Source organism: Nitrosomonas sp. JL21 (genome assembly GCF_009833095.1).
Classification (GTDB): Bacteria; Pseudomonadota; Gammaproteobacteria; order Burkholderiales; family Nitrosomonadaceae; genus Nitrosomonas.
Genome location: NZ_QRCB01000019.1, coordinates 1 through 55,964 on the forward strand (window position 1 = coordinate 1; position 55,964 = coordinate 55,964).

Sequence of the window (55,964 nt, forward strand, 5' to 3'; positions counted from 1 at the left end):
GTCGCAAAAATTATTGAGTAATCAATGAATTGATAAAGAAAAAAATCAAGTAAAAATGAATCAATTCTTTGAATATTAAACTGAGTGAATATATGCAAAATCAAAAAATTAGAATTCGTCTTAAAGCATTCGATTATCGTTTGATCGATAAATCGGCACTTGAAATTGTTGAAACTGCAAAGAGAACCGGAGCGGTAGTTAAGGGGCCGGTACCATTGCCAACACGAATTGAACGATTTGATGTGCTACGTTCACCTCATGTGAATAAAACCTCGCGAGATCAATTTGAAATTCGAACCCATTTGAGATTAATGGATATTATTGATCCCACTGATAAAACAGTCGATGCATTAATGAAATTGGATCTACCAGCCGGTGTGGATGTAGAGATTAAATTATAAGTTACAAGTATGCATAGCAACTTAAATAAACTTCCGGAAAAGAAAATATGAGTTTAGGATTAATAGGTCGGAAAATCGGTATGACGCGTATATTTACGGAGAATGGCAATAGCCTTCCCGTGACTGTCATTGACGTATCAAATAATCGCGTAACTCAACTCAAAAGTATTGAAACTGATGGATATACAGCTGTTCAATTGGCCTATGGTAAGAAAAAAACAAACCGCCTTACTAAATCCATTATCGGTCACTATACAAAAGCAAGTGCAGAAGCAGGCAGTGTTTTAAAGGAATTTAGAGTTAATCCAGATGAAGGATTTAAGTCACTGTCCGTTGGAATGATCATTAAAGCTGATATTTTTCATGTGGGTCAGAAGGTTGACATCTCTGGAATCACAATAGGAAAAGGTTATGCCGGTACAATAAAACGGCATAATTTTGCTTCTAACAGAGGAAGTCATGGAAATTCAAAAGCACATAACAAACCAGGATCAATTGGTATGGCTCAGGATCCCGGCCGTGTGTTTCCTGGGAAACGTATGTCGGGTCATATGGGTAATGTAAAAAGGACCACACAGAATCTCGAGGTTTTGAGAGTCGACAATGAAAGAAATTTTTTGATGATCAAGGGCTCGGTGCCAGGTTCAAAAGGTGGCAATATTACGGTATGTTCGAGTATTAAGTCAGGCATCTAATTTATAAGCAGGATAAAATAGCAGGAAGGTGGGCAGTAATGGAACTAAAGCTTGTCGGAAATGAAAATCAAACAGACCATGTCTCTGTATCTGATGCACTATTTAATAGAGACTACAATGAAGCACTTGTGCATCAGGTTGTTACTTCCTATTTATCAAATGCCCGCCGTGCCACAAGAGCGCAAAAAGGTCGATCAGATATAGCAAAATCTACCCGCAAGCCTTGGAGACAGAAAGGAACGGGAAGGGCTCGTGCAGGTATGGCATCAAGTCCATTATGGCGGGGTGGGGGTAAAATATTTCCTAATAGCCCCAATGAAAATTACAAGAAAAAACTAAATAAAAAAATGTATCGTGCTGGAATGAGTGTCATCCTATCGCAACTCATACGTGACGGACGCTTGCTAGTGCTTGATACATTTGCAGTCGATTCCTGTAAAACCAAAGCATTAGCAGAGAAATTAAAAGGTATTGGACTCAGTAATGTTCTCGTCGTGCTTGATGAGATGAATGAAAATTTATATCTGGCATCTCGTAATATTCCCCATGTATCTGTTGTAGAAGTAAAGAATGTTGATCCTGTCAGTTTATTGAGATTTGACAATACATTGATCACTACAAACAGTCTTAGGAAATTCGAGGAGATTCTCTCGTGAAAAATATAAAAATTGAACAAGAGCGCTTACTTAAAGTGATATTAGCGCCTTATATTTCAGAGAAAGCAACTTTTATCGGCGAAAAAAATAATCAAACAGTATTTCGTGTAGCTACTGATGCAACTAAAACAGAAATTAAGGCGGCAATAGAATTGTTGTGGCAAGAGCAAAAAATAGAAGTAACGAATGTTCGAACAATTAATGTTAGAGGCAAACAGAAGAGATTCGGGCGTTATGTTGGACGAAGAAGTGATTGGAAGAAGGCTATAGTAGATATTAAAGCAGGGCAAGAATTGAGCTATACCAATTTCTCAAGTGCAGAGGTTAAGTGATATGTCATTAATAAAATTAAGACCGACATCACCAGGACGCAGATCAGTAGTTAGACTTGTCAATAAAGAGCTATACAGCGGATCACCGTATAAAGGGCTAATTGAAAAGCAAGCAAATACCGCGGGTCGTAATAATTCGGGAAGAATTACTACACGACATCGAGGAGGCGGACATAAACAGCATTATCGATTGATTGACTTTAAACGAAATAAATATGATATTCCTGCAGTCGTAGAACGAATTGAATACGATCCTAATAGATCAGCTAATATCGCCTTAGTTTGTTATTTAGATGGCGAGAGAAGATACATTATTGCGCCTAAGGGTCTGAAAGCAGGAGATAAAATTTTAAGTGGAAAAAGTGCGCAAATTAAACCCGGTGATGCTTTACCTTTGCGAAATATTCCAATCGGCACAGTATTGCACTGTCTAGAATTATTGCCTGGAAAAGGAGCTCAACTGGCTAGATCTGCTGGTGCATCAGTTCAATTGCAGGCTCGAGAAGGAAATTATGCGCAGATTAAACTTCGTTCGGGAGAGATAAGAAAAATTCATATTGATTGTTATGCAACCATAGGTGAAGTAGGAAATGCAGAGCATAATTTGAGATCTATCGGTAAAGCAGGCGCAGTTAGGTGGCGAGGGATTAGACCAACAGTACGCGGTGTAGCCATGAATCCGATTGATCATCCGCATGGGGGGGGTGAGGGAAGAACATCGGCAGGAAGACATCCTGTGAGCCCGTGGGGAACGCCTTCAAAAGGATACAGAACTAGAAACAATAAAAGAACTGAAGCTATGATTATTCGACATAGATATTCTAAAAAAGGATAAGCTTAATGGCACGCTCAATTAAAAAAGGCCCTTTTGTCGATGCACATTTGATGGAAAAAATAGAAAAAGCAAAAGAAACAAATGATAAGCGACCAATTAAGACATGGTCGAGAAGATCTACGATTCTTCCTGATTTTATTGGAATGACTGTCTCTGTGCATAATGGGAAACAGCATATACCTATTTTCGTTACAGAAAATATGGTTGGGCATAAATTTGGTGAATTTTCTTTAACACGGACTTTTAAAGGTCATGCCGGCGATAAGAAAGCTGTTACAAAACGATAGGATTTATTGATGGAGACTACCGCAATATTAAGAGGAGTTCGATTGTCAGCTCAAAAAGGTCGCTTAGTGGCTGATCAAATCAGAGGACTACCCGTAGAAAAAGCATTAAACATTCTGACATTTAGCCCTAAGAAAGCGGCAACTATTATGCGGAAATTGTTGGAATCAGCTATTGCGAATGCAGAACACAATGATGGTGCCGATATTGATGAACTTAAAGTTTCTACCATTTATGTGGACAGAGGTACTTCATTGAAGCGTACAAGCCCTCGTGCGAAAGGTCGGGGAAATAGAATTTCAAAACCTACATGTCATATATCATTGACTGTCGCTGATAAAATCAGCATTACCCAAAAAGGTATTAATTGATATGGGTCAGAAAATTAATCCAACAGGATTTCGTCTTTCAGTACAGAGAAACTGGCTGTCAAAGTGGTATGCAAATAATAATTTTGCTACGATGCTTAATGAAGATATCAAAGTAAGAGAATTTCTCGATCGAAAGCTTAAAAATGCTTCTGTTGGTAAAATTTTAATCGAAAGACCATCAAAAAATGCAAGGATTACTATTTTTAGTTCTCGTCCGGGGATAGTGATTGGAAAGAAGGGTGAAGATATTGAAATATTGCGCTTCGAATTGCAAAAAAGAATGGGTGTACCGGTTCATGTCAATATCGAGGAAATTCGTAAACCGGAGCTAGATGCTCAGCTAATTGCAGATAATATTGCTCAGCAACTCGAAAAAAGGATCATGTTTCGAAGAGCTATGAAACGAGCAATGCAGAATGCAATGCGCTTAGGAGCACAAGGCATTAAGATTATGAGTTCTGGGCGATTAAATGGGATAGAAATTGCGAGAACAGAATGGTATCGCGAAGGAAGAGTTCCTTTACATACCCTAAGAGCTGATCTGGATTATGGAACTTCCGAAGCCAAAACAACTTATGGAATTATCGGAATAAAAGTATGGATTTTCAAAGGAGAATTGTTGGGTAAGAATGAAGAAACCAACTCAACTTCTTTGAACGCATTTGCTGGTGATAGCGAAAAAAAGAAAAGTATAAGAAAAAGCTCAGGATCATATGCTAAACCTGCAAGTTTTATTTCTGAAAATTCAAGCAATGAACAGGCTATAGAAACTGAACATGCGAAAAAAGATAGCACTGTAGAAACTAATATCGATTCTGAGGATAAAAATGCTTCAGCCAGCTAGAACTAAATATCGTAAACAGCAAAAAGGCCGAAATACTGGAATTGCAACTCGAGGCGCGAAGGTGAGCTTCGGTGAGTATGGTCTGAAAGCTACTGGTAGAGGTCGTTTAACTGCACGGCAAATCGAGGCTGCTCGTCGCGCAATGACAAGACATATTAAAAGAGGTGGGCGTATATGGATACGTATTTTTCCTGATAAGCCCATTTCTCATAAACCTGCAGAAGTTCGAATGGGTAAAGGTAAAGGTAGTCCTGAATATTTTGTGGCTGAGATACAGCCTGGGAAAATATTATATGAAATGGATGGCGTGAATGAAGAATTGGCTCGAGAAGCATTTCGCCTAGCTGCAGCCAAGTTACCCATTAAAACGATATTTGCAATTCGACAGATTGGTGGATAGAAATGAAAACCGCAGAACTAAGAAATAAACAATTGCATGAGTTGAATAGTGAGCTTATAAGTCTACTAAAAACGCAATTTATCTTAAAAATGCAATTAGCAACTCAACAATTATCCAATACCAATCAATTGAGATTGATTAGAAAAGATATTGCTAGAGTGAAAACGATAATAACTCAAAAATATAATGATCATGATCGCTAAAAAGAATAACAGAACGCTAAGTGGAACAGTTACTAGCAATAAAACAGACAAAACTGTTACCGTACTGGTAGAACGAAGGATTAAACACCCTTTATATGGTAAGTTCATAACTTCGTCGAAAAAGTATCATGCCCATGATGAGGATAATCAATTTGTTGTAGGAGATATGGTGATGATTGAAGAGTCAAGACCAATCTCTAAAACTAAAAGCTGGAAGATTGTGAAATTATTAAAAAGAGAAACAGAGTTAAATTAAAACTCTATGTTTCATTCTTGATAGAAAAAAACAAAAAAGTACAATGCAAAGCTTTGCAGCAGTCATGCTAACGACTCTAAATAACAAATATTAATTGTTATTAATCATGAATCAACTTGGATAAATTAAAATATGATTCAAATGCAATCTATCTTACGAGTGGCGGATAATACAGGTGCACGTTCAATTATGTGTATTAAAGTATTAGGTGGTTCTAAAAGACAATACGCTCATATAGGTGATATTGTTAAAGTCAGTATTAAAGATGCTGCTCCACGAGGTCGAGTAAAAAAAGGTGAAGTGTACAATGCTGTGGTAGTAAGAACGGCAAAAGGTGTAAGAAGAATCGATGGTTCTTTAATAAAATTTGATGAGAATGCTGCGGTTTTGCTAAATAATAAATTAGAACCTATTGGAACTCGTATATTTGGGCCAGTTACAAGAGAATTACGTAATGCGCGTTTTATGAAAATAGTATCATTGGCTCCAGAAGTTTTATAATCTACTTTTGAGAACAACATGCGTAAGTTAAAAAAAGGCGATGATGTAATTGTCATAACTGGAAAAGATAAAGGTAAAATTGGTACCGTAACTAATATCAAAGATTATAATTATCTTATAATTCAAGGAATTAACTCTGTAAAGAAACATCAAAAGCCTAATCCAACGGTTGGCAACGCAGGCGGTATCATAGACAAAGAAATGTCAATTCACATCTCTAATGTGGCTATATATAATTTTTCTTCTAAGAAAGCTGATAGAGTCGGTTTTAAATTGGATACTAATAACAATAAAGTTCGTATCTTTAAATCCACAAATGATGTAATTGAACCATAATCATCAGGAAATATAATGTCACGTTTGCAAGAATATTATCGTAGTAAAATTGTGAATCAATTGATGGAACAGTTTAAGTATCAGTCTGTTATGGAAGTTCCAAGAATAACGAAAATTACACTCAATATTGGTCTCGGAGAAGCTACTATCGATAAAAAAATAATTGAACATGCTTTATCCGATATGAGGAAAATCTGTGGACAACAACCTGTAATTACAAAAGCCAAAAAATCAATTGCTTCGTTCAAAGTTCGAGAGTCTTATCCTATCGGTTGTATGGTCACACTTAGAAAAGTGCGAATGTATGAATTTTTGGATAGATTGATAACAATTGCTATACCTAGAATACGTGATTTTAGAGGAATTTCTGGTAAATCTTTCGATGGCAAAGGTAATTACAATATGGGTATTAAAGAGCAAATTATTTTTCCAGAGATTGAATACGATAAAATCGATGCTTTAAGAGGAATGAATATATCCATTACAACTACGGCAAAAAATGATGAAGAAGCAAAAGCTCTATTAAAAGCTTTTAGTTTTCCATTTAAGAATTGAGGTTGAAATGGCTAAGATTTCCATAATTAACAGAAATATTAAAAGACAAAAGCTGATAAATAAGTATTCTGAGAAACGAGCAAATTTACTTAAAACAATCAAAAATATGACTCTCAGTGATGATGAAAGAAATGCTGCTTCTATTAGATTACAGAAATTACCTAGAGATTCAAGTCCAGTAAGATTAAGAAATCGATGTTTTCTGACTGGTAGACCGCGAGGTATCTACTCTAAATTTGGTTTGGGAAGAAATAAATTAAGAGATATTGCCATGAGTGGCAAGATTCCAGGAGTGATTAAAGCAAGTTGGTAATCAATATTTTTTGACAATGGCAACGCTAATATTAATTGATAGGTATTGTTATGAGCATGAGTGATCCAATTGCAGATATGTTAACTCGAATACGCAATGCACAATTGGCCAAAAAAGGATCTGTTGACATTCCGGATTCTCGTATCAAACAAGCAATAGCAAGTGTATTAAAAGATGAAGGGTATATCGAGGATTTTATTATAAAAAATCAAAATAATAAGAATACTCTTGAGATCATACTAAAATATTATTCAGGAAATCCTGTCATTGAAAATATAAAACGCATCAGTAAACCAGGTCTTAGAATATACAAATCCAGTCAAACTCTACCAAATGTTATGAATGGCTTGGGTATTTCGATTGTAACTACTTCTAGAGGCGTAATGACTGGAAAGAATGCTCGCCTATTGGGTATAGGTGGTGAATTGTTGTGTATAGTAGTTTAAAGGATTTTTATATGTCCCGTGTAAGCAATAACCCTATAGCTATTCCTAACAATGTCGAAGTAAGCTTATCTTCGATTGAAATTTCTATCAAGGGACCTCTTGGTATTTTAAAACATGTGCTTAGGCCAGATATTACAATTGAAAAGCATGAAGATAATACCTTAAAAGTTAATCTAAGCAAATTTAGCCAACAAGGTAACGCTATGGCCGGGACTACGCGAGCGTTGATAGCTAATATGATACATGGTGTTTCCGTTGGTTTTGAAAAAAAACTAATTTTAGTGGGTGTGGGGTATCGTGCTCAAGTTAATTCTAATAAGTTAAATCTAGCATTAGGTTTTTCCCATCCGGTTGATCATTTAATTCCAGAAGGAATTGCTATCGAAACTCCAACTCAAACTGAAATAATGATTAAAGGTATTGATAAACAAAAGGTTGGACAGATAGCAGCTGAAATTCGAGCCTATAGAAAACCTGAGCCTTATAAAGGTAAAGGTATACGTTACGCTAACGAAGTTATTCTTCTCAAAGAAACCAAGAAAAAATAGTTATTAAAATGACGAACTTAAAAACCAAGAGATTAAGACGCTCCAAAAAAACTCGTAAATTGATCGATAAACTGGGTGCAATAAGATTATCCGTTCATCGAACTAATTTACACATTTATGCTCAGCTTATTGATGGAAAAAATAATAAAGTTTTAACGAGCGCATCTACTCTTGAGCCGGAAGTTCGACAAAATTTAAAAACAGGAAGTAATATTTCTGCAGCTACTATTATTGGTAAAAGAATTGCCGAAAAAGGAAAAGAACACGGAATTACCACAATAGCTTTTGACAGAGCCGGTTATAAATATCATGGTCGAGTAAAAGCTTTGGCCGATGCTGCACGTGAAAATGGACTTAAATTCTAACTGAAGGTTTAATCATGGCCAAGGTAAATAAAGTAAATGAAAGATTAGTTAATAGCGAGGAAAGCGGTGATGATCTTCGTGAAAAAATGATTGCTATTAATCGTGTAACTAAAGTAGTCAAAGGTGGGCGTATACTTGGTTTCGCAGCTTTGACAGTTGTTGGTGACGGTGATGGCAGGGTCGGAATGGGAAAAGGAAAATCTCGAGAAGTACCTGTAGCAGTCCAAAAAGCGATGGATGAAGCTCGGAAAAAAATGATAAAAGTTAAACTTAAAAATGGCACTATTTATCATCCTGTTATTGGTATACATGGAGCTGCAAAAGTATATATGCAACCAGCGCCAGATGGTACCGGAATTATAGCTGGTGGACCAATGCGAGCTATTTTTGAAGTAATGGGAATGACCAACATTCTTGCAAAGTGTATAGGTTCTACTAATCCGTATAATGTCGTAAGAGCTACGTTAAATGCTTTAGATAATATGAATACTCCCGCTTATATCGCAGCTAAACGCGGTAAAGCTGTCAAGGAAATACTGGGGCACGAATAATGAGTACTGGCAAAAATAATCTTATCAAAATTACCCTCGTGAAAAGTACCATTGGTACAAAAAAAGATCATCGCGCGACAATCCGCGGACTTGGTCTGAAACGATTAAATAGCACGTCTTCTCTTATTGATACCCCATCAATTCGTGGAATGATCCGTAAAGTTAATTATCTCTTGAAGTGCGAATAAATATGTATTTAAATTCGATAAAGCCAGGACTCGGCGCAAAAAAAAATAAGCTCAGAGTCGGAAGAGGTATCGGTTCTGGATTGGGAAAAACATGTGGTCGCGGCCATAAAGGACAAAAATCAAGAGCAGGCGGCTTTCATAAAACTGGATTTGAAGGTGGTCAAATGCCTATTCAACGTCGACTGCCTAAAAGAGGTTTTACCAATATTAATAAAATGAATTACGCTCATTTAAGAACTTCTGACATAAATAAACTGAATGAAACAACTATTACTATTGCAATTCTTAAACAGCATAATTTGATATCACGAAATGTAAGCAAAGTAAAAATTTATAAATCTGGTGTTTGTGATAAAAAAATTAAAATACAGAATCTGCTATTAAGCAAAGGTGCAAAAGAATTAATTCAAATGGCTGGCGGTGAAATATCTTAATTTCCGAGATGGTCATAAGGTTTAAAAATGCTGAATAAATCAACAGATAAATTTGCGGAATTAAAAAGAAGGTTGTGGTTTCTTCTGCTCGCGCTCATAGTTTATAGAATCGGTGCGCACGTCCCAGTACCTGGAATTGATCCGATAGTGCTGAAAGATTTATTTGAATCTCAAGAAAGTGGTGTTCTCGGAATGTTTAATATGTTTTCTGGAGGAGCGCTTTCACGATTTTCTATATTTGCGCTTGGCATTATGCCATACATCTCCGCTTCTATTATCATGCAGCTAGGGACTGTTGCTGTTCCTTATTTAGAAGCACTCAAAAAAGAAGGTGAAAGTGGACGAAGGAAAATTACACAATATACCCGCTATGGGACACTAGCTCTTGCACTTGTGCAAAGTTATGGCATTTCTATGGCGCTGCAATCTCAAGCAGGATTGGTAATTAATCCGGGTTCAATGTTTATACTCACCACTGTTGTAACACTAGTCACTGGGACTATTTTTTTAATGTGGCTGGGAGAGCAGATTACTGAGCGCGGTATTGGTAATGGAATTTCTTTAATTATTTTTGCAGGCATTGCTGCCGGTCTACCAAGTGCCATTGGCGGTACATTAGATTTGGTGAGTACCGGGTCTATGCACTTTTTAGTTGCACTTGGTATTTTTCTAGCTGCAGCAGTAATAACAGGAATAGTGGTTTTTGTCGAAAAGGGTCAACGTCGGATTCTTGTCAATTATGCAAAACGGCAAGTTGGTCGTAAAATATATGGTGGTCAAAGTTCTCATTTGCCGCTGAAACTTAATATGGCAGGGGTGATACCACCAATCTTCGCTTCTAGTATAATACTTTTTCCCGCAACATTAGCTGGATGGTTTGCTAGCAGCGACTCATTACTATGGTTGAAGGACTTGAGTGCTGCTTTATCTCCTGGACAGCCAGTTTATGTCATATTGTATGCGATAATGATTATCTTCTTTTGTTTTTTTTATACTGCCCTTGTATTTAATCCTAAAGAAACATCTGACAATCTTAAGAAGAGTGGTGCATTTATTCCTGGTATCAGACCTGGAGATCAAACGACGCGATATATTGAAAAAATAATGCTTCGTCTCACATTGACTGGTTCTATTTATGTCACACTTGTTTGTCTATTACCTGAATTCTTGATTCTTAAATGGAATGTTCCATTTTATTTTGGCGGTACATCACTTCTTATTATTGTCATTGTTACAATGGATTTTATGTCTCAAATTCAGTCACATGTAATGTCATCACAATATGATAGTCTTTTAAGAAAAGCTCAATTTAAGAATAATACCGGAAGATTACCTACGAGATAATATTATTACTAAATGGCAAAAGAAGAAACGATACAGATGCAAGGAGAAATTCTCGAAACTCTCCCGAATGCTACTTTTAAAGTTAAATTGGAGAACGGGCATATTGTACTAGGGCATATTTCTGGGAAAATGCGTATGCATTACATAAGAATACTGCCCGGTGACAAAGTTACTGTAGATTTAACACCCTATGACTTAACCCGTGCGAGAATAACTTTTAGAGCTAAATAACATTATTTAAATAGGACGATTATGAAAGTTAATGCTTCAGTCAAAAAAATGTGCAGAAATTGCAAAATCATTCGTAGGAATCGAATTGTTCGAGTTATCTGTAGTGATTCTCGTCACAAGCAACGCCAGGGCTGAGTTACTATAATTTAAAAGAACATTTTTGCGAGAATTTAAAATGGCACGTATTGCTGGAGTAAATATTCCAAATAATCAACATGTCGGTGTCGCTCTTACTGCAATATATGGAATTGGTTTATCAAGTTCTAAAAATATATGCAAAACAGTTGGAATAGAAACTAATATTAAAATAAAAGATTTGTCTGATGAGCAGATTGATCTTTTACGAAATCATATTGCAAAAATTACTACTGAAGGTGATTTGCGTCGTGAGATTTCTATGAACATTAAAAGACTGATGGATCTTGGTTGTTATCGTGGTTTACGTCATCGCCGAGGCCTTCCTGTACGAGGACAACGAACGCGGACTAATGCACGAACGCGAAAAGGTCCACGGAAAGCCATTCGAGCCAGATAAATTATATAATTTGAATCTTATTGACTAAGGGAATTCTCTTCAATGGTTAAAGCTGTTTCTCGTACTAGAAAAAAAATTAAAAAGAATGTTTCTGAAGGCATCGCCCATATTCACGCATCTTTTAATAACACTATCGTTACAATTACTGATAGGCAAGGTAATGCACTCTCTTGGGCAACTTCTGGTGGAGCGGGTTTCAAGGGATCACGAAAAAGTACTCCATTTGCAGCACAAGTTGCCGCCGAAAATGCAAGCAAAAATGCGATTGATTGCGGAGTTAAAAATCTTGAAGTTAGAATTAAAGGTCCCGGTCCTGGTAGAGATTCAGCGGTAAGAGCATTAAATGCTGCTGGTTTTAAGATTACCAGTATCTCAGATGTGACACCAGTTCCTCATAATGGCTGCCGACCCCCTAAAAAACGTCGTATTTGAGGAGATAATTTTGGCTAGAAACCTTGAACCTAAATGTAAACAGTGTCGTCGAGAAGGTGAAAAACTCTTTCTGAAAGGAGAAAAATGTTTCACCGATAAATGTGCCATTGAGAGAAGAAATTATCCGCCTGGTCAACATGGTCAGAAAAAAGGTAGATTGTCTGATTATGGAGGACAATTGCGTGAGAAACAGAAAGTCAGACGGATTTATGGAATTTTAGAAAAACAATTCCGTAATGTTTATAAACTCGCTGATCAGCGTAAAGGTATCACTGGCGATACCTTATTACAAATGCTCGAAAGCCGCTTAGATAATGTTGCATTCCTGATGGGCTTCGGTTCTTCCCGTGCTGAGGCTCGACAAGTTGTTCGTCATAATGCTGTACTTGTTAATGGAAAGCGAGTAAACATACCTTCCTATCAGATTAAAGCTGGTGATGTCATCGAAATTTCTAATAAGGCCAAGAATCAATTACGTATTAAAGCGGCCGTTGATGCCGCAAATAATAGAAATTTCCCTATTTGGATCGAAATGAATGTCAAAGAGATGAAAGGCACTTTTAAAGCTAAACCGGATCGTGCAGATTTATCTACTACAATTAATGAATCTTTAGTTGTAGAACTGTACTCTAAATAGTGATAACTTTTTTGGTTTGCTTAGTGCAAAGGACCTTACTATGCAAGGTAATGAATTATTGACACCTCGTATTATTGATGTTCAGAACATTTCCCCTTTACATGCCAAAGTCGTCATGGAACCTTTTGAAAGAGGTTATGGCCACACATTGGGAAATGCTTTACGACGTATTTTATTATCTTCGATGGCTGGCTATGCTCCAACTGAGGTAAAAATTGTTGGTGTACTTCATGAATATTCAGCGCTTGATGGTGTACAGGAAGATGTCGTTGATATTTTGCTCAACATTAAGGGAATAGTCCTTAAATTACATAATAGTAGTGAAGCTATTTTATCTTTGAGAAAGGCTGGAAAAGGCGTCGTGACAGCTGGCGATATTGAAGTTGGTCATGATGTTGAAATCATGAACCCAGAACATATCATTGCTCATCTTACAGCTGGCGGTAAAATCGATATTCAATTAAAAGTTGAAAAGGGGCGTGGATATGTTCCCGCAACTGTTAGACGGAATAAGGATTCCGATAAAACCATTGGTACCATCCTCTTAGATGCTTCATTCAGTCCTATCAAGCGCGTCAGTTATACTGTCGAGAGCGCTCGTGTTGAGCAGCGGACAGATCTTGATAAGCTTGTTATGGATTTGGAAACGAATGGTATCGTTGATCCCGAGGAAGCTATTCGTTATGCAGCGCGAGTTCTTGTTCAGCAATTGTCTGTATTTGCTGATCTTGAGAGTACTCCATTAACTAAGGAGCAACCTCAAATTCCTCAAATCGATCCGATTTTGTTGAGACCTGTTGATGATTTAGAACTTACTGTAAGATCAGCTAATTGCCTCAAAGTAGAAAACATATATTATATTGGCGATTTAATACAGCGAACTGAAGCTGAATTATTGAGAACTCCTAATTTAGGCAGAAAATCCTTGAATGAAATTAAGGAAGTTCTAGCGGCAAGAGAACTTACTCTTGGTATGAAACTTGATAATTGGCCTCCCGCTAATCTTGAAAATATCTCAAAGGATTTAAATCATGCGCCACAATAACTCTCTAAGAAAACTGAATCGAACAAGTAGTCACCGTAAAGCCATGTTTCGTAACATGACCAATTCATTACTGCGGTACGAAATGATTAAAACTACATTACCAAAAGCCAAAGAGTTGAGAAGATATGTTGAACCCGTAATTACGCTCGGTAAAGATTCTACTCTTTCTAATAAAAGATTAGCATTCAATAAGCTACGCGACAGAGATATCGTTGTGAAGCTTTTTTCTGAATTGGGTCCACGTTATATGTCTCGACCTGGCGGCTATATCAGAATTCTCAAGTATGGCTTTAGGAAAGGTGATAATGCTCCGATGGCTCTGGTCCAATTAGTGGAAAGTCCAGATATTAAAGTTGTTGAGTCCAAATCTGAATCTAATAACTCAGATGCGTGAACTTATTTTAGATTTTTAGTTTTTTTCTCCTCGAATTGTGGTTCTATTATTAAGTGTAGGATTTATTTGGTGAAGACTGATTAGTGTAGTGAATGAGTTTAAGCGTTAAGAGTATGGAACGCATTAACTTACATCTATCAGAAAGATAAATGATAGATTAGTACAGTGTATAAAGAGTTTGATCGCACTATTCATTAGTCAGTTTTCTCTAAGCAATAATCTGCATTTATGAACTCTCTTGCTTTTCAAATACTTCACTTGCTAAGTGATGGTCTAAGTCATTCTGTTGTATCTATTTCAAATCGATTCAAATGCTCCTGTTATGAAGTTTTCAAGGCATTTGATGAAATAGACTCCTTGAAAATCAGGTTGATATCAACCTGGAATCACAATTATTGTTGGAAAAAACCCGTGCAATGGTTAGATTCGGAACGCATTTTAAATGAAGCAAAACTTTCCAATGATTCTTACGAAATAACTATTATTGATGTCACCAAATCAACAAATAATTATCTCCTTGATCAATATAAAGAAAAATATATTGATAATCAGAGAAACCCTAAAAATACCTCTATTGTTGCCGCAGAACTGCAGACTAGTGGCCGGGGTCGCTTTGATCGCCGATGGTATAGCGGTCTCGGAGGTAGTCTAACTTTTTCAATTGGACGCTGGTGCAAGCAGGAAGATATTTCAGCTTTTGCCGGTTTGAGCTTGGTAATTGGTTTGGCTATTCTTCGAACTCTGAATCATTATTCAATTTTTGATGTTTGTCTTAAATGGCCTAACGACATTGTATCCGATGCTCGTTATCAAAAACTCGCAGGTGTTTTGGTGGATTTTAAATCCCATGCTCACCGTTTATCATATGCTGTGATTGGTATTGGAATTAATTTCAATCTTAATAATGAAGTTAAAGCTCATATTGAATATCCTGTTACAGATCTATACTCATTATCTGGAAGAATGATAGATCGAAGTGTTTTTTGTGGAACATTACTGGCCAAATTACATCATATGCTGATCGATTTTGAAAAATATGGCTTCACATATTTCAAAGAAGAGTGGATAAGTTCTCATGCTTTTGAAGAAAAAGTCATTAACCTGATATTACCCGATTGTTCTGTCATAGAAGGAATAGCTAGAGGGATAGGTGATGATGGGTCACTGCGTTTGGTTACCGAACAAGGCACAAAATCATTCCATGTAGGAGATGTTTCCCTACGCATCAAAAATGACGGCACTCAGTATATTAACGATTGATTCAGGCAATTCATTTGTGAAATGGGGATTTTATGCTGGTGATGTATGGGTTAAGAAGGATAAAGTTCATAATAGTCAATTAGAATCCCTGAATGATGTTTTTTTGAATTTACCCGAACCCAACATGATCGTGATCTCCCATGTGTCCGATGAGGCTATTCGAGATCAACTTACTTTTCTGACTTCGTGTTGGCCTGTCAAGCCCGATTGGGTTTTGGCTCAATCATTTCAATGCGGAGTTACAAACGCATATTCAAGACCATCGCAATTGGGGAGTGATCGGTGGGCAGCCTTGATAGCCGCGCGAAAATTTCAAAAAGAGAATTGTCTTGTGGTCAACGTTGGAACAGCAATGACTGTTGATGCTCTCTCAGCTTCAGGGCACTTTTTGGGTGGCCTGATACTTCCCGGTTTTCATGCCATGATGGATGGATTGAAAGCAAAAACTCAGTTGATGAGCGTGGCCAAGGGCGATTATCAAGATTTTCCGATAAACACGGATGATGCAATTTATAGCGGTGTGATCCAAAGTTTGCTTGGCGCCATTGAACGAATGTATAGTTCGTTCTCACAGCAAAATCATCCGGTAGGAAATTGCATCCTGAGTGGAGGGGGTGCTTATCAGCTGATGCCCTTCATTAAACTTCCCATCGTCCATATCGAGAATTTGGTTTTGGAGGGATTGGTAATGATTGCTAACGACCTTGCTCAAAAAAGAATATTCTAGAATATTAATCTGATGTCTCAATTGCATAACGCCACCTTCTTTACCTCTGTAAATCATTTAAACGATTTGCCAAAGCATGCGGGAATTGAAATTGCATTTGCGGGCAGATCTAACGCTGGAAAATCAAGTGCTATTAATACACTGTCTAACAGAAATCGCCTAGCTTTTGTCAGCAAAACACCTGGACGTACTCAACAGATTAATTTTTTTAAATTGAAGGCCGAAAATTTCCTGGTTGATTTACCAGGATACGGATATGCCAATGTTCCTTATTCGATTCGGCAACATTGGCAAAATTTGTTAAGTAAATACTTACAAACTCGCCAATCTCTGAAAGGAATGGTACTCATAATGGATATTCGTCATCCTCTTCAAGTACTAGATGTTCAGATGCTTGATTGGTTTTCTCCAACTGGGAAAGCAGTTCATATATTATTGACTAAAGCTGATAAGCTGAGCAAACAACGAGCTCAGAATACTCTAAAAGAAGTTTCTCTATTTGTTAACAATACTTATCCTCAATGCAGTATCCAATTATTTTCAAGCTTGAATGCAACCGGCGTCGACGAAGCGAGTACGTTAATTAACCAGTGGTTCGAGCGCCAATGATGTATAGGGGAGAGTAAACATTTTTATGAAGAAAAAATATGTGGTTTTGATAGGCAATAAAAAACCCCCGGTTAAAGGGGAGTAAAACCGGGGGGAGCTGCCTTAATATCACTTAAGGCCCTGTCTCAGGGAGGGAAGACAGGGGACACGATCAAGATGTCCATGTATAGGAGGATATAGTGATTCAATAAGTTCCCTTGAGTTTTTTAATAATTTTATATTTATACATATCAATCAAATATGTTTATAGGTCAATTTCCTCAACGTAGAATGCGCCGTATGCGGCGAGATGATTTTTCTCGACGCTTGGTTCAAGAAAATAATTTGCGCGTTAGTGATTTGATTTATCCCGTGTTCGTATTGGAAGGGAAAAATCGTATTGAAAATGTTGCTTCCATGCCCGGTGTAATCAGGCAAAGTGCGGATTCGCTCATGCTGCAGGCTGAGAAATGTTTGCGGCTGGGTATTCCTGCCTTGGCAATATTTCCGGTTATTGAGTCTGAATTAAAAAGCCTGACCGCGAGCGAAGCCTATAATCCGGATGGATTGGTACCTAGAATAGTAAGGCAGCTAAAAGATCATTTCCCCGAGCTTGGGGTCATTACAGACATTGCATTGGATCCGTATACCAGTCATGGACAGGATGGCTTAATTGATCAGTCCGGATATGTGATGAACGATGAAACGGTAAGCGTTCTTTGCCAACAAGCACTGATTCATGCACAAGCCGGAGCTGATGTGGTTGCGCCGTCCGACATGATGGATGGACGCATAGGCGCCGTTCGCCAGAGACTGGATAGCGAACAATTCATCCATACCCGAATTTTGGCCTATTCCGCAAAGTATGCGTCAAGTTTTTACGGGCCTTTTCGTGATGCAGTCGGATCCTCAGCAAATCTGGGCGCTGGTAACAAATATACCTATCAGATGGATCCTGCAAATTCAGACGAATCATTATGGGAGGTTGGGTTGGATCTGAATGAAGGAGCCGATATGGTGATGATTAAACCGGGCATGCCTTATTTGGATATCGTGCGCCGCATCAAAGATCAGTATGGCGCCCCCACGTTCGTCTATCAAGTTAGTGGTGAATATGCGATGCTCAAAGCGGCTTCAATGAACGGCTGGTTAAATGAGAAAGCATGCGTACTGGAAGCGTTGCTTTCTTTCAAGCGGGCAGGAGCGGATGGAATACTGACCTATTTTGCGTTGCAGGTCGCTGAATGGTTAAAGGATGACACTCTGTAGGATTAGAATAATTGATCTCTCAAATCTTTTGTCATTTTAGGTGAATTATCGATTACTGGTGGCGAAGGGTCTGATATAGGTGGAAGCTGTTCACTGAAGAAATATTCAGTGACTCCTCCGGACGATTCCCTGAATCCTGTGGCCGAATTGATCCTGGCCGCGAGAACCCCATTCGGAGGCGTATACTCTGCTACCGGAATAGTTTTTAAAACCGGAGCCATATAATCCATCCAAAGAGGTAATGCGACGCGACCGCCGGTTTCATTTTTGCCGAGCGATTTTGGCTCGTCATATCCCATCCATGCCACAGTGACGAGATCTTTCTGAAAACCGCAGAACCAAGCATCGACAAAATTATTAGTGGTACCGGTTTTCCCTGCGAGATCGGTTCTCCCCAACTGCTTTGCCTTTGTTGCGGTGCCATAATTGATCACATCCTGCATCATGCTGGTCATGATGAAGGCATTGCGGGGATCGATCACGCGCTTTGCGCCATTTGAAATGGTTATCGGTGTAAACTGCTCGAGAATAGTACCTTTTTCATCTTCAATGCTTTTTATCAGATATGGAGCAATTCGATAGCCTCCATTGGCAAACACTGCGTATCCCACTGCCATTTGCATCGGTGTAACCGAACCAGAGCCCAGCGCCATCGGCAAGTAAGGCGGGTGGCGGTTAGCGTCGAACCCAAATCGCGTAATGTAATCCTGGGCATATTGAATACCGATAGCTTGCAGTATTCGAATGGAAACTAAGTTTTTTGATTTTGCCAAGGCTGTACGCATGCGCATAGGACCTTCGAATTTTCCATCAAAATTTTTGGGCTCCCATAATTGGCTACCCGTTTGAGTCGCGCTAAAGGAGAGCGGTGCATCATTGATGATGGTGGCGGGTGTAAATCCTTTTTCCAGAGCTGCTGAGTAAATAAACGGCTTGAAACTTGAACCAGGTTGCCGCCAAGCCTGAGTGACATGATTGAATTGATTTTTCTGAAAATCGAATCCGCCAATGAGGGCATGAATGGCACCATCATGAGGATCCAGCGAAACAAGTGCGGCTTCAATCTCGGGAAGTTGCACGATATGCCAAATGTTTTTCTTGTCTTTATGGATGCGGATAAGTGCGCCCGGACTGATGTATTTTCTTCCAGGTTCTTTTTTGACAGCCAGCGCTTTCTGTGCAAACTTTAAACCTTCTCCGGTAATTTCGATAATCTCACCACCCTTACGATAGGCTTGTACTGCATTGGATTTGGCAGAAAGTACGATGGCGGGATAAATATCGTCGATATCACTGATTTCATCCAGTGCATCATCCAGGGTTTTTTCCTGATTGACGCCATAGTTCGCGAGGTTGATATATGCTTCAGGACCGCGATAACCATTGCGCTTATCAAACTCCAGGACATTCTTTCGCAAGGATTGCAAAGCGGCTTCTTGATCGATCTGGCGGATGGTCGTGTGTACCTTGATTCCCTTGCTATAAGCTTCTTCCTGATAGCGGTCATAAATGACTTGACGGATCATCTCGGCGACGTAATCCGCGGGAATCGCAAAGACTTTTGACTGTTTCTTAACCGGAATCGGTTGTTTTTCCAATTCATGCATTTCTTCACTGGAAATGTGATTGAGTTTATGCAGCCTTCCTAACACATAAAGTTGCCGACTTTTAGCGCGCTTGGGATTGCTGATCGGATTATAGCTCGAGGGCGCCTTGGGTAACCCAGCTAACAGGGCAGCTTCAGCGATATTAATGTCTTGCAGTGATTTCCCGAAATAAGTGTCGGCTGCGGCAGAAAATCCATAACTGCGCTGTCCAAGATAAATTTGATTGATGTAAAGTTCCAGAATCTTATCTTTGCTGAGGTTATGCTCGATCTTGAAGGCTAACAGCGCTTCGCTGAATTTTCGGGTAAGCGTTTTTTCTCGCGTCAGGAAAAAATTTCGGGCTACTTGCATGGTAATAGTGCTGGCGCCTTGCCGTACACTACCTGCCGAGAAATTGGAATAGGCGGCACGTAATACACCCATATAATCAACCCCCCCATGTTCATAAAAACGATCATCTTCTGCCGCGAGAATTGCGTTTTTAAGGTGCTCGGGAACCTCAGAAATTTTTACTACATTGCGCCGTTCAGCACCGAATTCTCCGATCAGAAGCCCTTCGTCACTATATATCCGTAACGGTATTTTGGGCCGATAGTCGGTCAATGTATCCAAGGAAGGTAGATTTGAGTAGATGACCAGCGCAGCGAATCCAGCTAATAAAACGCCAATCAAACCTAATGCAGACAAAAAAACAAACAAATAATACAACCAGCGAGCTAACATGAATGTGGGATCAATTTATGGATACAAGCGTTAATTCAGAGTTATAGGGGTAATAACGACCGTTTTTCTACGGATGAAATTTTTTTAATTCTGTCAGAATCTAGCCTGACTGTTTAATTCACTATTTTCATGAAATAAATGGCAGATAGTTTACCTAGGTTTGGCTTTAATTGGGTAATTTAACGTACATCTTACGAGTATCGCTTCAAATAAACCAATGTTCAAGGAAAAATTTGATCTCAATCTGGATTTCTTAAAGATGAAATCGCCTCATCTCATTGGGGTAGATATTAGTTCTTCATCGGTAAAAATGGTCGAATTGTCGATGTCAAACAAAGGAGATCAAACTTATCGCATCGAACGCTATGCGATTGAACCTTTGCCCGATGATGCCATGCTGGAAGGCGGTATTGTAAATTTAGAAGTGGTCAGTGAGTGCATGCAGCGCGGATGGAAGCGCATGAGTACTCGCCAGCGGAATGTTGCGCTAGCATTGCCGGTAACCGATGTGATCACCAAGAAAATTATTGTTCCTGCCGGTCAACAAGAAGATGATCTGATTTTTCAGGTCGAGAATGAAGCCAGTCAATATATTCCTTTTCCATTAAATGAAATCGACCTGGACTTCCAGATCGTCAAGCCGGTGTCGGATAGCGTGGACGAGGTAGAAGTACTCATTGCCGCGTCGCGCAAAGAAAAGGTCGAAGATCGAGTGGCCGCTGCATTATCTGCCGGGCTTAAAGCAATCGTAATGGATGTCGAATCCTATGCAGCCCAAGCCGCATTCGAACTGACACTGAATCAGTTACCTGAAGGCGGTAAGAATCAAGTGATCGCGCTCGTGGATATTGGTTCCACTGTCATGAAAATCAATGTGTTTCATAATGGGGAACAAGTTTATACCAGGGATCAGCCTTTTGGAGGTAATCAATTAACCCAGGAAATCAGCAATCAATTTAATCTTTCCTCAGAAGAATCAGAGGCCGCCAAAAAAAATGGAAAATTGCCCGACAGCTATAAAGCGGATGTTTTGCAGCCTTTTTGTGAAACCTTGGCAATTGAAGTGATGCGGGCTATCCAATTCTTTTATACCTCTACTCAATATACTGAGGTCAACTATATTTTTATTGCGGGCGGTTGTGCCGTTATTCCCGGTTTGAATGAAATTATTGCTTCTCGCACCCAAGTCAGTACCTTCATTGTCAATCCATTTTCTAGTATGGAGCTATCGAACCGAGTCATGGCAAAGCAGCTCAATTTGGACGCGCCTGCACTATTGATCGCTTGTGGTCTCGCATTACGTAGCTTCGATCCATCATGATACGCATTAATCTACTTCCACATCGTGAATTAAAGCGCAAGGCATTACAACAGCAAATTGCCGTTTTTGCAGGCATTGTCGGATTCTTGGGTATCGCTGTGGTATGGGGTATCTATACCTTCATCGACGGAGAGATTATTTATCAGAATGGGCGCAATCAATACATCAATGATCAAATAGCTGCGCTCGATAAGGAAATTGCAGAGATACGCGAGATCAAGACGCGCACGCAGGAGCTGTTATCTCGTAAACAGATTGTCGAAACGCTACAACACAGCCGCTCTGAGGTTGTTCATTTACTCGATCAACTGGTAAGGCTGCTGCCCGATGGTGTGCATTTGCGCAGCGTCAAGCAAGTGGACCGTGATATCAATTTGGTAGGATATGCGCAATCGAACGCATGGGTTTCCACATTGATGCGTAATCTGGAATCGTCGCCTTATTTGCAATCCGCGCTCTTGATCGAAATCAAAGCAATCACGGTAAACAACGCTCGCCAGAATGAATTCAATATGCGGGTCAAACTGAAACAGGCAGCAATCGATGAATCATGAAATTCTATTTAGGTTCAACTGGATGAGCCCAATCTAAGATGATAATGCGATGAATACATGGATTGAAGAATTACGCCAACTTGATATCAATAATATTGGCAACTGGCCACATGCGTTTAAAAGAGGCGCACTGGCGATTCTCTTTGTCGGCATCCTGTTCTCAGGCTATTTCTTCATATGGAAGGATCAGATCGTGGCCTTGGAAGGTGCGCAAGCTCAGGAAGAAACCTTGAAAACAACATATCTGGCAAAAAAGAGAAGTGCCGTCAATCTTCCCGCTTTGCGAGAACAGCTGAAGGAAATTGAACACTCGCTAAGTGCGCTTCTGAGGCAATTACCCGACAAATCCGAAATGGAAGCATTACTCGTCGATATCAATCAAGCGGGCTTGGGACGGGGATTGCAGTTCGAGCTATTCAAGCCGGCTGAACATGAGACTTTAAAAGCGTTTTATGCAGAATTACCGATCACCATACGCGTGATTGGCGAGTATCATGATATCGGCGCATTCGCGAGTGATGTTGCACAATTACCACGGATTGTGACCTTGAATGACATCAATATTGCCCCTGGAAATGATGGAAAGCTAGTGCTGGAGGCGGTTGCGAAGACTTTTCGTTATTTGGACGAAGAAGAAATAACGAAGCAGGCTGGAGGAAAATGAATTATGATACGACCGTTATTCCTACTAGTACTACTTATTATTTCTTCAATGATGATAACGGCTTGTAGTCAGAATGATTATAGTGACCTGGAATCTTTCGTACATGATTCCGGAAATGGATTACAGGGAAAGATTGACCCATTGCCTGAAGTCAGGCCCTATAAGAATTTCACCTATCAAGCATTCGATATACCCACTCCGTTTCTGCCACGTAAAAATGATCAAGCACACAGCGCGATGAGTGGCATTCAACCTGATTTAAATCGCAGCAAGGAAGCACTGGAGTCTTATACACTGGAGAGCCTGTCAATGGTAGGTTCGCTTCAGCAGAATGACTTGATTTTTGCTTTGATTAAGTCTCCGGAAGGTACGCTTCATCGTGTTAAGAAAGGCAATTATTTAGGTCAGAACTTTGGGAAAATCGATCATATTTCAGAAGTCGAAGTGCAGCTAGTGGAAATAGTACAAGGGGGCGTGAATGAATGGACAGAACGTACTAGTGCACTCATGCTAAAGAACTAGAAGTAAACCATGTTAGCTTTCGACAATGAAAAAAAATATCCTAGGGTTGGGGAAGACAGCGCTGTTGATTTTTTTTGTTACCACGGTTTCTGCTGAAGAAATTCAGCCTTTAGAAGTTTCTCAAAATAGCAGTAATAGTATACGTTCGATCGAGATCTCCAATATCCAAAATGGGGAAGTCGTCGCAAAGCTGGCATTAGATCACCCTCTTCCGGTACTTCCGGTGGGTGTTTCATTAAGCAATCCTTTTCGCATTTATTTCGATTTTCATCAAGTCGCAAATGGCCTGGGCAAGAATCTTCAAGAAGCTGCAGAAGGAGAATTGCGCAGCATCAATATCGTTCAAGTCGGGGATCGCACTCGGCTGGTGCTGAATCTGTCACGGTTGATGAGGCACGAGATTCGCGCTGTCGACAATATGATTTTCATCAGACTGGTGGCAATCGCCGAGAATCAAGCGGTGGATACCGTCGTCCGCTTTGCTGAGGACACTCCCAAGAATCAGGTCAATACACTCCGCGACATTGATTTTCGCCGCGGCCCGAATGGTGAAGGCAGGATCATCGTCGATATGACGAAAGCCAATGCAGGCGTCGATGTTCAGCATCAAGGCGATGATATCTTTGTCGACTTCGTGGATACCTTCTTACCCAGCAGCTTAAAACGGCGCCTCGATGTTGTCGATTTTGCCACCCCCATCAATATCATCGAAACCTCGAAGAAGGGCGACAATGTCCGCATGACGGTGAGATCCAATGGCCGGTGGGAGCATTCTGCCCGTCAATCGGGAAGTCAATTTGTTTTGGAAGTGCGCGCGGTGGTCGATGAGGATGAAGAACTGGCCAAAAAGAAACGCATCAATGGCGGTTATACCGGTGAAAGACTGTCGCTCAATTTCCAGGATGTCGAAGTCAGGGCGATATTGCAAGTCATTGCCGATTTTACCAATCTAAACATTATTGCCAGTGATTCCGTAACCGGAAACCTGACCATCCGATTGAAGGATGTGCCCTGGGACCAGGCATTGGATATCGTGCTGCAAGTGCACGGCCTCGACAAACGTAAAACCGGCAACGTGATTTTTGTGGCGCCTCGCAAGGAAATGGCTGATCGAGAATTGCTAGACCTGGAAGCGCAATTGCAGATCGCGGATATGGAACCTGTGCGGTCGGAAATTTTTCATCTGAATCACCGTCGAGTCAACTCCATTTCGTTCGAAGGAATGCTCAGCAAACGCGGCACGATCAACCTGGATGAAATCAGCAACACGTTGACAGTCACCGACATTCCCGCACGCTTGAATGAAGTCAGAAAACGCATCCAGCGGCTCGATGTGTATGAGCGGCAAGTCATGATTGAAGCGCGCATCGTCGAAGCGATTGATACTTTCAGCCGAAACCTCGGTGCGCGGTTTGGTATTCAGAATTCAACGGGCTTGGGTAGCGAGAGGCTCGGTATTTCGGGTAATCTGACCGATTCCAGTGCTCTTGCTGGAGGCAGTCCGGCTGGCAGTGGCGCAAACAACCTGAACGTCAACTTGCCGGCGGCAGCAGCGACAGGCTTGCTCGGAGGGCCGGCAGCATTGGGATTGAGCCTGATGAAAATAAACAATGGCCGGTTGATCAACCTGGAGCTGTCTGCGCTCGAAACCGATAGAAAAGGACGGGTCATCGCCAGTCCTCGCGTCGTGACTGCGCATGGTATCGAAGCGATCATCGAGCAGGGTGACCGAGTGCCCTATCAGCAAGCGACGAGCAGCGGCGCCACCAGTATCCGTTTCATGGACGCCACGTTGCGGCTGAAAGTCAAACCACTGATCACTTACAATGGGCAGATCGATATGGAATTGAATGTCAATCAAGACAAAATCGGCACGCCGATCAATCAGTTCCTGCCACCGCCGATCAATACCAAACAAGTGACTACTAAAGTACTGGTCGAGAATGGGGGTACTGTCGTGATAGGCGGGATTTTTGATCGAACCGAGAATAATGTCGTCAATAAGGTACCCTTGCTTGGAGACATTCCAGTCATTGGAAATGTGTTCCGTAATACCAGTAAGCAGGATGACAAACGCGAGTTGCTGATTTTCGTGACGCCGCGCATCCTAAGCGAAAATCTCAATCTGCAGTAAACAAAAGTCATTGGCCGGATGGAAATCCGGCCTGACGCCAAGCTTCATAAGCGATGATTGCGACGGCATTCGATAAATTCAAGCTGCGGCTGGTTGCTACCATCGGAATTCGAATACGCCGGAGCTCCGGAAAAGTATTGAGCAGGTGCGACGGTAAGCCGCAACTTTCCGCGCCGAATAAAAACGCATCTCCAGTAACGTACTGTACCGTGTCATAGCATTGCTTTCCTTTGGTAGTCACTGCAAAGATGCGATGTCCCTGCAAACTCTGACTGCACGCCATCCAACTGTCATGCACCTTGATGCGTGCGAATTCATGATAATCCAGGCCAGCGCGCAGCAATTGCTTGTCTTGCAACGGGAATCCCAGCGGTTTGACCAGATGCAATTGAAAGCCGGTATTGGCGCACAAGCGGATGATATTACCCGTATTGGGAGGGATTTCTGGTTGATGGAGAATAATGTTAAACATGTCGCAATGATGAAATATGCTCTGTCATAAAGAAAAGAAAAAAGTATTTTAACCGGAGCCGGTTTCCGGCAACGTTCTGGCCACAACCCAGTTATTGATTTCAACGGCGCCCTGCCGACGGAGTATTTTAGCCAATTCGTTCAAAGTTGCACCGGTTGTCATCACATCATCCACCACGGCGATGCGTTGTCCAGACAAATCCATTTCACAACTGAATGCGTTGCGAATATTTTTGTGCCGATCTTTCCAAGGAAGTTCGGTCTGCGGTGGCGTATGCCGGATTCGATTGCAGCTATCAGGCAATAAAGGAATTTTCATGTGCCGCGCGAGATAGCGGCTCAGTTCGATGGCCTGATTATATCCGCGTTCCCGTAATCGGAGCGGATGCAGTGGCATCGGAATGATGACATCCGGCTTTTCGTCGATGGTGTGCAATTTTGCGATGAGTAAACCGGCCAGAATCGGGGCGATGGCCAGATTCGCTTGATATTTCAGAGCATGAATCAGCGCATCGATGGGGAATGTATAACGCACTGCTGCAATGGTGCGGGTAAATGCGGGCGGCTTGCTCAAGCATGCGCCGCATAATTCCGCCGTGGGTACCGGCCATAGGCAAGCCGGGCAATGGTTGAGCGGCACTCGCGGCAAATGATCATAGCAAGGCTGGCAGAAATCCTGAATGGAGGATGCGCCACAGAGAATGCACGTTTTCTGAGTAAATATCTGCACAATAATTGGTCAGTCTTTGGTAAAGGGCTGGTGATAAAATTGACAAGGAAGGTTCATTCCTTGATCATCCAGAATTATCGGCAATTGGCGCCAGTGATGCAGTATTTGAATAGGTAGATTAGATATGAATTTGGATCCTTTGATCAATGACAAAGTGCTTACCGATATGAGCGATGCGGCAGGGCAGCCGCATCGCTCAACGCGTTGGACTGTGGCCGAAGTGGAAGCGTTATTGAATGCGCCGTTTAATGATCTGATGTACCGGGCGCAGAGTGTGCATCGCCAGCATCATGATGCGAATGGCGTGCAATTATCGACGTTGATTTCAGTCAAGACAGGCGGATGTCCGGAAGATTGCGGCTATTGTCCGCAAGCGGCGCGCTATCATACCGGTGTCGAGAATCAGAATATGCTGTCGCTGGATGAAGTGGTATCGGTAGCAATGGAAGCAAAGGAGAACGGCGCATCGCGTTTTTGCATGGGCGCCGCATGGCGTGGCCCCAAGCAGCGGGACATCGAAAAAATGACTGAGATGGTGCGTGCGGTCAAAGCATTGGGCATGGAAACCTGCGCTACGTTGGGATTGCTCAAGCCAGGCCAGGCCCAGCAATTGAGCGAGGCCGGTTTGGATTATTACAATCATAATCTCGACACTGCGCCGGAATATTATAAGGAAATCATCACCACGCGGCATTATCAGGATCGTCTGGACACGTTGCAGGAAGTGCGCGACGCCGGTATCAACGTCTGCTGTGGCGGTATCGTGGGCATGGGCGAGAGTCGGCAATCGCGTGCCGGCTTGATCGCGCAATTGGCCAATCTGGATCCGTATCCGGAATCGGTGCCGATTAATCATCTGGTGCAAGTCGAAGGAACGCCATTGTATGGCACCGACGTACTGGATCCGTTCGAGTTCGTCCGTACCATTGCCGCTGCGCGAATCACCATGCCCAAGGCCATGGTGCGTTTATCTGCCGGTCGCCGAGAAATGTCCGAGGCTGTTCAGGCGTTGTGTTTTCTGGCTGGCGCCAATTCCATTTTTTATGGCGATAAATTGCTGACCACTGGAAACCCCGAAACAGACCACGATCGGAAGTTGCTGGATAAGCTGGGATTGCACGCATTGTCATAGATGTTTCCCGATTTTGCTGAGCAACTACGCCTTCGCGAGCAGCAAGGATTGCGGCGTTTTCGGCAAATCGTCGAAGGGCCGCAAGCAACGCATATCACCATTGAGGGCCGTGAGTATCTGGCGTTCAGCAGTAATGATTATCTTGGGCTTGCGAATCATCCGGACCTGATCAGATCGGTGTGCGATGGCGCGCAACGTTATGGGGTCGGTGCGGGCGCATCGCATCTCATTCATGGTCATTCTGCCGCGCACCATGCGCTGGAGAAGGCATTGGCGGAGTTTACCGGTTTTCCCAAAGCATTATTGTTCTCGACCGGTTATATGGCCAATATCGGCGTGGTGACGGCGCTGGTGGGGCGAGAAGACGCCATTTTCGCAGATAAATTGAATCATGCTTCCCTGAATGATGCAGCTTTACTATCCCGCGCAAAGTTCATTCGTTATCCGCATCTCGACATGGCTGCGCTGGAACGACGGTTGGCGGAAAGCGATGCGCGGCGCAAACTGGTAATCAGCGATGCGGTATTCAGCATGGAAGGCGATATTGCGCCGGTTCAAGCGTTGGTTGCACTATGCAACAAGTATCAGGCGTTATTATTGCTGGATGATGCGCATGGCTTTGGTATTTTAGGACAACAGGGCAGGGGTAGCTTATCTGTGCCGGGCTGGCAGAAACACCGTCTTCCTAACCTCTTGTATATGGCGACGCTGGGCAAGGCTGCGGGTGTGTTCGGCGCCTTTGTCGCGGCGCAGGCAGACGTAATCGAAACGTTGATCCAATCGGCGCGCAGTTATATCTACACTACAGCCACGCCGCCATTGTTATCGCAAGCTTTGCTGACGAGCCTGAAATTGATTGAGCATGACGAATGGCGACGGGAAGCGTTAGCAACTAACATTACGCAGCTCAAGCGAGAAGTGCAATCATTACGCTGGAAATTACTGCCTTCGATGACGCCGATCCAACCCTTGCTGGTCGGCGATAGTCAGGAAGCGGTGCGGATCAGCCAGCAATTGCGCGAACGCGGATTGCTGGTGCCGGCGATCCGGCCGTCTACGGTGCCGCAAAACACAGCGCGGTTGCGTATTTCGTTGTCTGCTGCGCATCTGCCGCATGATATCCGGAGGTTGACGCAGGCCCTGCAGGAACTGGCTGCAGCATGACACGATTGCATATCGATATCGTCGGTGAAGGGCCCGATTTAGTGCTGTTGCATGGCTGGGCAATGCATGGCGGCATTTGGGGCAGTGTCCGTGATCGATTAAGCCAGCAATTCCGCCTGCATCTGGTCGATTTGCCGGGCCATGGATTGAGTTCCGCTTGTGAACCGACAACATTGAGTCGTTTGGCTGAGATCATCACCGGTATTTTGCCGGAGCGTTGCATGGTCGGCGGGTGGTCGCTCGGAGGGCAGATTGCGATGGAATTGGCGTTGCGCGAATCCGAGCGGATCGAAAAATTGATCCTGATTTCGACGACGCCGTGCTTTGCCAAGCGCGACGATTGGGAATCAGGCATGGATCCAAAATTGCTGCAACTGTTCTGGGAAAATTTGAAACTGAATTACGCTACCACCATCAATCGTTTTCTGACATTGCAGATGAGCGGCGATCGTGACGCCAGCAAGGTGTTATTGCAACTGCGCCAGCATTTTTTTCAGCGCGCAGAACCCGAACCTGCAGCCTTGGAAAAAAGCCTGCAGATTTTGCAGCAGAGCGATTTGCGCGATCGTATTGCAGCGATTCGCCAGCCTGTGTTAATCATGCACGGGGACAATGACGTGATTACTCATCCGGATGCGGCCGATTGGATGCACCGGCAATTGCCGCATGCACGGTTCGTGAGGTTTGCTCATTGCGGACATGCGCCATTCTTATCGTATCCTGATCAATTTGTGACGTGCCTGAATGAGTTCAGAACAAGTTCTTGATAAAAAACAATTGCGTGCTGCATTCGAGCGTGCGGCAAGCAGCTATGACCAGGCGGCGGTGCTGCAGCGAGAGATCAGCAATCGCATGTTGTCGCGTCTGGAGTACATCAAGTACCGGCCCGAGGTCATCCTCGATGCGGGCAGCGGCACCGGTTATGGTAGCCAGCAATTGGCCCGACGCTATCCATCTAGTCAATTGATCGCAGTCGATATCGCCTGCGCGATGCTGCAGCAGGCACGGCCGAATACCGCGTGGTGGCAACGCATATTGTCGTTGCAACAGCAGCATAGCCATTATGTATGTGCCGATATCGAGCAATTCCCGATCAAAAATGACAGCGTCGGCCTGATCTGGTCGAATCTCGCGTTGCAATGGTGCAATGATCTGAATCGCACGTTTGCCGAAATGCACCGCATTTTACGCGCCGATGGCCTGCTGATGTTCAGCACTTTCGGTCCGGATACGCTGAAAGAATTGCGTCAATCGTTCGCAAAGTCGGATTCGCATCAGCACGTCAACCGCTTCGCCGACATGCACGACATCGGCGATCTGTTAGTCAACAATCGTTTCTCAACCCCCGTCATGGATATGGAATATATCACCCTGACGTATGATGACGTGATCGGCGTGATGCGCGACCTCAAGGCAATCGGTGCGCATAACGTGATTCAGGGCCGGCAGGAGGGATTGATGGGCAAAAAGCGCTGGCAGCAAGCGATCGATGCGTATGAGACGCTGCGCCACGACGGCAAATTGCCGGCTACGTTCGAAGTAGTCTACGGGCACGCCTGGAAACCCCATGATCCGCGCTCGATATTGACGCCCGAAACGCGCCGGCAATTAGGATTGCCGCCTTGACATGGGCCGCGGTTTTTTCGTGACGGGCACCGATACCGGCGTCGGTAAAACCACCATCAGTTGTGTTTTGCTGCGCGCCTTTGCGGCACACGGTAAAACAGCCATCGGCATGAAACCAATCGCTGCGGGTAAGGAGGACGGACGATGGCCGGATGTCGAACAGTTGATCGCAGCCAGCACCATCAGCGCTGCCCGCAGGCATATCAATCCGTACGCCTTCGATCTCCCGGTTTCGCCGCATCTTGCCGCGCAACAGGCTAATCTGGATATCGACCTGACGGTGATCTGCGCAGCCTACCGCGAACTCAGCTCGGTGGCCGAGATCGTCATTGTCGAAGGCGCAGGCGGTTTTCTAGTGCCGCTCAACCGTACTCAGACCGGCGCCGATCTGGCGCGGGTGTTGAGTCTACCGGTGATCCTGGTCGTGGGGATGCGCCTCGGCTGTCTGAATCATGCCTTGCTGACTGCGCAAGCCATACGTTCTGCCGGTTTGCCGTTGGCGGGCTGGGTGGCTAATTGCATCGATCCGCAAATGCTGATGCTGCAAGAAAATATTGCGACATTGGAGCAGCGGTTGGATTGCTCATTAATAGGGACAGTGCCATTTGATGGCGAAATAAACAACCCACGATGTCCTGAATCATTGAATGTCTCTGAATTGATAAAGTTTGGATGATTTGGAATACAATACTGCACAATCGTACCTTCCGAATTCATTGCATTTTCTGCCATGCCAAATAGCAACTCCCATCTATGGTCACACCAAGTCACCGACACCAGCCATGCGCTTGATCTCGAGGCGGGAGTATTTACCTGGGATGATCCGCGCAGGATTGCCGTATCGCTGAAGCATTCTGCCGAGACCAGTCGGCAGCGAAAGACGGGGTCGTTTGCGTCGGCGATGGCGATGCTGAATTTTTATATCAACCGGGCCGGCAAGCATTTACCTGATCGGCAACGTGACGTTCTTGAGAAAGCCAAGAACGAATTGCGCGAATTATATGGCAGGCCACGCGTTGGCGGCTAACCGGTTGGTTGTCAAGCATAATTACAGATACACTTAAATTCATGAGCTATATCTATTTATCCCATCATCAACTCAATCCCGAAGGCTATTGGCGTTTGCCGCTGGATCGGGCGTCTCCGCCCCTAGCCAGAGAACTGGCGCTGTTCGATCAGAATGGTTATGACCTGACCGAACTGGAGCAAAGCTATGCCATGGCGAATTTAACGTCCGCGCATGCGCACCGGGCGCATCGGCATGCGCTGAAGGCAGCATGGTTTACGCAACCGGACCGAGTCGAAGGCGCGGTGCTGAATCATAGTCTGCTGTTTGAACGCAAAGGCTACAGCGGCAAAGCATTGGAGCAGCTCGAACGCTGGGCGCACGACAACCCCCTGGTTTATAAGATCATCCGAATGAGACCCAAGTGGGGGTTGGATTTCAGCATGGATTATGCCGATCGTGCCGGCAATGTGTTCGAAGTGCTGCATTGGGAATACGACGGTTTCGATTTCGATGAGGTCGAAGAACGCAAACAGCAGCTCGAGCCTAAATTTGCCGCCACTGACTGGGACGATGCGGCTGTCAGCATTCTTAAGCGAAAAGACCAATGGCATCATCTGGATTTCTTCGCGCAGAGCGACTGGAAATGCGATTACTTTGGCATCGTCAAAGAGCGCTTCAAAATGGTGATTTGGGAATGATGCGTTGAAGCATGATTGTTGCTGACTGTTCTTCTGAGGAAGTTTTAATCGGTACCGAGCTATGCTCAAGTAGCCGAAGTCAGGTAAAAAATACCAGTCTACGTGGCGTAAATAAACATCTTGAGCCTGGCGGTTCAAATGCCATGAGCACATCGCTGAACTACTACTTACAGGAGCAAAAAATGGATAAAAAAATTCTTGTCGTTCTCACCAGCGTTGAAAAATATCCTAATTTGAAGCGCGCTACCGGTTTATGGCTTGGAGAAGCTGTTCACTTTGTTAAAAAGGTAGAGGAAGCCGGATATCAGGTGGATTATGTGAGTCCCGAAGGTGGTTATACGCCGATTGACCCGCATAGCCTTGCAATGGCCGATGAAACCGATTGGGATTGGTATCAGAATAAAGCATTCATGAACCGACTCGGAGCGACGCTCAATCCCAGAGAAGTGAATCCGGATAATTATATCGCCATCTATTTTGCCGGAGGACATGGCGTCGTATGGGACTTTCCCGACAATGAAGAGTTGCAGGTGATCAGCCGAAAAATTTATGAAAAGGGAGGGTATGTTTCTTCGGTGTGTCACGGAGCCGCGGGTTTATTGAATATTACTTTGTCTGATGGCAATCTGCTGGTGAAAGATAAGAAAGTGACCGGTTTTTCAAATGAAGAAGAAAAGCTTGCTGAGCTGGATCACTTTGTGCCTTTCATGACCGAGACCGAACTGATCAACCGGGGAGCCATCTATCAGAAAGCTGCAGAGCCGTGGGCCGTGTTTGTTGTCCAGGATGGGAGATTGATCAGCGGTCAGAATCCGGCTTCGGGAGGCGCAGTTGCCGAGTTATTGGTGAAAACCCTGCAGTCTATCCCTTGATAGGGGTGTTTCTGAAGCAAGTCAGTTTGGCTGGAGGAATGTAGGCGAATTAATGCTTGGTAAGGGGATATCTGAGATGGAATGTAAAGAATTAGCGTTTGATTTAATCAGGGCGGAGCAAATCACGTTGCAATAGGCTGAGTTTTTGACAAAGTTTCTATCAATCGATCTTAGGAGATGAAATGATGGCTTACAAAGAATATAAAGTACTGCACGTGACAGAAGGCGGACTGGGCACCATTTTCCTCGGTGCGTCGGGGATTCCGATCAAGCGGCTGGAAGTCACACTGAATAAGGAAGCAGCGGAGGGTTGGACGCTGCTGTTTCAGTTTGTCGAGCAGAAGCGTTTCATGCTGTTCTGGAAACGTGAAGCAGTCATCATTACATTGGCGCGTTGAGCGAGTCTTGATCTGCCGGGTCATCTGAAGGATTGTCGTGAAAACCAAAGAAGCCCTATTGGAGGACGAAGAACGCATCCGTAGATTAGTGCGTGAATTACCGGATGAGCAACGGCTGTGGTTTTTCAAGCAAACCGGGCAGAGGCTCAAAGATCCGGACACATATGCGACGCTCAACTATCTTTTCATCGCTGGCTTGCATCACTTTTATTTGCGAAAATGGGTTCGCGGTTCCATTAATTTGAGCATCTTTTTGTTCGGTGTGATGTTGTTATTCACGGGCTTAGCGGTGTTGGGCGTCATTGTGCTGATTGTCATCACGCTGGTTGAACTCAATGCCTTGTTCAAGTCCCAATGGGTGATTCTGGATTATAACAACCGCGTGATGGAATCGGTGTACCGGGAAATCATCGAAGATCGGAATCGCAGCGTTTAGAGAGATTGGGAGACTACTAAGCTCGGTCTGGGATCGAGATCAGTATCATCACACTCATTTACCGATCGTAGACTGTGCTTTTCTCCTTCGCTTATCTGTGATCTTCGTTACCTATTTCAAAAAAAACTCCAAATACCTTAAAGCTCATTGAAGGAATATTCACGGGCATCTGGCAAGAGAGATGCTGGTTCTAGGCGGCCTTTTGTGCAGCCAGCGGTATTGCCGTACTTCCTTTCCCTTGCGCCAAATGCTTGGCCAGGAGATCGCTGATGGGCAACTGGCAGGCGTGTTCGACAAAAAGAAAATGACCATACGGATCGATCCCCAGAAAGACGTATTCGCCATCGGGCCGCAATCGCATATCGATGACGCCGTATTCCAGACCGCTGCGGCGCATCATCAGCAGCAATTTATGCTGCATGTCGACAGGCAGTTCGTGGCGCTGATAGATGCGCCGGTTGGGTTGCGCGCACAGCAGATTGTCGGAGGGAAGTAGATCCAACGCCGCCGACAGGATTTCATTGCCGATGATGGTGATGCGCAAATCCGCGGTGCCCGGCACCAGTTCTTGAAAAATGATCTGTGCGAGCTTTGAACTATCGATGTCTGTCAATTCTTTCCACTCCACTTTCCGGGATTCGTGCGTTTCAGCGCATGCTTGCTGCAATAGCTGACAGGTAATCTGGCCGTAGTGTTGTTGCCAGAATTGCTGAGCATGTTCGGGGATCGTGGTAATCAGGGTTTCTGGGATGGTCAGCCCGCACTGCTTGGCGAGATCCAGTTGCCACGGCTTATGCCTGATTGCTGCAGCGCGGGCAATGTCATTGACCCAAAGACATGAGCCTGCCTGCCATATACCTTGAATAGTCATCAACGAATCTGTCCTGGCGCTGACATGTTCCGCTGAATTTCCATTTAATGCCTGATAACCCGAATTGATCGGCCGGCGCCACCAGATGGCACGCACCGCTTCACGGTCGATGAACTTGTCCTGTGCAAGCCATATACGGTAATGACTGGAATCGCGCGCGGACAATGCGATGTCGAGATTTATCCGCGCAGGAAATTGTTCGTAGTCAAATAAATGGACATCAGATTGATCTCGCCGCTTAAGGGCGTTGAAAACCGCATAGGCATGCACATCATCAGGTTCGGAAATGATAAGAATGGTCATCAAAAACTTCCTTCTTAAGCAGAACTGGGCGTCAGTGTGCCAGGCGGTGTTCTGAAGTACTGGTCTGGCATCGATTGAATATCATCGCAGTCATCAGATTCGGGATGCGCTGTCTTTTTGGCTAGATATAGTAAACACGCTTTATACGAATATATTCAAGGGGAAACTATTCATCACCGGCGACTGATAAGCAACTATTGAAGGTATTCGTTTTATCATATTGTCTATTAATCAGCTAATTTTTATCGGTCCGTAAATTCCGATCAATTTCAAGTGTTTCCGGCATGAAATCGAGGATTACGAGCGGTTCAGACGAATGACGCAACACATTTTTCAGAATGAATGTGTTGTTTTATGACCAACGATACTGTTTTTCGGAATTGAATGCTGTGATAAAAACCACACCGGGGTTGAGCCGGTTTTTCCAATGTGCGTTCTACGCTTAGGGGGTTGAGCAGAATTTTGCGAGCCGCCTGTGCCGGACGGGTAACGTGAATTCCATTACGGAGGGTAGTCTGGTTGAGGTGCTAATTCACAGTGTGACTTGTTTCCATCGCCCAGTCTGCAGCTTGCACCTTCAACTCTATCAATTCAACCGGGCTCAGGAAGCCCAGTTCATTCAAGATCGGTTCCAGGACGGAAGTTTCGTTTTGCTCATTCGCTTCAATTAATTTTAACGCGACGCCGAGACGACCTTCACGACTTATCAAAGCGTGGTGCATGTCGTCGGAGATGCCCAGTTTGTTGACGATTTGCCGCATTTCGATGCCCAATAATTCATCGAGCAACGACAAGATACCGACAATGAATGCGCGTTCCTGGTGATTCTTATCATGCGGCCGCTCGACAGCGGCGATGAGTTCCATCAATTTGCCACGCTCCAATGCTGTTGGGATCAAACTATGGTCAGTGGCTTCTTCCGATTGATCAGAGGTATACAGCAGGAGTTGGATCCATTTCAGCAATTGTTCCCGCCCCATCAATGTAATGGCATGGCGGATCGAGTTGATTTTTCTGGGCAGATCACTCGTGACGGAATTGACCATGCGTAATAGATTATAGCTGAGCGCGGGCTGGCGCTTGAATTCACGCTCGATTTCATCGCTATCCCCCGTATCCGTGATCAATTCCAATAGCCTGAGCAGCGACAGTTTTCCAGGATCGGCGCGTTTTATCGCCATTACCTCGGGTTTGGCAAAATGGTAGCCTTGGAACATCTGGAAGCCCAATTGCTTGCAGTGAATTTCCTGTTCACGATTTTCCACCTTGAGCGCCAACAGCAGAACAGGCCAGCGCTTCAGGGCAGTGACCAGTTCTTCCAACGACTGGGTATTCAAAGAAAGCACATCGACTTTGACGATGCTCACGATCGATAATAATTGTTCAATGTTGGCGTCGATAGCGGCTACGCTGTCTAATGCAAATTGATAGCCCCGTTGCTTCAATTCATGACATTGCTGAAGAAATTCGGCTGAAATCGATTCGGGGGCCCTGACTTCGAGGACGACATGCTTACTGGGTAGCAGGCTGATGATATCGCTCCTGATCAGATCGAGATCGGCATTGATGAAGCCCCGTTGTTGCCCGACCACATTCTGAATGCCGAATCTGCCATACGCATTCGCAATGACGATCGCGGATGCCGATAAATCATCGGTGATTTTTACCGCATCTTCGCTGACCTCCTGCCTGAACAGCAACTCGTACGCGACCAAATTCTGGTTACGATCTACAATGGGTTGTCTACCCAGATAATAACTATCCATTCATACCTCCGCACCCCATCAATGGGTATAAATACAGCATTCTCGTGTTATTGTTCCGAGAATTCACCAAGGTGTTCTAATTGCTTGAAGATTTGGGTGATAATCAATCGATGGGGCGAGTATACCGTAAAGCAAAACAAAAGCTTAAGCGGGAAAAGACAGGGTTTTCCCTGTCAATGAACAATTTGAGATATCAATTTTTGCAATGAATTCTTGATGAGCATGATGCGTACTGATTGGCGCGAATATGGTTCGATGATCGATCAAAAAGTGCTTGTGGCCTGCCTGATGTGGATCAGTATTCTGATTACGTTGAACTACACGCTGGGTATCGAACCGAAATGGATCCGCAATATGGCATCGCGACTTGATCAATTCGGCGCGCTGTATGTGATGTATTGCAGCGCATTCATCATTCCGTACGGGTTTGTCATGCTGCTTCGCAAGCAGGTAATGGTGGTGACTCCGGGACTTTGGGGATTGCTGCTGATTACGCCGGCTATCTTTGCGCTTAAAGTATGCAGTGCGAATCCGTTGGAGTATGTAATTGACGGCGTTTGGGGACTATATTGGGTCATTGTCACCATGCTTCCCTTTAAGTTGTTGATTGTGATGATTCCATTGATGATTCTTTATGCTGTCATCCCCCAGTCCAGCTTCTGGGGAATGACAGTGAACAATGTGCATTGGCAACCGTATAGCCTGATGCTGCTGTTGATGCTGCCGCTGATCTTGTTTGCCAGTACTCAGCCGGATTTCCTCGAAACTTATCCGCGGGTCAGGCAGATCGATTTCATTGCGCCTTATACCGACTGTCTGTTGTGCCACCGATTACTGTATGAATTCAGCTATGGCATTGATTTCATCACCATCGAACTTTTCTTCCGGGGATTTTTGATCTTTGGTTTCATCCGTTATGCCGGTGCGGCGGTGATCGTTCCGATGGCCACGTTCTATTGCAGCATTCATTTCGGCAAGCCGCTGTTTGAGTGCATTTCATCGTTTTTCGGTGGGTTGATACTGGGTGTCATTGCTTATAGAACCCGCTCCATTGTCGGTGGTCTGGCCGTTCATGTCGGCATAGCCTGGATGATGGAAGTGGGCGGCTTTCTGGGAAATATATGGAGTAAATGAATCCAGGATGAAAAACGCATGTAAATCAGATTCAGAAGTGTAGCGGAATGAGCCACCCTTAGACAGGTAGCCCATTTTTGCTTGCCAGTATTGGGGTAACTGGGCGGGGAAAGTAGGGCAGTCGCTCTTTTATTTATGAGAGAGTCTGACTGTTCCGGCACTATTTAAATAAGCACCGAGACGTTTCGCAACGTAAACTTCTTCCGAGCCCGTTGATGTGCTTGTTTTGGTCTCCAGGCCGACACCGCAATCATAGAGTTGTGCGTCTAAAATGGCGACGCGCGTATTATGATTCTCGTTGATGACCTTGTCCTGGAAGTTTTGATAGGTATTGGCTGCACCTTTGGAGGTATCCACGACCACGGTGCCATCGGGCAATGTAACTACGACACGACCGTCAGCAATTAATGCAGCGGTTGCATTCGCTTCAGTACGCAAGGCGTTGTAAGTGGCTACATTGGCCACCGCATTGAGTTTAGTGGTGAAGCTGTTGATTTTAGCAGGGGTAAGAATTGCATTCAAAGAAGCATATGGTGCGGCGGTCAGCTTGGTTTGCACTTGTGGCGCACAGGCTGACATTGCATTGAAGCTGATCAGGAACAATGAAGTGATTGCCAGGATAAACTGCAATTTTTGCATTTTCATATAAAACCTCCAGTCATATTGATTGAACGATCTATCCCGAGACACAGTACAATCACGCTGTGTGGTCGCACTGCCTCGGTTGTTTGACGCAGTGACCACATTAAAATGTATGTGGTCACTGCGAATGAAATGCTAGCAATTGATCATGACAAAGGAATGTCAGTCGTATTACAGTATGCTTAGGATGTTAAGGATCGATGTAAGAATCCGAAGATAAACTTTATTTAATGTATGAGTAATTGTTATGACGAACGGAGCACCCATCGTGCAGCATTCCGGCAATAGCGCCGATTTGAGTGCGCAAGCCATCAGCGAATTGAATGAGCGCTATCGGCCGCTCGATTTCGAGGAGCGCTTGCGTACGCTGTATTCCGATTTCCAACCTGAAAAAGTCATGGTGACATCGTCATTTGCGGCGACGTCTGCGTATTTTCTGCACATCATTTCGCGCATTCGGCCTGAACAGGTGATTCTTTTCATCGATACCGGTTTTCATTTTCCGGAGACCTTACTCTACCGTGACTACCTGATCGGGTTGTTTCATCTGAAAGTTCAGGATCTGAAAGCCGACAGTTACCAGCACTGGTACAGCGAGCGCGAAAAACTCTATCAGGTGGATCCGGATTTCTGCTGTACCATCAACAAGATAAATCCGCTGGAAGAAATCAAGCCGAATTATCATATCTGGGTGTCGAGCTTGATGAACTGGCAAACGGATCATCGCGCCGGCCTGAATATATTCGAGGAACGGCGCGGCATCATCAAGTTCAATCCGATGATCGATGTGACTCGAGAGGAACGCGATGCATATATTCTCGAGCATAAGCTACCGTTTCATCCGCTGGTTGCCGAAGGTTATTCCTCGATTGGATGCACCCATTGCACCGTGAAAGGCGAAGGACGCAGCGGACGCTGGGTTGGTAAGCCCAAGACCGAATGTGGTTTGCATCTTTAAGAGCTGAAATATTACTGCATTCGCTCATTCAGCGTTGAAATCAGGTTCAAATGCTCATCCATTCTTTATAAAATGCATGTGTTGAAGCTGATTTCGCCTTGCTTGATTTCTTGCTCAATTGTAAGTCATCGACGTGTTTTGAATCGATCGGTCGCTCTAATGAGCGCGGCCTGGATTCCGGGTTCCCAGACCGAATGGCCAGCGTCGTCGATGACGATGTATTCGGCCTGAGGCCAGGCATGATGCAGATCGTCAGCGCTGACGATGGGACAGACGGCATCATAGCGCCCTTGAACGATGACAGCCGGAATGTGGTGCAGTCTATGCACATTATTCAGCAGGGAATTCTCCGGTAAGAAAATTTGGTGGCTGAAATAATGCGCTTCCATCCGGGCCAATCCCAGCGCAACGGTGTCGCTGCCAAAATAGTTGACTGTGGCCGGGTTCGGCAATAGCGTCGAACAGGAACCTTCATAAGTACTCCAAGTACGGGCGGCGGGCATATGAATGGCCGGATCCGGATGCATGAGCCGTTGATGATAGGCAGCGAGAATATCCTTCCGCTCCGTGGCCGACAGCGGAGCAACCAGTTTATTCCAGGCTTCAGGAAAGAAATTGCGTAAACCATATAGGAACCAATCGATTTCTTCGTTGCGGCACAGAAAAATTCCCCGCAGGATGAATCCAAGGCAGCGCTCAGGGTGCGCTTCGCCGTATGCAAGCGCTAGCGTGCTTCCCCATGATCCGCCGAACACGTACCATTGATCGATGGCCAAATGCTGGCGTAGCAATTCCAGGTCATTGATCAGGTGCGGTGTGGTATTGTCGCGGATTTCGCCGAGTGGTGTTGAACGGCCCGCGCCTCTTTGATCGTAAATGACAATGCGATAATATGTCGGATCGAAAAAACGGCGGTGGGCTGGGGTTGCTCCCGCGCCGGGGCCGCCGTGTAGAAAAACCACAGGAACGCCGGCAGGGTTGCCTGACTCTTCCCAATACATAGTGTGCAATGAATCGAGCGATAAGGTTTCTTGGCGATGGGGTTCTATATCAGGATAGAGAGTGGCTGGTAAATGAGTGTTCATGATGTAAGGATTGATGCCGATAAATAAGGGGTTTGTATCTGGAATTAATCGAAAAAGATGACAAACAGCACAGAGCTCAGGAATTAGATGAATTATAGTTCTGATATATTGCCTGGCTGGTTGTACACTGTTTCACAGCGATAAGGAATTGACCCATGCCGAATACTATACTGAGAGAACAAGAGATTTCCATGTTGAGAGAAGAAGTCGAAATATTGATGAATGAACGTCAAAGCCTGTTGAATGCCACAGGCGCCGCCGCCGTTTTTGTCGCCAAGCTGGACAGCTCATTGCTGCCGGATTGTGCTTGCCAGGCAGCTCAGGTGTTGTCGAGCTTGCTGAATAGTTTACCTGAAGAAACCCTGCGGGATGCACTCGAGAATGTAAAAGCAGAGTTTTTGGGTCGTGCCTGAACAGCGAGTGCCTTTACCGAAACCCAAGGTTGGACTGGTTCTGACTGGTGGAGGTGCTCGTGCAGCCTATCAAGTCGGCGTGCTTCGCGCCATTGCAGAAGTACTGCCCGACAAAACCCGCAATCCTTTCCCCGTCATCTGTGGGACATCGGCAGGTGCCATCAATGCAGCGAGCATTGCCGTTGCAGCCAATAATTTTGCCCAAGGGATTAAAGAGCTGGAAGCGGTATGGTCGAACTTTCATGTTGATCACATTTATCGATCTGATTTCCTGGGAGTATTCCATAATACGCTGCGCTGTTTGTTGTCGTTGGTGTCGAGTGAATTTGGTAAGCACAATCCCATCTCCCTGCTCGATAATTCGCCGTTGGAAGCGCTGTTGAGGGATCGCTTTCCGTTTCGTTCCATTCAGTACTGTATCCGTTCCGGGGCTTTGCATGCGCTGGGATTGACCGCATGGGGCTATACCTCGGGTCAATCGGTGACTTTTTATCAGGCTGCCAGAACGGTCCTGCCGTGGAAAAGGGCGCAACGGCTGGGAATTCCAGTCGATATCGGCGCTGAGCATTTGATGGCTTCGTCATCGATACCATTTATTTTTCCGGCGGTGCGGCTGAACCGGGAATTTTTCGGCGACGGCTCAATGCGTCAGCTTGCACCGATCAGTCCTGCGCTGCATCTCGGCGCCGACAAAGTGCTGATTATCGGTGTGCGCAAACCGGTGACGGATGAGCCTAAGCGGGTGCATGCATCGACTTATCCACCTTTTGCGCAGATCGCCGGGCACGCGCTGAACAGTATTTTTGTAGATAGCCTCGATGTCGATCTTGAACGTTTGCTGCGGATCAACGAGACCTTGAAGCTTATTCCCCACGATACGTTGAAAGAAAAAAATATCCCCTTGCGTCCGGTTGAAGCGATGATGATCGCACCGAGTGAAGGCATCAATGAAATTGCACAGAAATATGCCTACACGCTGCCGTGGATCATGCGAAATCTCTACCGCGCAATCGGCGCCATGGGGCCTAATGGCTCGACTTTATTGAGTTATGTGTTATTCGAAGCACCGTTCTGCCGGGATTTAATTGAATTGGGCTATAACGATACGTTGCAACAAAAAGAAGAGCTTTTGAAGTTCATCGGGGTTCAAGGCGATGCATAGAAACAGTTTGAATGTCAGGGTGTTGATGTGAAATTTTGCTGGGGAAAAATAAATGGCTTTTGATGATCCGCAATTCTGGATTGCAGTACTACAAATCATCGCGATTGATATCGTATTGGGCGGCGACAATGCCGTGGTGATCGCATTGGCGTGTCGGCGGTTGCCCGAGCAACAACGGAAGCTGGGCATATTTTGGGGAGTGTTCGGTGCGATCATGCTGCGGGTCGTGTTGATCTTTTTTGCTTTGAGCTTGCTGGCGATTCCCTACCTCAAAATTGCCGGTGCGGCATTGCTGATCTGGATCGGTATCAAACTGCTGCAGCCCGAGTCATCGGAAGGCGGACATGAAATCGATGCGAGCACGACCTTGCTCGGCGCCATCAAGACCATCATTGTGGCCGATGCCGTGATGAGCCTGGATAACGTCATTGCGATTGCAGGCGCTGCGAAGGATGACCTCGCGCTGGTGATTTTCGGCCTTGTGATCAGCGTGCCGATCATCGTATGGGGCAGTCAGCTGGTAATGAAAATCATGGATCGTTTCCCCGTCACGATTGCCATTGGCGCTGGATTGCTGGGATGGATTGCCGGCGACATGGTAATCACCGATGTGGTCACCAAAGCCTGGGTCGATTCTCAAGCGCAATATTTGCATTGGATTGCGCCGGCCGTTGCTGCGTTGGTGGTGGTTTCTGCCGGCAAGGCGCTGGCAGCTCGCCAGAAAGTCATCCCCAAACCGTTGGTCGATCTGGTTGACGATACTACGCCGAAGCAATAAGGGTCATTTTCATCTACAACGTTACAGTGAGAAATTGTTCATGCTAAAAGTTCTTTTACCGGTGGATGGTTCGGAGAATTCTAAAAAAGCAGTAGCCACTTTTGCCGCCATGCTCGATTGGTATAAGGAAAAACCCGAGCTTCATTTGTTGAGTGTTCAGTATCCTCTGGATGGGAATGTGTCATCGTTCATCAACCAGGCTGATATTAAACAGTATCATCAGGACGAAGGCTTGAAATGCCTGCAAAACACCCGTGATTTCCTCGATCAGAGCGGCATTCCTTACCAGTATCATATTACCGTTGGTGATCCGGCTGAGATGATCGTGCGCTTCGCTGCCGAAAAGCATTACGATCAGATCGTGATGGGCCCCCGCGGCAAGGGGGGCATCCAGGGTTTGCTGCTGGGATCGGTGACGAACAAGGTGATGCAGTTATCAAGCATTCCGGTGTTATTGATCAAATGAACGGAGAGGTAATCCCCATTGAAACTCAGGATTCTGGGATGTAGCGGAGGAATAGGAAGTGACGCTCAGACCACAGCCATGCTGCTGGATGAGGATGTTCTGATTGATGCTGGAACCGGCGTCGGCAACCTGAACCTGGATGAGTTGATCAAGATTGATCATGTTTTTGTCACGCATGCGCATCTGGATCATGTCGCGTGCATTCCCTTCCTGATCGACACCGTCGGTTCGCTGCGCACCCGGCCGATCACTGTGCATGCCATTCAGGCGACCTTGACGACATTGCAGAGCCATTTATTCAACTGGCAGCTCTGGCCTGATTTCGCCAGAATCCCGACGCCATCTTCACCTTACCTGCAGTATCAGCCGTTAGCACTAGGCGATGTCATCGATCTGGAGGGTCGTAAGATCATTCCCTTACCTGCCAACCATGTCGTGCCCGCAGTGGGTTATCAGTTGGATTCCGGTCGGGCCAGTCTGATATTCACCGGCGATACCACCAGCAATCCAGCGCTATGGTCCATCGCCAATCAGATCGAGAATCTGAAGTACCTGATCATCGAATCCGCCTTTTGCAATCAGAAGCGTGATATTGCGGTCAGATCCAAGCATCTCTGTCCGAGCCTGCTTGCCGAAGAATTGGAAAAATTTGAACGCGATGCGGAGATATTCATTTCCCATTTGAAACCGGGCGAAGCTGATGTAACGATGGCTGAAATTCAGCATTGCATCGCGAAATTCAATCCGCGCCGGCTTGAAAATAATCAATTATTTGAGTTTTAGTGCATTCGGGAGAACTGATGTCATGAGTACAGCGCCTATGTCTCTGATCCGAAAAGATGGATCCAGCATTGGGAATGAATTGGATTTTTCCAATAACCTGCAAGCCGCGCTTGGAAAAATCCAATCTTCCGGCAATATGGATGAGGTCATGCTGGAATTGACCAAGGAACTGCGCGCCGTGTTCAATGCCGACCGGCTCATCATTTATACGCTCAGCGAGGATCGATCGGTATTGATAACCCGCGTCAGAGCCGGACTCAATGCTGTTCAGGATCTCAAATTGCCGATGCTTGAAAGCACCGTTACCGGTCATGTCAGTGCCAAGAAAAAGCTCGTCAATATTGAGGATGTCTACAATAAAAGTGAATTGAAAGCCATCGATGCGCAACTGACGTTTTCGCATGAAATCGATAAGCGTACCGGCTACCGTACCAAACAGATGATCGTAGCGCCGATAATGACGGCCGATGCGCAGGAATTGCTCGGTTTGGTGCAGGTAATCAATCATAAGAATAACCAACCGTTCGAGACCATCGCAGTGGAAGGCGTGCTGGAACTCTGCCGGACGCTGGCAACGATTCTGAAACAGCCTCAGAAGCTTGTGCAGGGGCCGCAGTCAAAATATGACGCGCTGGTCGCTGAAGGCGCGATCTCCGCCGCGGAGCTTGAACTGGCGATACGGTCGGCAAAAAAGAAAGGGTGTGATCTGGAGGAAGTGCTGCTTGATGATTTGCGCATCGATACATCGCTGATCGGCAAGGCTTTGTCGGCATTCTTCGGTTGCCGCTACGAGCCTTTCAAGAAAGACCGCATCAAGCCCATGGAACTGCTGAAGCATTTGAAAAAGGATTATGTCGAAAGCAATGCCTGGTTGCCGATCGATGAAACCAAGGATGGCATCGTCGTGCTGACGCTGGATCCGGAAAGAATTCAATCTCAGCGCGTTGCCAGCACGATTTTTCCGAAGCATAAAATCGTCTATGCGGTCACGACGCGGCGCGAGTTTGACGCCACCATCGAACAGTTCTATGGCAGTGGGCCGGGCGAGATCAGCACGGGTGACATCAATGAGATGCTGTTCAATCTGGAAGGCGGAGATCCGCTCGAAGATACCGGCAGCGATAAAGAGGATACCTCGGCAGCTTCGGATAACGAGCTGGTCAAATTGGTCAATAAAATCATCATCGATGCCTACAAGATGGGGGTGTCGGATATTCATATCGAACCCTATTCCGGCAAGGAAAAGACCAAGATCCGTTTCCGCAAGGATGGATCGTTGATGCCGTACATCGAGATTCCGGCCAGTTACCGCAATCCGTTGGTGACGCGGATCAAGATCATGTGCGATATGGATATTTCTGAAAAGCGCAAACCGCAGGACGGCAAAATCAAATTCCGCAAATTCGCGCCGTTGGATATCGAGCTCCGGGTCGCGACCATTCCTTCCGCCGGTGGCGTGGAAGACGTAGTGATGCGGATTTTGGCCGCCGGCGAGCCGATTCCTCTGGAGAAAATGGGATTTACCGAGCATAACCTGGAGGCGTTGAAAAAAATCATCAGCAAGCCGTATGGATTGTTTTTTGTCTGCGGCCCGACCGGTTCCGGTAAAACCACTACCCTGCACTCAGTGCTGAAATACCTCAATCGCGACGACACCAAGATCTGGACTGCGGAAGATCCGGTCGAGATCACGCAGAAAGGACTGCGGCAGGTTCAGATCAATGTCAAGGCGGGTTTGACCTTCCCGGCGATCATGCGATCCTTCCTGCGCGCCGATCCGGACATCATCATGGTGGGCGAGATGCGCGACAAGGAAACCACCAGCATCGGCATCGAAGCGTCGCTGACCGGTCACTTGGTGCTGGCGACATTACATACCAATAGCGCGCCTGAATCGGTGATTCGTCTGCTCGACATGGGCATGGATCCATTCAACTTCTCCGATGCGTTGCTGGGCGTGCTGGCGCAACGGCTGGCCAAGCGCTTGTGCAAATGCAAGGAAGCTTACCATCCGAGCGAACCGGAAATTCGCATGCTGCTAACGGAGTATTGCGAAGAACTCACCAACATTGATCATTTCAAGGTCGATCCGGAAGCGGCCACTCAAGAAATTCTTGCTCACTGGATCAAGCAATACGGCAACGAAGCCAGTCAGCTTACGTTATATAAACCGGTCGGATGCGAGCATTGCAATGGCAGCGGCTTTGCCGGACGGGTAGGCTTGCATGAACTGATGACCGCCACCGACGCCTTGAAAAAGAACATCCAGGAACGCGCGCGCGTCGCCGACATGCTGGTCACGGCATTGAGCGAAGGCATGCGGACATTGAAGCAGGATGGCATCGAAAAAGTGCTGCAAGGCATTACCGATATTCATCAGGTCAGGGTCGTGTGCATCAAGTAAACCTGCGCTGAAAATACTCTTTGAAATCAGGTACAGCATGCTCATTTCACGAGGTGAAAGTGAGCATGCTGTACCTGATCTTTTCTTGCTTAGCCGTCGCTCGACTACCTTTTTCCGAGCTTCCTTAGAGAATTCCTCTGAATTTGGCTTATCGGCTATACTGAATGTTTAAGTAATACCTCTTCAACGATAGCTAAGGAGTCTTCATGTCTGCAGTTTTTAATCAAGTTATTGAAGATATTAAGCAATTATCTGCTGATGAAAGAGCGCTGATTGTGCATTGTTTGATTTCATCTTTGGAGTCAAAACAAGATGAAGGTGTTGATGACGCGTGGGCAGAGTTGGCCGAGAGAAGATATCTAGAGCTTCAATCCGGAATGGCAAAGGGTCTGTCGTGGAGCGAAATCAAAAAGTCAGTGAAAAACAGGGATGCATGACATCATTTTTCATCCGGATGTTATCAGCGAAGTAAAATCTCCTATGAATGGTACCAGAATCAGGCAGAAGGACTGGGTGATGACTTTCTGCATGAGTTGGAATTGGCTTATCAGACGCTGACTGAATTTCCTGAGACCTGGCCCAAATTTCGAAAAAATTATCGCAGGTTCCTGTTAAGAAAATTTCCTTTTTCTGTTTTATACCGTCTCCAGGCAGGCACTATTTTTGTTGTTGCAGTAATGCACAATAGTCGGAAACCAGGTTATTGGAAAGATCGAGTAATTGATTGATTATTAAATATTTATTAGTTTATTGTGCAGAAAGTGACGAAAATGGTCACTTTTTGTCTAATTGCGTCAAAGAGGTAATTATTCAAGAGGTTGATTATTATAGGTATATTTATGGTGAGTTTTCTCAGAAATACTGAGATACCGTGGAAAAATATATAAAGGCAATTGTCCATGATTGATAAAAGGACAGTACAGGGTTTGAGCAATTGCTAAATCCAGTGGAAGAGAATCAGAAATGAAGCGCGTTTTAAGTAAGCAAAGATAGATGCCAGCTTATGGATAAATTTGAGTATCTAAATCCATGAGTATGGCAAAAATACCCAATAAAAAGCCGCCTTTAAAGGCGGCTTTTTATTTCTAAGCTTCAAAGAATAAAATCGTCAGAATTTATCCCTGGTAAATCTAGATTAGCAAAGTCCTTTATTCACGCAACCACCAGTTTTTGCCCATTGAATAGTGCCATTGACGATATTTGCTGTAAGAATGTAATCATCAGCGGTTGCTATTCCATTTGAATTGACAGGTACCATTGTGATTACTGCTGTAGCAGCGCCATTGCCGGAAATAGCACCTGAGGCTACTTGACCTGATGTAGCAATTTGTCCAGGAACACCATTTGCACCATGAGTGCAGTTGAGTAAAGACGCCGTTGCTTGGAAACATTGCTCTACAGCGAGTTTAAGTGGGGCTACAGCCGATACTACTTCAGTATATCGAGCTTTTTGGGTGTAGGTTTGATAAGCAGGTACAGCCACGGCGGCCAGAATACCGATAATGGCGACAACGATCATTAACTCAATCAGCGTAAAACCTTTTTGTGCATGTTGCATTTGTTGTTCTCCTGTAGGTTAGTAGGCACACCGTGGTGTGTGCGAAAGTTATAGCAGAAATCGTGCCAGATTTTTATTGCAGCATATATTTCATAATTATTAATGATCAGATCGGGCTATGTTGTGAGCTGGATCATACATTGGGGTTTTTTCATGTGCGGAACTTGTATTTCAATGACCAAACACTTCTTCCCATAACGCCAGCACTGCCATGCGGTCGTCCTTCAAATGACTGCCTTCGATGCGGATGAATCGAGGGGTTAGGCCATCGATCGGGATGTTTCCGGTCATGTCGGCGTCGCCGCTCAGGCGCTGGCGATGCTGGATGCGGCGGAATTCGCGGTAGGCGGAGCGCACCTGGTCGGCGGTGTCGATCGAGATCAGATGAAGCTGGCCAGCCAGTTTGAGCAGCGCAATATTGCCGATATTGCCGGTCAGTTCCGGAAACTGGTGGGCATAACCGAGCACCAGGTATTGCACGATGAATTCGACATCGATGATGCCGCCGCGGTCGTGCTTGATGTCGAACAATGCAGTGGGGTTGGGATGGACATCGCGCATCTTCTCGCGCATTTTCAGGATGTCCTGCTTGAGTTCGCTCAAGTTGCGCGACTTGCACAGAATGTCCTTGCGGGTTTTTTCGAAGGTTTCTCCAACCATGTTGTCGCCCACGACGAACCGCGCCCGCGTCAATGCTTGATGCTCCCACACCCAGGCGTGTTCGCGTTGGTACTGCGCAAACGCTTCCATCGAGTTGACCAGCAGGCCGGTGGCACCATTCGGGCGCAGGCGCAAATCGGTTTCATACAGCAATCCCGCCGACGTGTGCCGGGTCAGCCAGGCATTGATGCTTTGGCCGAGTTTGGTATAAATCTCCGCCGCGTCGGGGTGATCGTCATCGTACAGAAAAATCAGATCGAGGTCGGACACATAGCCGAGTTCTTTTCCACCCAGTTTGCCATAACCAATCACAGCGAATGCCGGCTTGTCGCGATGGCGCTTTTTCAAGCCATTCCAGGCTAAATTCAGCACCGTGCCGAGAATCAGATCCGCCAGCGCGGTCAGGTGATCGCTCAATGTTTCGAGCAATAGTGAGCCTTCCAGATCGGTTACCAGCAGGCGGAACACCTGAGCGTGCTGGAAATGCCGCAATACATCCATTTGCCATTCGATGATGTCACTCTTGGGGCTGTTGTCATGATTCAGTTGATAGGCCAGGTCATTGGCGAGCATCTGCCAGTTTGGTGCCGGGTGCGGGGCATCGTGACCGAGCAATTCATCGAGCAGGATGGGGTGCCGGCTGAGATAGTCGCTCGCCCATTGACTGATGCTGACCAGTTCGGCGACGCGCTGCAAAGTTTGTGGATGTTCCAGTAAAAGTGCCAGATACGAAGTTTGTGAACTGATGTTTTCCAGCAATCGCAGCATGCGGGCGAGCGTCACTTCAACCGGCGGCAGCTCCGCCACTGCTTCAATGATCAGCGGCACCAGCGTGTTGATGTGCTGACGGCTGGATTCGGGCAATTGCTGATAGCATAAACCCTGATAGAAAGCGCGCAGCCGCTCGGAAATCTTCGCGGGCTCGGTGAATCCCATGGTCGTGAGTTGCGTGGTTGCAGCTTCCGATTGAGAGCCATCCTGCGTTTCGGTTTGCCATAAATAGGCCAGCATGTCATGCGTGGGAGATTTGCGCGGCGTGGCGAAGATCAATTCGAATTGGCGCGTGACATTTTTGCGGTGAATGTCCAATTGCTGCATGAATTGGCGGTAATCGGAAAATCCCATAGCCGTCGCGACGAGGTTCTGATCGCCTGCATTGAGCGGAAGGGTCTGGGTTTGCTGATCATCCAGATATTGCAAGCGATGCTCGAGCTTGCGCAGGAAATGATAGGCCTGGGTCAGTTCGGTCACGGCCTGTTCCGGCAGTTGCTGCTTTTTCTGTATGCGTTGCAGGACATTCAGCGTGGGCCGGATGCACAGATCGGCATCGCGGCCGCCGCGAATCAACTGGAAGACTTGGGTGATGAATTCGATTTCGCGGATTCCTCCCGGGCCCAGCTTGATATTGTCGTGCATTTCGCGGCGCTCGACTTCCTTGCGCAGTTGCGCATGCAATCGCCGCATCGATTCATACGCGCCGAAGTCGAGGTATTTACGGAATACGAATGGGCGCACGATTTTCTCCATCAGCATGGATTGCGTGTCGGCATCGGCATGCCCGGCAATGATGCGGCCCTTGATCCAGGCGTACCGCTCCCATTCCCGTCCTTGCTTAAGAAAATATTCTTCCAGCATCGGGAAACTGATCGCTAGCGGACTGTTTTCTCCGTGAGGCCGCAAGCGCATATCGACGCGGAACACATAGCCATCGACGGAATAGTCGTTGAGGCTGGCAATGAGCTTGCGTCCCAGGCGGGCAAAAAACTCGTGGTTCGAAATGCATTTTCTGCCATTGGTTTCGCCATCTTCCGGATAAACAAACACCAGATCGACGTCCGACGACACATTCAATTCGCCGCCGCCCAGCTTGCCCATCGCGACCACCAGCAGATGCTGAGGGGCATTGCTGTGCTCACCGATGGGTTGCCCAAAATGATTGGGTTGCGTCATCCAGTGTTCATGATGATCGAGCGCGAACTGAATGGTAGTTTCCGCCAGGTCGGTCATGGTAGACATGATTTCGGACAGATCCGCCTGGCCGCCGATGTCCCGCGCGGTCAATCGCAGCATGACCTGTTTGCGCAAATCGCGCAGCACGCTGTCCAGTGTCGTTTCATCGGCGATTTGATGGGATTCGGAATTGAGATAGGCCTGCATTTCCTTTTTTTGGAAAGGCAGATGCACGGATTGCAATAGCGCAGTTTTTCGCTCGGGCTCGCTGGTCAGGATGCGCTCCACATAACGGCTGAACGAGAGCGCTTGGGTGATAATCGCATTCGGTGATTGGCTGGTGGTGACCATCATCATGCTGGGTAAAAAATGTGCATACGTCATAGAATAGCAAAGACCGCAAGCACTGACATCAGATTCTACGTAAATCGAAATAGTACGTTGTCAGTGTAGATGCTAAAATCCCGGTTGACTGTCATGGCATTGGCAGTCGGAGGCTGGGCATTCACTCCGGAAAGCTCTGAAAAATTACCGTGCTGTACTTTTGCTCGAAACTTTTCTCAAAGTTTTTCAGGTCAGTGAGCCTATGAATAATTATAAAATGAACATGAAAATATTCTCATGCTTGTCAGAATAAAATTTGAAGCAGTAAGAACATGATAAACCAATTGACGAATCAACAAGGGGGCTCACCGGTTGTTACAGAAAAACGCTCGTGCTTCCGTGTTGCAGCCATACAGATGGCATCGGGGCCGAGTGTTTCCGCAAATCTCGAGGAAGCAGCGCGGCTGATCGAAGAAGCGGTGGCTCAGGAAGCCAAGCTGGTCGTATTGCCCGAATATTTCTGTATCATGGGCATGAAGGATACGGACAAGCTGGCAGTTCGGGAGCAACCCGGCTCCGGGCAGATCCAGGAGTTTCTCAGCGAGACTGCCAGACGGTTGGGGATATGGCTGGTGGGTGGTTCAGTGCCGTTGGCGTCGCCGGAAGCGGATAAAGTTTATAACAGTTGCTTAGTGTATGCGGAGAATGGCGAGCAAGTGGCACGGTACGACAAAATCCATTTGTTCGGCTTGCAACTGGGGCAGGAGAAATATGCCGAAGAAAAAACCATCAAGGCAGGAAACCAGGTGGTTACGATCGATTCCCCCTTTGGCCGTATCGGGCTGTCGATATGCTACGATCTGCGCTTCCCGGAGTTATTCCGGATGATGAATAATGTGGATATTATTCTAGCGCCTGCGGCATTTACCTCGATCACAGGAAAAGCGCATTGGGAAGTTTTGGTGCGGGCTCGAGCCGTTGAAAATATGGCCTATGTGATTGCGCCGGGGCAAGGCGGGTATCATGTCAGCGGGCGTGAAACGAATGGCGACAGCATGATCGTCGATCCGTGGGGTGTCGTCATGGAACGCTTGCCGCGGGGTTCCGGGGCGGTCGTTGCAACCCTGGATCCCGAGTACCAGGCCAGCTTGCGCACGAATCTGCCTGCATTGGATCACCGCATATTGCAGCACAGCATCGCTAGCTAGTGGATCATCATGATGAGTACCCGCATACAAAATGCTATGCTTTTGTATTTGCAAGTAATAGAATGGGCGCCGGCATTTGTCTTCGCGAGGCTCTGAGTACGCCTTTCATCAGGATTGAGTGTGAACGGGTGGCATTGATGTTGTCAGGCTGTTGCGAACCAAAATGCGCTGAACCGATACTAACGCTGATTCAGTATGAAAACACCAGTGAACAACTATGACGATTGATTTGGTAACACAAAAAAACGATTTTTACTCGATTGCTGATCGTTGCCTATTGGCGCCGTACGAACTCGACTCGACCGGCCTGCAGCGCGTCTTGGATCAGATGTTGGCGCATAACATCGACTACGCAGATCTGTATTTTCAATACAATCGATCGGAAGGATGGATGCTGGAAGAGGGCATTGTCAAATCAGGCAGCTTCAACATCGAACAGGGTGTCGGCGTTCGTGCCATCAGCGGCGAGAAGACCGGGTTTGCGTATTCGGATGACATCAGCATGCCGGCGCTGGTATCGGCTGCTCAGGCAACGCGGGCGATTGCCCATCAAGGTGGCGCGAGTGCCATGCAAGGCATGAAGCAGCACGCGCTGCAACGCAGTCAACTGTATTTGCCGGATGATCCGATTGCAAGTCTTGAGGCTGCCGAGAAAGTTGCGTTGTTGGAGCGATTGGAGCGCATTACCCGGCAGCTCGATCGGCGCATCACTCAGGTCGTGGCCTCATTGGCCGGTGAATATGAAGTAATGTTGGTCGTGCGCAGCGATGGTATGCTGGCGGCGGATGTGAGACCATTGGTGCGGTTGTCGCTGCAAGTCATCGCCGAAGAGAATGGCCGCCGCGAACAAGGCATGGCCGGCGGAGGCGGTCGTTTCAGTTATGCCTATTTTACGGATGAGATTTTGCTGGATTACGCCAAGAAGGCCGTGCATCAAGCTGTCGTCAATTTGGATGCGCGTCCGGCGCCGGCCGGTACGATGACCGTCGTTCTCGGCAGCGGCTGGCCGGGAATTCTATTGCATGAAGCCATTGGTCATGGGTTGGAAGGCGATTTCAACCGCAAGGGCAGTTCCGCATTTTCTGGCCGCATCGGCGAACGGGTTGCAGCGCCGGGTGTGACCGTCGTTGACGATGGGACCATTCCACAGCGGCGTGGATCTTTGAATATCGACGACGAAGGCAATCCGACGCAATGCACTGCATTGATCGAGGATGGCATACTGCGGGGCTATTTGCAGGATAGTCTGAATGCCCGGCTGATGGGCGTCGCAGTGACGGGCAACGGACGCCGGGAATCGTTCGCGCATATTCCGATGCCGCGTATGACCAATACGTATATGTTGAATGGCGACAAGGATCCGGCAGAAATCATTGCATCCGTCAAACATGGTTTGTATGCGGCCAATTTTGGCGGTGGGCAGGTTGATATCACCAGCGGAAAGTTTGTTTTTTCGGCGGCAGAAGCATATATGATCGAGGATGGGAAAATCACGTATCCCGTCAAAGGGGCGACACTGATCGGAAACGGACCGGATGTGCTGACGCGGGTGTCGATGATTGGTAACGATATGGCGCTGGATCCCGGGGTTGGAACATGCGGAAAGGATGGCCAGAGCGTACCCGTTGGCGTAGGGCAACCTACCTTGCGGGTCGATGGATTGACGGTGGGCGGTACGGGAAGTTAAGCAGGTTTGGAAAAGGTAACGATGAGCAATCGGGAGCGAGAACCACAGGTTCAATACGCGCAGTTTACGGGGTGTAAGTAGCTAGTGAATCTGAGGTCAACGCAGCGTGGTCAAGCGCGTTTTCAAATTTACTGACTTAGTATGATGTGTTGATAGGTATCATCGTTAGATTTTTTAATGGTTGAAATTGATATTGGGATGCAGAAAGCATGAGTGTGGAATTGACCGGCGCTGAAATTACGATACGCTGTTTGCAGGAAGAAGGGGTGCAGTGTATTTTTGGCTATCCTGGAGGGGCGGTACTTTTTATTTATGATGAGTTATTCAAGCAGGACAAAGTCCGGCACATTCTAGTGCGCCATGAACAAGCGGCTATCCACGCTGCGGATGGGTATGCGCGATCGAGCAACCATGTCGGCGTGGCGCTCGTCACTTCGGGGCCCGGGGTGACCAATGCGGTGACAGGAATTGCGACCGCGTATATGGATTCGATTCCGATGGTCGTGATCAGCGGCCAGGTGCCGACCAATGCGATCGGCTTGGATGCCTTTCAGGAAGTCGATACCGTCGGTATCACCCGTCCTTGCGTCAAGCACAATTTTTTGGTGAAGGATATCAGCGAGTTGGCGGTGACGATCAAGAAAGCGTTCTATATCGCCTCGACCGGCCGGCCTGGGCCGGTGTTGGTGGATATTCCTAAGGACGTTACTCAGCAGAAGGCCAAATTCGAGTATCCTAATAAAGTGTCGATGCGCTCTTATAATCCGGTCACGAAAGGGCATACCCGGCAAATTCGCAAAGCTGCGGAACTGATACTGAGCGCCAAACGCCCGATGATTTACGCCGGTGGCGGGGTAATCCTGAGCAATGCCGCCTCGCAACTGACTGAATTGACGCAGTTGTTGAATTTCCCGTGCACCAATACGCTGATGGGATTGGGTGGATATCCTGCGACCGACAAGCAATCGCTGGGCATGCTGGGAATGCATGGCACCTATGAAGCGAATATGGCGATGCAGTATTGTGATGTGCTCGTGGCCGTGGGGGCTCGTTTTGACGACCGGGTGATCGGGAATCCCAAACATTTCTTCAATGAAAATAGAAAGATCGTTCATATCGACATCGATCCTTCATCCATTTCCAAGCGTGTCAAAGTCGACATCCCGATCGTGGGCGATGTGCTGGACGTGCTGAAGGAGCTGACCAAATTGCTCAAGGAGAGCAAGGAAAAACCGGATCATACGGCTCTGAAGGAATGGTGGAAGCAAATCGATCTGTGGCGTGAGCGGGATTGTCTCAAGTTTGATCGCGACAGCAAGATCATCAAGCCACAGAAAGTGATCGAGACGCTCTTCGATGTCACTAAAGGGGATGCCTTTATCACGTCCGATGTGGGGCAGCACCAAATGTGGGCGGCGCAATTCTATAAATTTGACAAACCGCGGCGTTGGATCAATTCGGGTGGGCTGGGCACGATGGGTTTTGGTATGCCGGCAGCGATGGGGGTGCAACTTGCCAACCCGAAGGGTAAAGTGGCGTGCATCACCGGCGAGGCCAGCATCCAGATGTGCATACAAGAGTTGTCGACTTGCAAGCAATATAAATTGCCATTGAAGATCATCAATTTGAATAATCGTTACATGGGCATGGTCAGACAGTGGCAGGAATTCTTCCACGGGAACCGGTATGCCGAATCGTACATGAATGCCTTGCCTGATTTTGTCAAACTGGCTGAGAGTTATGGGCATGTCGGCATTAAAATTGAACAGCCCGG

The 55,964-nt window shown here is 45.8% G+C and carries 69 protein-coding genes (1 of these 69 running past the window's edge); 60 read left to right on the plus strand and 9 right to left on the minus strand.

All coding sequences use genetic code 11. The features are described 5' to 3' along the window. Positions 1-92 precede the first annotated feature (92 nt). The 33 genes from rpsJ to hemB all read left to right on the plus strand — a co-directional run bounded on the left by rpsJ (position 93) and on the right by hemB (position 17,977). Entirely contained in the window at positions 93-401 is a 309-nt protein-coding gene (gene rpsJ, locus ABF87_RS06670) for a 30S ribosomal protein S10 (protein ID WP_013966801.1), read from the plus strand. A 47-nt stretch (positions 402-448) separates the two neighbouring features. Further along, positions 449-1,096, plus strand: a complete 648-nt coding sequence (gene rplC, locus ABF87_RS06675; protein WP_160828365.1) for a 50S ribosomal protein L3 — start codon at positions 449-451, stop codon at positions 1,094-1,096. A gap of 38 nt (positions 1,097-1,134) precedes the next feature. Continuing rightward, a complete protein-coding gene (rplD, locus tag ABF87_RS06680) occupies positions 1,135-1,752 on the plus strand; it encodes a 50S ribosomal protein L4 (RefSeq protein WP_160828366.1) in 618 nt (205 codons plus the stop codon). Next, complete coding sequence (gene rplW / locus ABF87_RS06685) at positions 1,749-2,084, plus strand: 50S ribosomal protein L23 (protein ID WP_160828367.1); 336 nt, start codon at positions 1,749-1,751, stop codon at positions 2,082-2,084. The genes rplD and rplW overlap by 4 nt, the downstream gene beginning before the upstream one ends. Before the next feature lies 1 nt (position 2,085). Further along, positions 2,086-2,919, plus strand: coding sequence for a 50S ribosomal protein L2 (gene rplB, locus ABF87_RS06690; protein WP_160828368.1), 834 nt, complete (start codon positions 2,086-2,088; stop codon positions 2,917-2,919). Between the two features lie 5 nt (positions 2,920-2,924). Then, the gene (gene rpsS / locus ABF87_RS06695) at positions 2,925-3,206 is read left to right on the plus strand and encodes a 30S ribosomal protein S19 (protein WP_160828369.1); all 282 of its coding nucleotides are present in this window, start codon (positions 2,925-2,927) and stop codon (positions 3,204-3,206) included. A gap of 9 nt (positions 3,207-3,215) precedes the next feature. Continuing rightward, positions 3,216-3,575, plus strand: coding sequence for a 50S ribosomal protein L22 (gene rplV, locus ABF87_RS06700; protein WP_160828370.1), 360 nt, complete (start codon positions 3,216-3,218; stop codon positions 3,573-3,575). 1 nt (position 3,576) lies between these two features. Further along, the gene (rpsC, locus tag ABF87_RS06705; protein ID WP_160828371.1) at positions 3,577-4,419 is read left to right on the plus strand and encodes a 30S ribosomal protein S3; all 843 of its coding nucleotides are present in this window, start codon (positions 3,577-3,579) and stop codon (positions 4,417-4,419) included. Continuing rightward, on the plus strand, positions 4,403-4,819 hold the full coding sequence (rplP, locus tag ABF87_RS06710; RefSeq protein WP_160828372.1) for a 50S ribosomal protein L16: 417 nt from the start codon (positions 4,403-4,405) through the stop codon (positions 4,817-4,819). The genes rpsC and rplP overlap by 17 nt, the downstream gene beginning before the upstream one ends. A 2-nt stretch (positions 4,820-4,821) precedes the next feature. After that, complete coding sequence (gene rpmC, locus ABF87_RS06715; protein WP_160828373.1) at positions 4,822-5,022, plus strand: 50S ribosomal protein L29; 201 nt, start codon at positions 4,822-4,824, stop codon at positions 5,020-5,022. Beyond that, positions 5,009-5,278, plus strand: coding sequence for a 30S ribosomal protein S17 (gene rpsQ / locus ABF87_RS06720; protein WP_160828444.1), 270 nt, complete (start codon positions 5,009-5,011; stop codon positions 5,276-5,278). The genes rpmC and rpsQ overlap by 14 nt, the downstream gene beginning before the upstream one ends. A gap of 132 nt (positions 5,279-5,410) precedes the next feature. Continuing rightward, positions 5,411-5,779 carry a 50S ribosomal protein L14 gene (gene rplN, locus ABF87_RS06725; protein ID WP_160828374.1) on the plus strand — a complete coding sequence of 123 codons (369 nt, stop codon included), beginning with the start codon at positions 5,411-5,413 and terminating at the stop codon, positions 5,777-5,779. 18 nt (positions 5,780-5,797) lie between these two features. Next, a complete protein-coding gene (gene rplX / locus ABF87_RS06730; RefSeq protein ID WP_160828375.1) occupies positions 5,798-6,115 on the plus strand; it encodes a 50S ribosomal protein L24 in 318 nt (105 codons plus the stop codon). Between the two features lie 15 nt (positions 6,116-6,130). Continuing rightward, positions 6,131-6,670 carry a 50S ribosomal protein L5 gene (rplE, locus tag ABF87_RS06735; RefSeq protein ID WP_160828376.1) on the plus strand — a complete coding sequence of 180 codons (540 nt, stop codon included), beginning with the start codon at positions 6,131-6,133 and terminating at the stop codon, positions 6,668-6,670. 7 nt (positions 6,671-6,677) lie between these two features. Further along, positions 6,678-6,983: a 30S ribosomal protein S14 gene (rpsN, locus tag ABF87_RS06740; RefSeq protein WP_160828377.1), complete on the plus strand. Its 306-nt coding sequence runs from the start codon at positions 6,678-6,680 to the stop codon at positions 6,981-6,983. A 50-nt stretch (positions 6,984-7,033) separates the two neighbouring features. After that, positions 7,034-7,429 (plus strand): 30S ribosomal protein S8, encoded by a 396-nt coding sequence (rpsH, locus tag ABF87_RS06745; protein WP_160828378.1) that lies wholly within the window; start codon positions 7,034-7,036, stop codon positions 7,427-7,429. An 11-nt stretch (positions 7,430-7,440) separates the two neighbouring features. Beyond that, positions 7,441-7,977 (plus strand): 50S ribosomal protein L6, encoded by a 537-nt coding sequence (gene rplF / locus ABF87_RS06750; protein WP_160828379.1) that lies wholly within the window; start codon positions 7,441-7,443, stop codon positions 7,975-7,977. A gap of 8 nt (positions 7,978-7,985) precedes the next feature. Further along, positions 7,986-8,342: a 50S ribosomal protein L18 gene (gene rplR, locus ABF87_RS06755; RefSeq protein WP_160828380.1), complete on the plus strand. Its 357-nt coding sequence runs from the start codon at positions 7,986-7,988 to the stop codon at positions 8,340-8,342. Between the two features lie 14 nt (positions 8,343-8,356). After that, positions 8,357-8,893, plus strand: coding sequence for a 30S ribosomal protein S5 (gene rpsE, locus ABF87_RS06760; RefSeq protein ID WP_160828381.1), 537 nt, complete (start codon positions 8,357-8,359; stop codon positions 8,891-8,893). Then, on the plus strand, positions 8,893-9,081 hold the full coding sequence (gene rpmD / locus ABF87_RS06765) for a 50S ribosomal protein L30 (protein WP_160828382.1): 189 nt from the start codon (positions 8,893-8,895) through the stop codon (positions 9,079-9,081). The genes rpsE and rpmD overlap by 1 nt, the downstream gene beginning before the upstream one ends. A 2-nt stretch (positions 9,082-9,083) precedes the next feature. Continuing rightward, a complete protein-coding gene (gene rplO / locus ABF87_RS06770; RefSeq protein ID WP_160828383.1) occupies positions 9,084-9,515 on the plus strand; it encodes a 50S ribosomal protein L15 in 432 nt (143 codons plus the stop codon). Between the two features lie 27 nt (positions 9,516-9,542). After that, positions 9,543-10,859: a preprotein translocase subunit SecY gene (secY, locus tag ABF87_RS06775; RefSeq protein ID WP_160828384.1), complete on the plus strand. Its 1,317-nt coding sequence runs from the start codon at positions 9,543-9,545 to the stop codon at positions 10,857-10,859. A gap of 12 nt (positions 10,860-10,871) precedes the next feature. After that, complete coding sequence (gene infA / locus ABF87_RS06780; protein ID WP_160828385.1) at positions 10,872-11,090, plus strand: translation initiation factor IF-1; 219 nt, start codon at positions 10,872-10,874, stop codon at positions 11,088-11,090. 21 nt (positions 11,091-11,111) lie between these two features. After that, positions 11,112-11,225 (plus strand): 50S ribosomal protein L36, encoded by a 114-nt coding sequence (gene rpmJ, locus ABF87_RS06785; RefSeq protein WP_160828386.1) that lies wholly within the window; start codon positions 11,112-11,114, stop codon positions 11,223-11,225. A 40-nt stretch (positions 11,226-11,265) separates the two neighbouring features. Continuing rightward, entirely contained in the window at positions 11,266-11,625 is a 360-nt protein-coding gene (gene rpsM / locus ABF87_RS06790; RefSeq protein WP_160828387.1) for a 30S ribosomal protein S13, read from the plus strand. 42 nt (positions 11,626-11,667) lie between these two features. Continuing rightward, entirely contained in the window at positions 11,668-12,057 is a 390-nt protein-coding gene (gene rpsK, locus ABF87_RS06795) for a 30S ribosomal protein S11 (RefSeq protein ID WP_160828388.1), read from the plus strand. A 10-nt stretch (positions 12,058-12,067) separates the two neighbouring features. Then, positions 12,068-12,694, plus strand: a complete 627-nt coding sequence (gene rpsD / locus ABF87_RS06800; RefSeq protein WP_160828445.1) for a 30S ribosomal protein S4 — start codon at positions 12,068-12,070, stop codon at positions 12,692-12,694. 40 nt (positions 12,695-12,734) lie between these two features. Then, entirely contained in the window at positions 12,735-13,739 is a 1,005-nt protein-coding gene (gene rpoA / locus ABF87_RS06805) for a DNA-directed RNA polymerase subunit alpha (protein WP_160828389.1), read from the plus strand. Continuing rightward, positions 13,726-14,133: a 50S ribosomal protein L17 gene (gene rplQ / locus ABF87_RS06810; RefSeq protein ID WP_160828390.1), complete on the plus strand. Its 408-nt coding sequence runs from the start codon at positions 13,726-13,728 to the stop codon at positions 14,131-14,133. Before rpoA ends, rplQ begins: the two co-directional genes overlap by 14 nt. Before the next feature lie 411 nt (positions 14,134-14,544). Continuing rightward, positions 14,545-15,393: a biotin--[acetyl-CoA-carboxylase] ligase gene (locus tag ABF87_RS06815; protein ID WP_160828391.1), complete on the plus strand. Its 849-nt coding sequence runs from the start codon at positions 14,545-14,547 to the stop codon at positions 15,391-15,393. Beyond that, on the plus strand, positions 15,365-16,120 hold the full coding sequence (locus ABF87_RS06820; protein WP_160828392.1) for a type III pantothenate kinase: 756 nt from the start codon (positions 15,365-15,367) through the stop codon (positions 16,118-16,120). The genes ABF87_RS06815 and ABF87_RS06820 overlap by 29 nt, the downstream gene beginning before the upstream one ends. Before the next feature lie 12 nt (positions 16,121-16,132). Then, positions 16,133-16,729, plus strand: coding sequence for a ribosome biogenesis GTP-binding protein YihA/YsxC (gene yihA / locus ABF87_RS06825; RefSeq protein WP_160828393.1), 597 nt, complete (start codon positions 16,133-16,135; stop codon positions 16,727-16,729). Between the two features lie 240 nt (positions 16,730-16,969). Then, entirely contained in the window at positions 16,970-17,977 is a 1,008-nt protein-coding gene (gene hemB, locus ABF87_RS06830) for a porphobilinogen synthase (protein WP_240143570.1), read from the plus strand. Between the two features lie 2 nt (positions 17,978-17,979). On the opposite strand, the gene ABF87_RS06835 is transcribed toward hemB, so the two are convergent. Further along, complete coding sequence (locus ABF87_RS06835; protein WP_160828394.1) at positions 17,980-20,307, minus strand: penicillin-binding protein 1A; 2,328 nt, start codon at positions 20,305-20,307, stop codon at positions 17,980-17,982. A gap of 217 nt (positions 20,308-20,524) precedes the next feature. Between ABF87_RS06835 and ABF87_RS06840 the strand changes: the two genes are divergently transcribed. From ABF87_RS06840 to ABF87_RS06860, 5 genes are read left to right on the plus strand one after another with little or no spacing between them, the layout of a single operon-like run. Beyond that, on the plus strand, positions 20,525-21,628 hold the full coding sequence (locus ABF87_RS06840; protein WP_160828395.1) for a pilus assembly protein PilM: 1,104 nt from the start codon (positions 20,525-20,527) through the stop codon (positions 21,626-21,628). Beyond that, positions 21,625-22,182, plus strand: a complete 558-nt coding sequence (locus ABF87_RS06845; RefSeq protein WP_160828396.1) for a PilN domain-containing protein — start codon at positions 21,625-21,627, stop codon at positions 22,180-22,182. Before ABF87_RS06840 ends, ABF87_RS06845 begins: the two co-directional genes overlap by 4 nt. Before the next feature lie 49 nt (positions 22,183-22,231). Then, a complete protein-coding gene (locus ABF87_RS06850; RefSeq protein ID WP_160828397.1) occupies positions 22,232-22,846 on the plus strand; it encodes a type 4a pilus biogenesis protein PilO in 615 nt (204 codons plus the stop codon). Positions 22,847-22,849: 3 nt separating this feature from the next. After that, complete coding sequence (locus tag ABF87_RS06855; RefSeq protein WP_160828398.1) at positions 22,850-23,368, plus strand: pilus assembly protein PilP; 519 nt, start codon at positions 22,850-22,852, stop codon at positions 23,366-23,368. A 25-nt stretch (positions 23,369-23,393) separates the two neighbouring features. Beyond that, on the plus strand, positions 23,394-25,502 hold the full coding sequence (locus tag ABF87_RS06860) for a type IV pilus secretin PilQ family protein (protein WP_160828399.1): 2,109 nt from the start codon (positions 23,394-23,396) through the stop codon (positions 25,500-25,502). A 7-nt stretch (positions 25,503-25,509) separates the two neighbouring features. Here ABF87_RS06860 and ABF87_RS06865 read toward each other — a convergent pair whose 3' ends face one another. Both ABF87_RS06865 and ABF87_RS06870 read right to left on the minus strand, forming a co-directional pair. Then, positions 25,510-25,974 (minus strand): tRNA (cytidine(34)-2'-O)-methyltransferase, encoded by a 465-nt coding sequence (locus ABF87_RS06865; protein ID WP_160828400.1) that lies wholly within the window; start codon positions 25,972-25,974, stop codon positions 25,510-25,512. Between the two features lie 48 nt (positions 25,975-26,022). Beyond that, a complete protein-coding gene (locus ABF87_RS06870) occupies positions 26,023-26,703 on the minus strand; it encodes a ComF family protein (RefSeq protein WP_160828401.1) in 681 nt (226 codons plus the stop codon). A 166-nt stretch (positions 26,704-26,869) separates the two neighbouring features. On the opposite strand from ABF87_RS06870, the gene bioB reads away from it, so the two are divergent. The 10 genes from bioB to ABF87_RS06920 all read left to right on the plus strand — a co-directional run bounded on the left by bioB (position 26,870) and on the right by ABF87_RS06920 (position 34,038). Continuing rightward, on the plus strand, positions 26,870-27,835 hold the full coding sequence (bioB, locus tag ABF87_RS06875) for a biotin synthase BioB (protein ID WP_160828447.1): 966 nt from the start codon (positions 26,870-26,872) through the stop codon (positions 27,833-27,835). Beyond that, entirely contained in the window at positions 27,836-28,999 is a 1,164-nt protein-coding gene (bioF, locus tag ABF87_RS06880; RefSeq protein ID WP_160828402.1) for an 8-amino-7-oxononanoate synthase, read from the plus strand. Next, positions 28,996-29,766 carry a pimeloyl-ACP methyl ester esterase BioH gene (bioH, locus tag ABF87_RS06885; RefSeq protein WP_160828403.1) on the plus strand — a complete coding sequence of 257 codons (771 nt, stop codon included), beginning with the start codon at positions 28,996-28,998 and terminating at the stop codon, positions 29,764-29,766. Before bioF ends, bioH begins: the two co-directional genes overlap by 4 nt. After that, positions 29,744-30,625, plus strand: a complete 882-nt coding sequence (gene bioC, locus ABF87_RS06890; protein ID WP_160828404.1) for a malonyl-ACP O-methyltransferase BioC — start codon at positions 29,744-29,746, stop codon at positions 30,623-30,625. Before bioH ends, bioC begins: the two co-directional genes overlap by 23 nt. Before the next feature lies 1 nt (position 30,626). Further along, entirely contained in the window at positions 30,627-31,301 is a 675-nt protein-coding gene (gene bioD / locus ABF87_RS06895) for a dethiobiotin synthase (RefSeq protein WP_160828405.1), read from the plus strand. 54 nt (positions 31,302-31,355) lie between these two features. Further along, a complete protein-coding gene (locus ABF87_RS06900) occupies positions 31,356-31,652 on the plus strand; it encodes a DUF3175 domain-containing protein (protein ID WP_160828406.1) in 297 nt (98 codons plus the stop codon). A 41-nt stretch (positions 31,653-31,693) separates the two neighbouring features. Continuing rightward, complete coding sequence (locus ABF87_RS06905; RefSeq protein ID WP_160828407.1) at positions 31,694-32,332, plus strand: hypothetical protein; 639 nt, start codon at positions 31,694-31,696, stop codon at positions 32,330-32,332. A 182-nt stretch (positions 32,333-32,514) separates the two neighbouring features. Then, positions 32,515-33,204 (plus strand): type 1 glutamine amidotransferase domain-containing protein, encoded by a 690-nt coding sequence (locus ABF87_RS06910; RefSeq protein ID WP_160828408.1) that lies wholly within the window; start codon positions 32,515-32,517, stop codon positions 33,202-33,204. A 182-nt stretch (positions 33,205-33,386) separates the two neighbouring features. After that, positions 33,387-33,602, plus strand: coding sequence for a DUF4177 domain-containing protein (locus ABF87_RS06915; RefSeq protein WP_193567999.1), 216 nt, complete (start codon positions 33,387-33,389; stop codon positions 33,600-33,602). Positions 33,603-33,639: 37 nt separating this feature from the next. Next, entirely contained in the window at positions 33,640-34,038 is a 399-nt protein-coding gene (locus tag ABF87_RS06920) for a TM2 domain-containing protein (RefSeq protein WP_160828409.1), read from the plus strand. Between the two features lie 190 nt (positions 34,039-34,228). Here ABF87_RS06920 and ABF87_RS06925 read toward each other — a convergent pair whose 3' ends face one another. Together ABF87_RS06925 and ABF87_RS06930 are read right to left on the minus strand one after the other, a co-directional pair. Then, positions 34,229-35,212, minus strand: a complete 984-nt coding sequence (locus ABF87_RS06925; RefSeq protein WP_160828410.1) for an MvdC/MvdD family ATP grasp protein — start codon at positions 35,210-35,212, stop codon at positions 34,229-34,231. A 527-nt stretch (positions 35,213-35,739) separates the two neighbouring features. Next, entirely contained in the window at positions 35,740-36,978 is a 1,239-nt protein-coding gene (locus tag ABF87_RS06930) for an HDOD domain-containing protein (RefSeq protein WP_160828411.1), read from the minus strand. 222 nt (positions 36,979-37,200) lie between these two features. On the opposite strand from ABF87_RS06930, the gene ABF87_RS06935 reads away from it, so the two are divergent. Further along, positions 37,201-38,112 carry a CPBP family intramembrane glutamic endopeptidase gene (locus ABF87_RS06935; RefSeq protein WP_240143571.1) on the plus strand — a complete coding sequence of 304 codons (912 nt, stop codon included), beginning with the start codon at positions 37,201-37,203 and terminating at the stop codon, positions 38,110-38,112. Between the two features lie 129 nt (positions 38,113-38,241). Here the strand turns inward: ABF87_RS06935 and ABF87_RS06940 are convergent, their stop codons facing one another. Beyond that, positions 38,242-38,757, minus strand: a complete 516-nt coding sequence (locus ABF87_RS06940; protein ID WP_160828413.1) for a hypothetical protein — start codon at positions 38,755-38,757, stop codon at positions 38,242-38,244. Between the two features lie 244 nt (positions 38,758-39,001). Between ABF87_RS06940 and ABF87_RS06945 the strand changes: the two genes are divergently transcribed. Then, complete coding sequence (locus tag ABF87_RS06945; RefSeq protein ID WP_160828414.1) at positions 39,002-39,712, plus strand: phosphoadenylyl-sulfate reductase; 711 nt, start codon at positions 39,002-39,004, stop codon at positions 39,710-39,712. A 125-nt stretch (positions 39,713-39,837) separates the two neighbouring features. On the opposite strand, the gene pip is transcribed toward ABF87_RS06945, so the two are convergent. Then, positions 39,838-40,797, minus strand: a complete 960-nt coding sequence (gene pip, locus ABF87_RS06950) for a prolyl aminopeptidase (RefSeq protein WP_160828415.1) — start codon at positions 40,795-40,797, stop codon at positions 39,838-39,840. A gap of 155 nt (positions 40,798-40,952) precedes the next feature. Between pip and ABF87_RS06955 the strand changes: the two genes are divergently transcribed. The 7 genes from ABF87_RS06955 to ABF87_RS06985 all read left to right on the plus strand — a co-directional run bounded on the left by ABF87_RS06955 (position 40,953) and on the right by ABF87_RS06985 (position 47,240). After that, on the plus strand, positions 40,953-41,210 hold the full coding sequence (locus tag ABF87_RS06955) for a hypothetical protein (protein WP_160828416.1): 258 nt from the start codon (positions 40,953-40,955) through the stop codon (positions 41,208-41,210). Further along, positions 41,203-42,372, plus strand: a complete 1,170-nt coding sequence (locus ABF87_RS06960) for a patatin-like phospholipase family protein (protein ID WP_160828417.1) — start codon at positions 41,203-41,205, stop codon at positions 42,370-42,372. The genes ABF87_RS06955 and ABF87_RS06960 overlap by 8 nt, the downstream gene beginning before the upstream one ends. 52 nt (positions 42,373-42,424) lie before the next feature. Next, positions 42,425-43,150, plus strand: coding sequence for a TerC family protein (locus ABF87_RS06965; protein ID WP_160828418.1), 726 nt, complete (start codon positions 42,425-42,427; stop codon positions 43,148-43,150). Between the two features lie 40 nt (positions 43,151-43,190). Continuing rightward, positions 43,191-43,616, plus strand: a complete 426-nt coding sequence (locus ABF87_RS06970) for a universal stress protein (protein WP_160828419.1) — start codon at positions 43,191-43,193, stop codon at positions 43,614-43,616. An 18-nt stretch (positions 43,617-43,634) separates the two neighbouring features. Beyond that, on the plus strand, positions 43,635-44,399 hold the full coding sequence (locus ABF87_RS06975) for a 3',5'-cyclic-nucleotide phosphodiesterase (protein ID WP_160828420.1): 765 nt from the start codon (positions 43,635-43,637) through the stop codon (positions 44,397-44,399). Between the two features lie 22 nt (positions 44,400-44,421). Continuing rightward, on the plus strand, positions 44,422-46,803 hold the full coding sequence (locus ABF87_RS06980) for a GspE/PulE family protein (RefSeq protein WP_160828421.1): 2,382 nt from the start codon (positions 44,422-44,424) through the stop codon (positions 46,801-46,803). Between the two features lie 206 nt (positions 46,804-47,009). Further along, a complete protein-coding gene (locus ABF87_RS06985; protein ID WP_160828422.1) occupies positions 47,010-47,240 on the plus strand; it encodes an addiction module protein in 231 nt (76 codons plus the stop codon). A 698-nt stretch (positions 47,241-47,938) separates the two neighbouring features. Here ABF87_RS06985 and ABF87_RS06995 read toward each other — a convergent pair. Both ABF87_RS06995 and glnE read right to left on the minus strand, forming a co-directional pair. Then, complete coding sequence (locus tag ABF87_RS06995; RefSeq protein WP_160828423.1) at positions 47,939-48,361, minus strand: prepilin-type N-terminal cleavage/methylation domain-containing protein; 423 nt, start codon at positions 48,359-48,361, stop codon at positions 47,939-47,941. Positions 48,362-48,532: 171 nt separating this feature from the next. Further along, complete coding sequence (glnE, locus tag ABF87_RS07000) at positions 48,533-51,355, minus strand: bifunctional [glutamate--ammonia ligase]-adenylyl-L-tyrosine phosphorylase/[glutamate--ammonia-ligase] adenylyltransferase (protein WP_240143572.1); 2,823 nt, start codon at positions 51,353-51,355, stop codon at positions 48,533-48,535. A 272-nt stretch (positions 51,356-51,627) separates the two neighbouring features. Between glnE and ABF87_RS07005 the strand changes: the two genes are divergently transcribed. From ABF87_RS07005 to ABF87_RS07015, 3 genes are all read left to right on the plus strand, one after another. Further along, positions 51,628-52,503 (plus strand): carbon-nitrogen hydrolase family protein, encoded by an 876-nt coding sequence (locus ABF87_RS07005; RefSeq protein ID WP_275689447.1) that lies wholly within the window; start codon positions 51,628-51,630, stop codon positions 52,501-52,503. Between the two features lie 217 nt (positions 52,504-52,720). After that, on the plus strand, positions 52,721-54,190 hold the full coding sequence (gene tldD, locus ABF87_RS07010; protein ID WP_160828424.1) for a metalloprotease TldD: 1,470 nt from the start codon (positions 52,721-52,723) through the stop codon (positions 54,188-54,190). Positions 54,191-54,399: 209 nt separating this feature from the next. Beyond that, positions 54,400-55,964, plus strand: partial view of an acetolactate synthase 3 catalytic subunit gene (locus tag ABF87_RS07015; protein WP_160828425.1) — the 5' portion only. 139 nt of this gene lie beyond the right edge of the window; 1,565 of the gene's 1,704 nt are visible here — the first part of the coding sequence; it begins with the start codon at positions 54,400-54,402; its stop codon lies off the right edge, out of view.

Coding starts and splice junctions, on each gene's coding strand:
- rpsN (WP_160828377.1), top strand. CDS start 6,678: ATGGCTAAGATTTCCATAATTAACAGAAATATTAAAAGACAAAAGCTG.
- rpmD (WP_160828382.1), top strand. CDS start 8,893: ATGAGTACTGGCAAAAATAATCTTATCAAAATTACCCTCGTGAAAAGT.
- ABF87_RS06945 (WP_160828414.1), top strand. CDS start 39,002: ATGACGAACGGAGCACCCATCGTGCAGCATTCCGGCAATAGCGCCGAT.
- bioF (WP_160828402.1), top strand. CDS start 27,836: ATGTTTCCCGATTTTGCTGAGCAACTACGCCTTCGCGAGCAGCAAGGA.
- yihA (WP_160828393.1), top strand. CDS start 16,133: ATGTCTCAATTGCATAACGCCACCTTCTTTACCTCTGTAAATCATTTA.
- rplV (WP_160828370.1), top strand. CDS start 3,216: ATGGAGACTACCGCAATATTAAGAGGAGTTCGATTGTCAGCTCAAAAA.
- bioD (WP_160828405.1), top strand. CDS start 30,627: ATGGGCCGCGGTTTTTTCGTGACGGGCACCGATACCGGCGTCGGTAAA.
- ABF87_RS06910 (WP_160828408.1), top strand. CDS start 32,515: ATGGATAAAAAAATTCTTGTCGTTCTCACCAGCGTTGAAAAATATCCT.
- rpsM (WP_160828387.1), top strand. CDS start 11,266: ATGGCACGTATTGCTGGAGTAAATATTCCAAATAATCAACATGTCGGT.
- rpsC (WP_160828371.1), top strand. CDS start 3,577: ATGGGTCAGAAAATTAATCCAACAGGATTTCGTCTTTCAGTACAGAGA.
- rplN (WP_160828374.1), top strand. CDS start 5,411: ATGATTCAAATGCAATCTATCTTACGAGTGGCGGATAATACAGGTGCA.
- rplX (WP_160828375.1), top strand. CDS start 5,798: ATGCGTAAGTTAAAAAAAGGCGATGATGTAATTGTCATAACTGGAAAA.
- ABF87_RS06845 (WP_160828396.1), top strand. CDS start 21,625: ATGATACGCATTAATCTACTTCCACATCGTGAATTAAAGCGCAAGGCA.
- ABF87_RS06820 (WP_160828392.1), top strand. CDS start 15,365: ATGACGGCACTCAGTATATTAACGATTGATTCAGGCAATTCATTTGTG.
- ABF87_RS06925 (WP_160828410.1), bottom strand. CDS start 35,212: ATGACCATTCTTATCATTTCCGAACCTGATGATGTGCATGCCTATGCG.
- ABF87_RS06835 (WP_160828394.1), bottom strand. CDS start 20,307: ATGTTAGCTCGCTGGTTGTATTATTTGTTTGTTTTTTTGTCTGCATTA.
- ABF87_RS06985 (WP_160828422.1), top strand. CDS start 47,010: ATGTCTGCAGTTTTTAATCAAGTTATTGAAGATATTAAGCAATTATCT.
- bioH (WP_160828403.1), top strand. CDS start 28,996: ATGACACGATTGCATATCGATATCGTCGGTGAAGGGCCCGATTTAGTG.
- ABF87_RS06860 (WP_160828399.1), top strand. CDS start 23,394: ATGAAAAAAAATATCCTAGGGTTGGGGAAGACAGCGCTGTTGATTTTT.
- ABF87_RS06980 (WP_160828421.1), top strand. CDS start 44,422: ATGAGTACAGCGCCTATGTCTCTGATCCGAAAAGATGGATCCAGCATT.
- bioC (WP_160828404.1), top strand. CDS start 29,744: ATGAGTTCAGAACAAGTTCTTGATAAAAAACAATTGCGTGCTGCATTC.
- rplD (WP_160828366.1), top strand. CDS start 1,135: ATGGAACTAAAGCTTGTCGGAAATGAAAATCAAACAGACCATGTCTCT.
- ABF87_RS06995 (WP_160828423.1), bottom strand. CDS start 48,361: ATGCAACATGCACAAAAAGGTTTTACGCTGATTGAGTTAATGATCGTT.
- ABF87_RS06940 (WP_160828413.1), bottom strand. CDS start 38,757: ATGAAAATGCAAAAATTGCAGTTTATCCTGGCAATCACTTCATTGTTC.
- rplQ (WP_160828390.1), top strand. CDS start 13,726: ATGCGCCACAATAACTCTCTAAGAAAACTGAATCGAACAAGTAGTCAC.
- glnE (WP_240143572.1), bottom strand. CDS start 51,355: ATGACGTATGCACATTTTTTACCCAGCATGATGATGGTCACCACCAGC.
- rpoA (WP_160828389.1), top strand. CDS start 12,735: ATGCAAGGTAATGAATTATTGACACCTCGTATTATTGATGTTCAGAAC.
- rpsH (WP_160828378.1), top strand. CDS start 7,034: ATGAGCATGAGTGATCCAATTGCAGATATGTTAACTCGAATACGCAAT.
- ABF87_RS06900 (WP_160828406.1), top strand. CDS start 31,356: ATGCCAAATAGCAACTCCCATCTATGGTCACACCAAGTCACCGACACC.
- ABF87_RS06965 (WP_160828418.1), top strand. CDS start 42,425: ATGGCTTTTGATGATCCGCAATTCTGGATTGCAGTACTACAAATCATC.
- infA (WP_160828385.1), top strand. CDS start 10,872: ATGGCAAAAGAAGAAACGATACAGATGCAAGGAGAAATTCTCGAAACT.
- rplR (WP_160828380.1), top strand. CDS start 7,986: ATGACGAACTTAAAAACCAAGAGATTAAGACGCTCCAAAAAAACTCGT.
- rpsE (WP_160828381.1), top strand. CDS start 8,357: ATGGCCAAGGTAAATAAAGTAAATGAAAGATTAGTTAATAGCGAGGAA.
- ABF87_RS06850 (WP_160828397.1), top strand. CDS start 22,232: ATGAATACATGGATTGAAGAATTACGCCAACTTGATATCAATAATATT.
- ABF87_RS06970 (WP_160828419.1), top strand. CDS start 43,191: ATGCTAAAAGTTCTTTTACCGGTGGATGGTTCGGAGAATTCTAAAAAA.
- rplB (WP_160828368.1), top strand. CDS start 2,086: ATGTCATTAATAAAATTAAGACCGACATCACCAGGACGCAGATCAGTA.
- secY (WP_160828384.1), top strand. CDS start 9,543: ATGCTGAATAAATCAACAGATAAATTTGCGGAATTAAAAAGAAGGTTG.
- ABF87_RS06855 (WP_160828398.1), top strand. CDS start 22,850: ATGATACGACCGTTATTCCTACTAGTACTACTTATTATTTCTTCAATG.
- ABF87_RS06935 (WP_240143571.1), top strand. CDS start 37,201: ATGATGCGTACTGATTGGCGCGAATATGGTTCGATGATCGATCAAAAA.
- rplC (WP_160828365.1), top strand. CDS start 449: ATGAGTTTAGGATTAATAGGTCGGAAAATCGGTATGACGCGTATATTT.
- rpmJ (WP_160828386.1), top strand. CDS start 11,112: ATGAAAGTTAATGCTTCAGTCAAAAAAATGTGCAGAAATTGCAAAATC.
- ABF87_RS07005 (WP_275689447.1), top strand. CDS start 51,628: ATGATAAACCAATTGACGAATCAACAAGGGGGCTCACCGGTTGTTACA.
- ABF87_RS06840 (WP_160828395.1), top strand. CDS start 20,525: ATGTTCAAGGAAAAATTTGATCTCAATCTGGATTTCTTAAAGATGAAA.
- ABF87_RS06915 (WP_193567999.1), top strand. CDS start 33,387: ATGATGGCTTACAAAGAATATAAAGTACTGCACGTGACAGAAGGCGGA.
- rpsK (WP_160828388.1), top strand. CDS start 11,668: ATGGTTAAAGCTGTTTCTCGTACTAGAAAAAAAATTAAAAAGAATGTT.
- rplP (WP_160828372.1), top strand. CDS start 4,403: ATGCTTCAGCCAGCTAGAACTAAATATCGTAAACAGCAAAAAGGCCGA.
- ABF87_RS06955 (WP_160828416.1), top strand. CDS start 40,953: ATGCCGAATACTATACTGAGAGAACAAGAGATTTCCATGTTGAGAGAA.
- ABF87_RS06930 (WP_160828411.1), bottom strand. CDS start 36,978: ATGGATAGTTATTATCTGGGTAGACAACCCATTGTAGATCGTAACCAG.
- tldD (WP_160828424.1), top strand. CDS start 52,721: ATGACGATTGATTTGGTAACACAAAAAAACGATTTTTACTCGATTGCT.
- pip (WP_160828415.1), bottom strand. CDS start 40,797: ATGAACACTCATTTACCAGCCACTCTCTATCCTGATATAGAACCCCAT.
- ABF87_RS06905 (WP_160828407.1), top strand. CDS start 31,694: ATGAGCTATATCTATTTATCCCATCATCAACTCAATCCCGAAGGCTAT.
- rpsJ (WP_013966801.1), top strand. CDS start 93: ATGCAAAATCAAAAAATTAGAATTCGTCTTAAAGCATTCGATTATCGT.
- hemB (WP_240143570.1), top strand. CDS start 16,970: ATGTTTATAGGTCAATTTCCTCAACGTAGAATGCGCCGTATGCGGCGA.
- bioB (WP_160828447.1), top strand. CDS start 26,870: ATGAGCGATGCGGCAGGGCAGCCGCATCGCTCAACGCGTTGGACTGTG.
- rplE (WP_160828376.1), top strand. CDS start 6,131: ATGTCACGTTTGCAAGAATATTATCGTAGTAAAATTGTGAATCAATTG.
- ABF87_RS06865 (WP_160828400.1), bottom strand. CDS start 25,974: ATGTTTAACATTATTCTCCATCAACCAGAAATCCCTCCCAATACGGGT.
- rpmC (WP_160828373.1), top strand. CDS start 4,822: ATGAAAACCGCAGAACTAAGAAATAAACAATTGCATGAGTTGAATAGT.
- rplO (WP_160828383.1), top strand. CDS start 9,084: ATGTATTTAAATTCGATAAAGCCAGGACTCGGCGCAAAAAAAAATAAG.
- rplF (WP_160828379.1), top strand. CDS start 7,441: ATGTCCCGTGTAAGCAATAACCCTATAGCTATTCCTAACAATGTCGAA.
- rpsS (WP_160828369.1), top strand. CDS start 2,925: ATGGCACGCTCAATTAAAAAAGGCCCTTTTGTCGATGCACATTTGATG.